At 65.8% G+C, this 57,449-nt stretch carries 47 protein-coding genes and 2 tRNA genes (1 of these 49 only partly in view); 29 read left to right on the forward strand and 20 right to left on the reverse strand.

The genetic code is table 11. The features are described from left to right. Positions 1–6: 6 nt before the first annotated feature. The 3 genes from SH602x_RS23270 to SH602x_RS23280 all read right to left on the reverse strand — a co-directional run bounded on the left by SH602x_RS23270 (position 7) and on the right by SH602x_RS23280 (position 3,075). On the reverse strand, positions 7–1,020 hold the full coding sequence (locus SH602x_RS23270) for an acyl-CoA desaturase (RefSeq protein WP_479474550.1): 1,014 nt from the start codon (positions 1,018–1,020) through the stop codon (positions 7–9). A gap of 116 nt (positions 1,021–1,136) precedes the next feature. After that, entirely contained in the window at positions 1,137–1,601 is a 465-nt protein-coding gene (locus tag SH602x_RS23275) for a hypothetical protein (protein WP_479474551.1), read from the reverse strand. Between the two features lie 28 nt (positions 1,602–1,629). Next, positions 1,630–3,075 (reverse strand): oxidoreductase, encoded by a 1,446-nt coding sequence (locus tag SH602x_RS23280; protein WP_479474552.1) that lies wholly within the window; start codon positions 3,073–3,075, stop codon positions 1,630–1,632. 200 nt (positions 3,076–3,275) lie between these two features. Between SH602x_RS23280 and SH602x_RS23285 the strand changes: the two genes are divergently transcribed. From SH602x_RS23285 to SH602x_RS23310, 6 genes are all read left to right on the forward strand, one after another. Further along, positions 3,276–4,202: a DUF1559 family PulG-like putative transporter gene (locus SH602x_RS23285; RefSeq protein WP_479474553.1), complete on the forward strand. Its 927-nt coding sequence runs from the start codon at positions 3,276–3,278 to the stop codon at positions 4,200–4,202. A 210-nt stretch (positions 4,203–4,412) separates the two neighbouring features. Next, positions 4,413–5,324 carry a DUF1559 family PulG-like putative transporter gene (locus SH602x_RS23290; protein ID WP_479474554.1) on the forward strand — a complete coding sequence of 304 codons (912 nt, stop codon included), beginning with the start codon at positions 4,413–4,415 and terminating at the stop codon, positions 5,322–5,324. 214 nt (positions 5,325–5,538) lie between these two features. Then, positions 5,539–6,444, forward strand: a complete 906-nt coding sequence (locus SH602x_RS23295; protein WP_479474555.1) for a DUF1559 family PulG-like putative transporter — start codon at positions 5,539–5,541, stop codon at positions 6,442–6,444. 65 nt (positions 6,445–6,509) lie between these two features. Beyond that, complete coding sequence (locus tag SH602x_RS23300) at positions 6,510–6,941, forward strand: hypothetical protein (protein ID WP_479470727.1); 432 nt, start codon at positions 6,510–6,512, stop codon at positions 6,939–6,941. Between the two features lie 318 nt (positions 6,942–7,259). Continuing rightward, positions 7,260–8,822 carry a sodium:proton antiporter NhaD gene (gene nhaD / locus SH602x_RS23305; RefSeq protein ID WP_479474556.1) on the forward strand — a complete coding sequence of 521 codons (1,563 nt, stop codon included), beginning with the start codon at positions 7,260–7,262 and terminating at the stop codon, positions 8,820–8,822. A 49-nt stretch (positions 8,823–8,871) separates the two neighbouring features. Further along, positions 8,872–9,207, forward strand: coding sequence for a hypothetical protein (locus SH602x_RS23310; protein ID WP_479470725.1), 336 nt, complete (start codon positions 8,872–8,874; stop codon positions 9,205–9,207). 18 nt (positions 9,208–9,225) lie between these two features. On the opposite strand, the gene SH602x_RS23315 is transcribed toward SH602x_RS23310, so the two are convergent. Next, entirely contained in the window at positions 9,226–11,580 is a 2,355-nt protein-coding gene (locus tag SH602x_RS23315; RefSeq protein WP_479474557.1) for an ATP-dependent helicase, read from the reverse strand. Positions 11,581–12,162: 582 nt separating this feature from the next. Here SH602x_RS23315 and SH602x_RS23320 point away from each other — a divergent pair. Continuing rightward, positions 12,163–12,447, forward strand: a complete 285-nt coding sequence (locus SH602x_RS23320; protein ID WP_479470723.1) for a DNA-directed RNA polymerase subunit alpha C-terminal domain-containing protein — start codon at positions 12,163–12,165, stop codon at positions 12,445–12,447. Positions 12,448–12,888: 441 nt separating this feature from the next. Here SH602x_RS23320 and SH602x_RS23325 read toward each other — a convergent pair whose 3' ends face one another. Continuing rightward, positions 12,889–14,277, reverse strand: a complete 1,389-nt coding sequence (locus tag SH602x_RS23325) for an outer membrane protein assembly factor BamB family protein (protein WP_479474558.1) — start codon at positions 14,275–14,277, stop codon at positions 12,889–12,891. 335 nt (positions 14,278–14,612) lie between these two features. Here SH602x_RS23325 and SH602x_RS23330 point away from each other — a divergent pair, with 335 nt between their 5' ends. The 7 genes from SH602x_RS23330 (at position 14,613) to SH602x_RS23360 (ending at position 25,092) form a co-directional block, all read left to right on the forward strand. Next, a complete protein-coding gene (locus SH602x_RS23330) occupies positions 14,613–15,740 on the forward strand; it encodes a hypothetical protein (protein WP_479470720.1) in 1,128 nt (375 codons plus the stop codon). Positions 15,741–15,951: 211 nt separating this feature from the next. Further along, a complete protein-coding gene (locus tag SH602x_RS23335) occupies positions 15,952–16,416 on the forward strand; it encodes a hypothetical protein (protein WP_479474559.1) in 465 nt (154 codons plus the stop codon). Positions 16,417–16,419: 3 nt separating this feature from the next. Further along, the gene (locus tag SH602x_RS23340) at positions 16,420–17,133 is read left to right on the forward strand and encodes a hypothetical protein (RefSeq protein WP_479474560.1); all 714 of its coding nucleotides are present in this window, start codon (positions 16,420–16,422) and stop codon (positions 17,131–17,133) included. A 224-nt stretch (positions 17,134–17,357) separates the two neighbouring features. Then, entirely contained in the window at positions 17,358–18,860 is a 1,503-nt protein-coding gene (locus SH602x_RS23345) for a hypothetical protein (RefSeq protein WP_479474561.1), read from the forward strand. A gap of 329 nt (positions 18,861–19,189) precedes the next feature. Further along, positions 19,190–22,234, forward strand: coding sequence for a PVC-type heme-binding CxxCH protein (locus SH602x_RS23350; RefSeq protein ID WP_479474562.1), 3,045 nt, complete (start codon positions 19,190–19,192; stop codon positions 22,232–22,234). A gap of 231 nt (positions 22,235–22,465) precedes the next feature. Further along, entirely contained in the window at positions 22,466–23,392 is a 927-nt protein-coding gene (locus SH602x_RS23355; RefSeq protein ID WP_479474563.1) for a PP2C family protein-serine/threonine phosphatase, read from the forward strand. Positions 23,393–24,036: 644 nt separating this feature from the next. Then, positions 24,037–25,092 carry a DUF1573 domain-containing protein gene (locus SH602x_RS23360; protein WP_479474564.1) on the forward strand — a complete coding sequence of 352 codons (1,056 nt, stop codon included), beginning with the start codon at positions 24,037–24,039 and terminating at the stop codon, positions 25,090–25,092. 268 nt (positions 25,093–25,360) lie between these two features. Here SH602x_RS23360 and SH602x_RS23365 read toward each other — a convergent pair whose 3' ends face one another. Beyond that, on the reverse strand, positions 25,361–28,468 hold the full coding sequence (locus SH602x_RS23365; RefSeq protein WP_479474565.1) for a hypothetical protein: 3,108 nt from the start codon (positions 28,466–28,468) through the stop codon (positions 25,361–25,363). A gap of 528 nt (positions 28,469–28,996) precedes the next feature. Here SH602x_RS23365 and SH602x_RS23370 point away from each other — a divergent pair. The 3 genes from SH602x_RS23370 (at position 28,997) to trmB (ending at position 30,552) form a co-directional block, all read left to right on the forward strand. Then, positions 28,997–29,095, forward strand: a complete 99-nt coding sequence (locus tag SH602x_RS23370) for a 50S ribosomal protein bL37 (RefSeq protein ID WP_479470712.1) — start codon at positions 28,997–28,999, stop codon at positions 29,093–29,095. A 120-nt stretch (positions 29,096–29,215) separates the two neighbouring features. After that, positions 29,216–29,749, forward strand: a complete 534-nt coding sequence (locus SH602x_RS23375) for a 3-hydroxyacyl-ACP dehydratase FabZ family protein (RefSeq protein WP_479474566.1) — start codon at positions 29,216–29,218, stop codon at positions 29,747–29,749. Positions 29,750–29,775: 26 nt separating this feature from the next. Then, entirely contained in the window at positions 29,776–30,552 is a 777-nt protein-coding gene (gene trmB, locus SH602x_RS23380) for a tRNA (guanine(46)-N(7))-methyltransferase TrmB (RefSeq protein WP_479474567.1), read from the forward strand. Between the two features lie 275 nt (positions 30,553–30,827). On the opposite strand, the gene SH602x_RS23385 is transcribed toward trmB, so the two are convergent. Continuing rightward, positions 30,828–31,259, reverse strand: a complete 432-nt coding sequence (locus SH602x_RS23385; protein ID WP_479474568.1) for an acyl-CoA thioesterase — start codon at positions 31,257–31,259, stop codon at positions 30,828–30,830. Positions 31,260–31,479: 220 nt separating this feature from the next. Continuing rightward, positions 31,480–32,262 carry a hypothetical protein gene (locus SH602x_RS23390; protein ID WP_479474569.1) on the reverse strand — a complete coding sequence of 261 codons (783 nt, stop codon included), beginning with the start codon at positions 32,260–32,262 and terminating at the stop codon, positions 31,480–31,482. A gap of 145 nt (positions 32,263–32,407) precedes the next feature. Between SH602x_RS23390 and SH602x_RS23395 the strand changes: the two genes are divergently transcribed. After that, positions 32,408–33,040 carry a hypothetical protein gene (locus SH602x_RS23395; RefSeq protein ID WP_479474570.1) on the forward strand — a complete coding sequence of 211 codons (633 nt, stop codon included), beginning with the start codon at positions 32,408–32,410 and terminating at the stop codon, positions 33,038–33,040. 64 nt (positions 33,041–33,104) lie between these two features. After that, positions 33,105–33,230 carry a hypothetical protein gene (locus tag SH602x_RS23400; protein WP_479474571.1) on the forward strand — a complete coding sequence of 42 codons (126 nt, stop codon included), beginning with the start codon at positions 33,105–33,107 and terminating at the stop codon, positions 33,228–33,230. 20 nt (positions 33,231–33,250) lie between these two features. On the opposite strand, the gene SH602x_RS23405 is transcribed toward SH602x_RS23400, so the two are convergent. Together SH602x_RS23405 and SH602x_RS23410 are read right to left on the reverse strand one after the other, a co-directional pair. After that, positions 33,251–33,661: a DUF6188 family protein gene (locus SH602x_RS23405; RefSeq protein ID WP_479474572.1), complete on the reverse strand. Its 411-nt coding sequence runs from the start codon at positions 33,659–33,661 to the stop codon at positions 33,251–33,253. Between the two features lie 135 nt (positions 33,662–33,796). Further along, a tRNA-Asp gene (locus SH602x_RS23410) sits at positions 33,797–33,870 on the reverse strand. A 473-nt stretch (positions 33,871–34,343) separates the two neighbouring features. On the opposite strand from SH602x_RS23410, the gene SH602x_RS23415 reads away from it, so the two are divergent. After that, positions 34,344–34,484, forward strand: coding sequence for a hypothetical protein (locus tag SH602x_RS23415; RefSeq protein ID WP_479474573.1), 141 nt, complete (start codon positions 34,344–34,346; stop codon positions 34,482–34,484). Between the two features lie 70 nt (positions 34,485–34,554). Here SH602x_RS23415 and SH602x_RS23420 read toward each other — a convergent pair whose 3' ends face one another. After that, positions 34,555–36,189 (reverse strand): beclin/Apg6 coiled-coil domain-containing protein, encoded by a 1,635-nt coding sequence (locus SH602x_RS23420; RefSeq protein WP_479474574.1) that lies wholly within the window; start codon positions 36,187–36,189, stop codon positions 34,555–34,557. 233 nt (positions 36,190–36,422) lie between these two features. Here SH602x_RS23420 and SH602x_RS23425 point away from each other — a divergent pair. The 3 genes from SH602x_RS23425 to SH602x_RS23435 all read left to right on the forward strand — a co-directional run bounded on the left by SH602x_RS23425 (position 36,423) and on the right by SH602x_RS23435 (position 38,123). Next, positions 36,423–36,495, forward strand: a tRNA-Thr gene (locus SH602x_RS23425). A gap of 105 nt (positions 36,496–36,600) precedes the next feature. Beyond that, positions 36,601–37,170, forward strand: coding sequence for a nicotinamide riboside transporter PnuC (gene pnuC, locus SH602x_RS23430; RefSeq protein WP_479474575.1), 570 nt, complete (start codon positions 36,601–36,603; stop codon positions 37,168–37,170). Continuing rightward, the gene (locus SH602x_RS23435) at positions 37,167–38,123 is read left to right on the forward strand and encodes an AAA family ATPase (protein WP_479474576.1); all 957 of its coding nucleotides are present in this window, start codon (positions 37,167–37,169) and stop codon (positions 38,121–38,123) included. Before pnuC ends, SH602x_RS23435 begins: the two co-directional genes overlap by 4 nt. 6 nt (positions 38,124–38,129) lie before the next feature. Here the strand turns inward: SH602x_RS23435 and SH602x_RS23440 are convergent, their stop codons facing one another. Together SH602x_RS23440 and SH602x_RS23445 are read right to left on the reverse strand one after the other, a co-directional pair. After that, positions 38,130–38,711: a DUF417 family protein gene (locus SH602x_RS23440; protein ID WP_479474577.1), complete on the reverse strand. Its 582-nt coding sequence runs from the start codon at positions 38,709–38,711 to the stop codon at positions 38,130–38,132. Positions 38,712–38,772: 61 nt separating this feature from the next. Next, positions 38,773–39,714 (reverse strand): helix-turn-helix domain-containing protein, encoded by a 942-nt coding sequence (locus SH602x_RS23445; protein WP_479474578.1) that lies wholly within the window; start codon positions 39,712–39,714, stop codon positions 38,773–38,775. 318 nt (positions 39,715–40,032) lie between these two features. Here SH602x_RS23445 and SH602x_RS23450 point away from each other — a divergent pair, with 318 nt between their 5' ends. Continuing rightward, positions 40,033–41,370 carry a tetratricopeptide repeat protein gene (locus SH602x_RS23450; protein WP_479470699.1) on the forward strand — a complete coding sequence of 446 codons (1,338 nt, stop codon included), beginning with the start codon at positions 40,033–40,035 and terminating at the stop codon, positions 41,368–41,370. A 35-nt stretch (positions 41,371–41,405) separates the two neighbouring features. After that, positions 41,406–42,521, forward strand: coding sequence for a tRNA guanosine(34) transglycosylase Tgt (gene tgt, locus SH602x_RS23455; protein WP_479477136.1), 1,116 nt, complete (start codon positions 41,406–41,408; stop codon positions 42,519–42,521). A 101-nt stretch (positions 42,522–42,622) separates the two neighbouring features. Here tgt and SH602x_RS23460 read toward each other — a convergent pair whose 3' ends face one another. The 3 genes from SH602x_RS23460 to SH602x_RS23470 all read right to left on the reverse strand — a co-directional run bounded on the left by SH602x_RS23460 (position 42,623) and on the right by SH602x_RS23470 (position 47,274). After that, positions 42,623–45,043 carry an ABC transporter permease subunit gene (locus SH602x_RS23460; RefSeq protein WP_479474579.1) on the reverse strand — a complete coding sequence of 807 codons (2,421 nt, stop codon included), beginning with the start codon at positions 45,041–45,043 and terminating at the stop codon, positions 42,623–42,625. Between the two features lie 135 nt (positions 45,044–45,178). Beyond that, positions 45,179–46,252, reverse strand: coding sequence for an ABC transporter ATP-binding protein (locus tag SH602x_RS23465; RefSeq protein ID WP_479474580.1), 1,074 nt, complete (start codon positions 46,250–46,252; stop codon positions 45,179–45,181). Positions 46,253–46,419: 167 nt separating this feature from the next. Continuing rightward, complete coding sequence (locus tag SH602x_RS23470; RefSeq protein ID WP_479474581.1) at positions 46,420–47,274, reverse strand: DUF1206 domain-containing protein; 855 nt, start codon at positions 47,272–47,274, stop codon at positions 46,420–46,422. Between the two features lie 368 nt (positions 47,275–47,642). On the opposite strand from SH602x_RS23470, the gene mtnA reads away from it, so the two are divergent. The 3 genes from mtnA (at position 47,643) to secD (ending at position 53,930) form a co-directional block, all read left to right on the forward strand. Next, entirely contained in the window at positions 47,643–48,725 is a 1,083-nt protein-coding gene (mtnA, locus tag SH602x_RS23475) for an S-methyl-5-thioribose-1-phosphate isomerase (RefSeq protein ID WP_479474582.1), read from the forward strand. A gap of 926 nt (positions 48,726–49,651) precedes the next feature. Further along, positions 49,652–50,068 carry a preprotein translocase subunit YajC gene (yajC, locus tag SH602x_RS23480; protein WP_479470694.1) on the forward strand — a complete coding sequence of 139 codons (417 nt, stop codon included), beginning with the start codon at positions 49,652–49,654 and terminating at the stop codon, positions 50,066–50,068. A 91-nt stretch (positions 50,069–50,159) separates the two neighbouring features. Then, positions 50,160–53,930, forward strand: coding sequence for a protein translocase subunit SecD (gene secD, locus SH602x_RS23485; RefSeq protein ID WP_479474583.1), 3,771 nt, complete (start codon positions 50,160–50,162; stop codon positions 53,928–53,930). A gap of 276 nt (positions 53,931–54,206) precedes the next feature. Here the strand turns inward: secD and SH602x_RS23490 are convergent, their stop codons facing one another. The 4 genes from SH602x_RS23490 to SH602x_RS23505 all read right to left on the reverse strand — a co-directional run bounded on the left by SH602x_RS23490 (position 54,207) and on the right by SH602x_RS23505 (position 57,054). After that, on the reverse strand, positions 54,207–54,650 hold the full coding sequence (locus SH602x_RS23490) for a hypothetical protein (RefSeq protein ID WP_479474584.1): 444 nt from the start codon (positions 54,648–54,650) through the stop codon (positions 54,207–54,209). Between the two features lie 200 nt (positions 54,651–54,850). Then, positions 54,851–55,027: a hypothetical protein gene (locus SH602x_RS23495; protein ID WP_479470691.1), complete on the reverse strand. Its 177-nt coding sequence runs from the start codon at positions 55,025–55,027 to the stop codon at positions 54,851–54,853. Positions 55,028–55,076: 49 nt separating this feature from the next. Beyond that, a complete protein-coding gene (locus SH602x_RS23500; RefSeq protein ID WP_479474585.1) occupies positions 55,077–55,709 on the reverse strand; it encodes a DUF6677 family protein in 633 nt (210 codons plus the stop codon). Between the two features lie 418 nt (positions 55,710–56,127). Further along, positions 56,128–57,054 carry an alpha/beta hydrolase gene (locus tag SH602x_RS23505; protein WP_479474586.1) on the reverse strand — a complete coding sequence of 309 codons (927 nt, stop codon included), beginning with the start codon at positions 57,052–57,054 and terminating at the stop codon, positions 56,128–56,130. Positions 57,055–57,283: 229 nt separating this feature from the next. On the opposite strand from SH602x_RS23505, the gene SH602x_RS23510 reads away from it, so the two are divergent. After that, a protein-coding gene (locus tag SH602x_RS23510) for an outer membrane protein assembly factor BamB family protein (RefSeq protein ID WP_479474587.1) crosses the window boundary here: on the forward strand, positions 57,284–57,449 show its beginning. It continues 1,334 nt past the right edge of the window; only the first 166 of its 1,500 coding nucleotides appear in the window; the start codon lies at positions 57,284–57,286; its stop codon lies beyond the right edge, outside the window.

The following is a 57,449-nucleotide window of genomic DNA, read 5'->3' on the forward strand; positions in this document are numbered from 1 at the left end:
CGCCTGCTACGGCGTCGCCGTTTCCGGTTCGTAGATCCCCGCGGGTTCGGCAATCGAAAGGGACGAGACCGGCGCGGGCGAACCGACGGAAGACGCTTCCGCCCTCGCAGCGCGTCGCTGGCTGCGGATGGGAGTCACGTCCCACGCGAGGCCGACTCGCTGCAGCAGCAGGATCTCCCAGTAGCTGAGATCGAGTTCCCACCAGCGATGCTGCACGCTCGCGGCGCTCGGGTCCTCGTGGTGGTTGTTGTGCCACCCTTCGCCCACGGTCAGCAGCGCCACGAACCAGTTGTTCCGGCTGTCCTCGCCCGTCTCGTAGTTGCGATAGCCGAACAGGTGCGACAGCGAGTTCACCGACCAGGTGATATGCCAGACCAGGATCGTGCGGACGATCACGCCCCACACGACCAGGCCGCTTCCCATCTGCAGGGCCTTCCAGGGTCCGCCCACGAACGCTCCGATCGCGGCGCCGACGGCGAAGAAGATCGCGAACTGCGCCAACACGATTCCGAGCTGGCCCCAGCGATGCCGCTCCAGCCAGCGATAGAACGGATCGCGGAGCAGGTCCTTGGCGAACTTTTCGACGCCGACGATCCCCTGCGTATACGTGTTCTCGTACGCCAGCCAGCCGAAGTGCGACCAGAGAAAGCCGACCTTCGGCGTGTGCGGATCGGGCCGTTCGTCGGAATGAACGTGATGCATGCGATGCGTGGCGACCCACCGCACCGGCGTATCCTGCAGGCAGCAGATGCCGGCGACCGCGAAGCAGCGCTCGACCCACCGCGGCGTCTTGAAGCTGCGATGCGTCAGCAGGCGGTGGTAGCCGATCGTGATGCCCTGGCCGAAGAGGTGGACCCCCAGGATCGCGACGGCGACGAACGCCCACTCGAAAAAGTACGGCACGAACGCGAGCAGCCCCAGCACATGGACGACGACGATCGTCAGCACGTACAGACGGTTGAACCGGGGACTGACCGATTCGGGAACGGCGAGGCGTTCGGGCGCGAGTGAAGCGCTCAAGAGCGAGCTTCCATGCGTGGGGAGCGGATCCTTCGCCGAAGGGTCGAACTCCGAGGGGAGCGCCGGCGACCCGTATTTATACGCGCGCAGCGGCGTTCTGACCCATACGAAAAGCGTTAGGGAGCCTTCCGATGCGAACGATCGGGCTCCAGCCCCCCCTCGGCAGGCGGGTCTGGCGGCCAATGACCCTCTTCGTAGAGCGTCCGCCCGTCGAGACGAATTCGGAAGGCTCGCAGGAAAAAGATGCCGAGCACGCGGACCTCGATGCACAGCGTAGCGGGGTAGCCGGCATCGACGGGAACGTCGAATCGCGGAATCAACGCGTTCCAGAGGCTGAGATTCAGTTCGCTCTGAATCACGGCGCCGTCGATCGACACCGTTTCCCAGCTTCCCGCCCCGCACCACTCCACGACGCCTTCGTGCCGCCCCTGAAAGCGGATCGCCCGGCTGAGCCATCCGCGATGCACGACCTCGACTTCGAGACGCTCCGCGTCCGGATTCGTCCGAAAGACTGGAACCGGCTCCCGCCCCGCTTGTGGCGGAGCGTACGGATTGTCGTCGTCGGTCCAGGTCTGGCTCATAACGAGATCGCTCGCAGAATGCCGGCGCCTACGCCTCGGCTTTCATCTCCTTTTTGATCCCCTTCATCGTCTCGTTCTCAGGCAAAGCCTTGTAGTACGGGTCGAGCGGATAGCAGCCGGAGATCAGGCCGTTCCGAGGCGCGGTCGTGCAGTCGCTGAACGTCCGGCAGATCAGCTTTCTGGCGAGTTCGCCCTTTTCCAGCACGTCCGCCGGCAGTCGCGGATAGGAGAGGACCATCCGCCCCAGCCCGACCATGCTGATCCAGCCCTCGCGGACGACGGCCTGCGCGACGTGCGGCAGGTAGTCCTGCAAATAGGAGTAGCCCGTCCCCACCGTCAGCAGATCGGGGAAGCGGGTCGCGATCTCCTTCGCGGCGTGAATCTGACGCGCGACGCCGACCAGCGGATCCTCCGGCGGCAGGTAGCCGTCGCTCGGCGGAAAGATGGCAGGTCGCTGCACGTGCGGGTTGTAGTAAGGACTCCCGCAGGAAAGATTGATCGCCGGCACGCCCGCGGCCTGCAGCATGCTGACCAGTTCGAACGTTTCGGAGAGGTCCATCCGCGTCGGATCGCTGGCATCGGTCCCGAAGCCGCAGTCATACGGAAGCAGGTCATCGAACGGCACGGGTCCGCCGACGTCGGGACTCGGCTGATACGGGACGACGTCGAACGCGCTCAGCCGGACGAAGACCATCAGGTCCGGCACCGCCTGCTGCACGGCAGCTACGCAATCCAGCAGCAGCTTGGCCCGGCCCGCCAGATCGCCTCCGTACGGACCGGGACGGCGTCGGGCGCTGAGAAATTCGTGAAACAGGTACCCGTGACAGGCCTTCACGTCGACGAAGCGAAAGCCGATTTCCCGCGCCGTCTTCGCCGCGGCGACGAACCGGTCAATGAGCCCCGGCAGCTCGTCGTCCCGCCAGACGAGGGCGTCGCTGTCGACGCCGAACTTGCGATCGAGGATCGGATGACGATAGGCGACCCGCGGCTCCAGCGCCTTGGAATTCGGCCGGGCGAAGCGCCCCGAGTGCGTCAGTTGCAGCCCGACCAGCAGATCGTCGGTCGTGCCGAACGACTCCTGATGGGCGCTGACGCAGGCGTCGAGCAGCCGCGCGAGGCCGCCCGCATTCACGTCGCCTGCGAGCGTCTGGTTGGGATTGGCCCTGCCGTCGGGCTGCACGGCGGCCGCTTCCCCGCCCCAGATCAGCTTGGCGCCCGACAAGCCGAAGTGACGCCAGCGGCGGATCGTCTTCTCCGACGGGCTGCCGTCGCGGTTCGCGTCCCAGCCCTCCATCGGATGGATGCACCAGCGGTTCCCGACGACGAAATCTCCGACGGCGATCGGTTGCGCCAGCGGGGATTTATCGGTTGACGTCAACGCCTGATCGTCGACCGGCAGTTCGAGCCCCAGTTCCTCCAGCCGGGCCCGAAACGCGGCGACGGTCTTCAGTTGGGCGATCTTGGGATAAGCCATGCGGGCGAGCCGGGACGAAGAGCGAAACGTTCGATCGAGGCGCCTATTTTCGGGCGCGAATGAAAGTTGCGGGAAGCCGGGAGGAGCGATATCGTCAAAGATGTCTTCGATGCGTCGCCGCTCTGAATAGTCTTATCCGCGTCGTTTCGCGGCTCTTCTCGTCTTCCGCTCGTCCTCATCGCACTCCCTGGGGCTTCGTCATGCGCACCCGTCCCGGCTTCACGCTCGTCGAACTGCTGGTCGTGATCGCGATCATCGGCGTCCTGGTCGCGCTGCTGCTTCCTGCGGTGCAGGCCGCTCGCGAGGCCGCCAACCGCTCCTCCTGCGGCAACAAGCTGAAGCAGATCGCGCTCGCGACGCATAACTATCACGACACCCACAAGAGTCTTCCCCCCGGGCGGCTCGGCTGCGACGGCGTCACGACCGGCGTCTGCGCGGGGACGCCGGACACGAACAAGCGCGGCAGCAGCGGGTTCGTCCACCTGATGCCGTTCATCGAACTGGGCGCCGCGTTCGACCGGATCGACTTCAACGTCGGACTGCTGAAGGTCTCCGGCGGATCGTGTCCGACGGCGACGCAGGAGGTGTTGAAGCTCCGGCCCGACGTCTTCGTCTGTCCCTCCGACGGCCCGGCGCAGAAGTTCATCGACATCACCGACGGCGGCGTCACGCTGAAGACGGGCGTTTCCAGCTACGCCCTGTGCGCCGGCGACGTCGGTCCTTCGAACGGCATCGGCTACCAGACGAAGTACGACAACACGGGGATGTTCTTCTACACGGTCGCGCTTGCCTTCTCCGACTGCACGGACGGCCTGTCGAACACGATCTTCGTCGGCGAAGTGAGCCAGGGCCACATCAGCAACAACCGCAACGTCTGGTGCGAAGGGGGCCGCCATCAATCGTGCCAGCGCACGGTCGAAAATCCGATCAACACGCCGATCGGCCAGGGCGTCACGACTTCGCCGTACGGAGAGGCCCTGAACGGCGCCTTCATGTCGCGTCATCCGGGCGGCGCCCAGTTCGGCATGGGCGACGGCGCGGTGAAGTTCGTCGCCGAGACGATCGACCTGGCGACCTATCGCGCCGCGGGCACCCGGCAAAAGAAGGAGTCGCTGCAACTCCCCTGATCCGCGGTCGACGCCCGCGACGATAAGAGGGCTTCGCCGGGCCTCTTCGTCGGGTTCTACGCCCACAACCTTCCTTGCGGAAGGCTTTCGACGCCGCTATTCTTAATTTTCGTCAAGCGTGTTATTGCATGCGAGATGCCCATTCCGCGTGCTTACGCGGCTAATCGTTCGCCTTATCGTCTGTTCTCTCTCTCGTCCCTGGGGGTCGTCATGCGCGCCCGTTCCGCTTTTACCCTCGTCGAGTTGCTGGTGGTCATCGCGATCATCGGAGTGCTCGTCGCCCTGCTGCTCCCCGCGGTGCAAGCCGCACGCGAGGCTGCCAACCGCTCCTCCTGCAGCAACAACCTGAAGCAACTTTCGCTCGCATTCCAGAACTACCACGACACGTACAAGCTCCTCCCGCCCGGACGCCTCGGCTGCGACGGCGTCACGACCGGCGTCTGTGCCGGCACGCCCGACACCGATAAGCGCGGCAGCAGCGGCTTCGTCCATATCCTGCCCTTCGTCGAACAGGGCCCGCTGTTCGACCGGATCAACTTCAACGTCGGCCTGTGGAAGATCGCGGGCGGGTCGTGGCCGCAACAGAACATCGACGTCGTGGGGACGCGCCCCGCGTTCGTGATCTGCCCCAGCGACGTCTCGAATCCCAAGACCCTCACCGTCACGCATCCGGTCGGGCGTTCGAGCTACGCCCTGTGCTCGGGTACGATCGGGCCGTCGAACGGCATCGGCTACCAGACGAAGTACGACAACGACGGCATGTTCTTCTACACGACGTCGCTCGCCTTCGCCGACTGCATCGACGGTCTGTCGAACACCATCTTCGTGGGCGAGGTCTCCCGAGGCGGCGAGCCCGGAAACGATAACGCCTGGGCCATCGCCGGTCGCCATACCCACTCGATTCGGACGACGAACAATCCGCTCAACACGCCGATCAACCAGGGGATCATCTACGGAAGCGGAACCACCGCGAACAACGGCGCCTTCATGTCGCAGCATCCGGGCGGCGGTCAGTTCGGGCTCGGCGACGGCTCCGTCCGCTTCGTGGCGGAGACGGTCAACCTGCTGACCTATCAGGCTGCTTCGACGCGTCAGGGGAAGGAATCGCTGCAGCTTCCGTAAGGCACGCTGCGGAGAGTCGCTGACGCGAGTAGCGTTCCCTCGTCTACGGGAACGATCACCGATGGCGCCCCCGTGTTGACGGGGCCGCTGGAGGCAGCGCCATGCCGCTTCAGGGGTCGCCTGTCACGGGTCGAGGGCTATACTTCGGGGTCCGGCTTTTCTCTCGCCGACCCCGTTACGTGTTACCTTCTCCCGTCGATAAAGGAGAGCGCTGGTGCGCCCTCGTTCTGGATTTACGCTCGTCGAACTGCTGGTCGTCATCGCCATCATCGGAGTGCTCGTCGCGCTGCTCCTGCCTGCCGTGCAGGCGGCCCGCGAGGCGGCGAACCGCACGTCCTGCTCGAATAAGCTCAAGCAGATGGTTCTGGCGCTTCACAACTATCACGACATTCACAAGCTCATGCCGCCCGGTCGACTCGGCTGCGACGGCTCCGGCGCCTCGGTCTGCACGGCGACTCCGACGATCGATCGTCGCGGAAACAGCGGCTTCGTCCACCTGCTGCCGTTCGTGGAACAGGGACCGCTGTTCGATCGCATCGATTTCAACGTCGGTCTGTGGAAGATCTCGGGCGGCTCCTGGCCGCAGCAGAATCTCGACGTCGTGGCCCTTCGGCCCGACTTCGTCGTCTGCCCGTCCGACGTATCGAGCCCGGTCAATCTGGCCGGCGAAGGAAATATCGTCACCGGTCGTTCCAGCTACGCCTTCTGCTCCGGAACGATCGGGCCGTCGAACGGCTCGGGCGACTCGACCAAGTACTTCAACGACGGCGTGTTCATTTACACGACGCCGTTCGGACTGTCCGACTGCTTCGACGGAACGTCGAACACGATCTTCCTGGGCGAAGTCTCCGAAGGTCACGTCACCGGAAACCGCAACACCTGGGCGTTCGGATCCCGGCACATGGATTCGTTGCGCACGACCGAGAACCCGCTGAACACCGCGATCGGCCAGGGCGTGCTGTTCAGCGGACTGAACGGCGCCTTCCGGTCGCGGCACCCGGGCGGCGGGCAGTTTGCGCTCGGCGACGGTTCGGTCCGGTTCGTCGGCGAGACCATCGATCTCATCACCTACCGCGCCGCCTCCACGCGTTCGGGAGGCGAAGCGCTTCAACTTCCGTAACGAGCGTTCGCGCGGCAGCCGCGCGGAGGCAGTTTTCCGCTCCTTCTCCCCTTCGTCTCATCGCCATGTCGAGAATCCTTGCCGCTCTCGTTTCGACCGCTCTGGTCACGGTCCTCTTCGTCGGCTGCGACGACCGCCCGGCGCGGGTGCCCGTCTCCGGGACGGTCACCATCGACGGCGAACCTGTCGAGCACGGCACGATCATGGTCGTGCCGACCGACATGAAGGCGGCCTTCGGCAAGATCGGTCCCGGCGGCAAGTTCTCCTTGACCACGTTCGAGGAGAACGACGGCGTCGTGACCGGAACCCACAAGGTGACGGTCACCGCGACCGAGCCGCAGCCGGGCGGGCAGAAGTGGCACGCTCCGCAAGAGTATTCCGACCTCGCGAAGTCCGACGTCACCGTCACGGTCGACGGTCCGACCGAGGACCTCAAGGTCGAACTGTCCTGGAACGGCGGCAAGCCGTTCGTGCAGTCGTTCGGCGGCGGCGAGTGAGCCCGGGCTGACGCCCTACGTCGTTACCCGTCGCGACCTGCAGGAGTCGCGGCGAAGACGCTCTCCGCGGCACGCTCATGCCGCGAACGCTGCCCCTGGGGGCTGGGAAGTCGTCGTCGCTTCCGCTACCAATGTCGCTTGAGCCGCGTGGCCTCGCGAGGTCGGAGCCGCGCGATTCTGCGATATTCGAGCCGTAGGACCCGTGCGCAATAGGCCCCGGGCGCCGTCGCGCGACCGGTGCGCGCGGTCGGGCTCGATTTTCATCCTCCGCGAGCCTGCCGCCGAAACCCCGTCGGCGACGAAGAGAAGCGCCCGCCCATGATCACGCTGATCGTCGTCCTCTTCGTTCTCGGCTACCTGGCGATCGCGCTGGAGCATCCGCTGCGGATGGACAAGTCCGCGGTCGCGCTCTTCCTGGGCGTCACGCTCTGGGCGATCTACGCCATCGGCTACCCGCAGGTGCTGAGCGAAGCCGACGTGCCCGAGTGGTTCCGCCTGCAGCACGACCATCACGCGTCCGCGCCTTCCGAGCCGGGCGGGGGGACGCACGACGCGGCCGAGATCGAAGGAACGCCGATCGCCCCCGTCGAAACCTCGACGACGGACGACGCCGACGCGGAAGCATCCCCCGCGGCGGAATCCTCGGACGTCGCGGCGACGCATGCCGAGGGACACCCGACCGATCTGCGGCGGGAGTACCTGCTGGAGGGGCAACTTCTCCATCAGATCGCGGAGATCGCCAGCATCCTGTTCTTCCTGATGGGAGCCATGACGATCGTCGAACTGGTCGACGCGTTCGAAGGCTTCTCCATCATCACCAGTCGCATCACGACGCGGAACAAGGTGAAGTTGCTGTGGGCCATCTGCTGGCTCACGTTCTTCATGTCCGCCGTGCTCGACAACCTCACGACCACCATCGTGATGGTGTCGCTGCTCAAGAAACTCATCAAGGAGCGCGACACGCGCCTGCTGTTCGTAGGGATGGTGATCATCTCGGCCAACTCGGGAGGCGCCTGGACCGTCATCGGCGACGTCACCACGACGATGCTCTGGATCAAGGAGAAGATCACCCCGGGCCACACGATGGTCTGGGTATTCCTCCCCTCGGTCGTCTCCCTGCTCGTGCCGCTGATCGCCGTCTCGCTGCGGCTGAAGGGGGACGTCGAGTCGCCAGACTCGCTCGGCAGCGCGATGGGCCGGCACGTTCGACCGTTCCATCAGATGCTCTTCTTTTCGCTCGGCTTCGCCGGCCTGCTGGCGGTGCCGATCTTCAAGACCGTGACGCACCTGCCCCCCTTCATGGGGATGATGCTCTCGCTGAGCGTGATGTGGATCGCTTCGGAACTGGTCAAACACAGCCTGCACGAAACCGTTCGGTCGTCAACGCACGTCGTGGAGGTGCTGAAGCGGATCGACACGACCAGCATCCTGTTCTTCCTGGGCATCCTGCTCGCGATCGGCGCCCTTTCCTCCACAGGCATCCTGCGAGACCTCGCGGAGTGGCTCGACCGGACGGTGCCCAATCTGGAGATCGTCGCGATCGTGATCGGTCTCGTTTCGGCTGTGGTCGACAACGTCCCGCTCGTGGCAGCCGGAATCGAGATGTACTCGATGCCGACGGACGACCCGTTCTGGACGTTTCTCGCCTTTACGGCCGGAACCGGGGGCAGCGCCCTGATCATCGGCTCCGCCGCAGGCGTCGCCGCGATGGGCCTGGAGAAGATCGACTTCGTCTGGTACATGAAGCGAATCACGCCGCTCGCGCTGCTCGGTTATTTCGCAGGCGTGGGCACCTACCTGCTGACGGAGTACCTTATGGAAGACTACGCCGGCGCCTTCTTCGAGATCCTGCCCGAGTCGCTCCGTCAGATCCTCGGTTGAGGCGCACAGAGGCAAGCCCGACGCCTATCCTGAATCGTCGAGATGCGACATGGATCTCGACGACGATCCCTATCGCCCGCCCGCGTGGGAGCCGGAACTCCCCGATCCGCCGCAGGTTCGCGAACTGGCGGAGGACTCGCCCGAACTGTTCCGGAAGAGCGTCCGCGGCGGGGGCGTCGCGGCTCTGGTCGTGACGGCGATCGTCTTCTTCGTCGTGACCATGCTGCTCGGAGCGGGCGGCTTCTACGAGAGCCTGACGGCGCGGATGATTCTCGTCGCCGCTCTTCCTGCCGGACTCTGCGGCCTCGGCGCCTGGATCGGCTTCGTATTCCTCAGGCGACGGCTCTTCGCCCCCCGCCCGCGACGTCGACGAGGGCGTTACTGATTCGCAGAGCGGACCGCCTCAACCTGCGTACGGCTTGAGCGGCGAGAAGGCGATGCGGAACGTCCGTTCCGACGCGTCGTCGAAGCGGACGACGGCGGTCGTCTTCGGCCCGCGACCGCTGAGGCTGGAGATGCGTCCCAGGCCGTAGCTGGGATGCTCGACCGTCATCCCCAGGCGGAAGCTCTCCGGCGCGACGCGGGTGGGCGGTTCGTCCATCGCGTCGAAGTCGCCGGCGTCATGATGCGCTTCGCCGAACTCCTCCGGCGCCGGCTCGAACGAACCGTCGTCGACGACCTGGGCATCGTCGCCCCCCTTGGTTTTACCTTTCAGCCAGCTGGGACTGTTCGTGCGGATCCGCTGGTCGTAGATATCGTCGCCGTAGGGGTCGGCGTCGGAACTTGCTTCGCCCCAGCCGCCCCACTGCTGGTAGGCGGAAAGCGACGGCTCCTGAAGCGTCATCTCCTGCCGGGGAAGCTCCATCAGGAACTGGCTCGGGATCGTCGGATAGTTCCTGCCGCGGAAGGTGCGGTACTGGGCCATCGACAGGTGCAGCTCCTGCATCGCCCGCGTGATGCCGACGAAGAGCAGCCGGCGCTCCTCTTCCAGTTGGTCGGCGTCCTCGCGACTGCGCTCGTGGGGCAAGATCCCCTCCTCGACCGCGACGATGAAGACGGTCGGAAATTCCAGACCCTTCGCCGCGTGCAGCGTCATCAGCGTCACCTTCTCCGACGCCCCCTCGAAGGCGTCGGTGTCGCTGACCAGGGCCGACTGTTCCAGGAACCGTTCGAGCGTGTTGTCGCCCGGGAAGCGATCGTCGAACTCGCGCGCCGCGGAGCAGAGTTCCTCGATATTGGCGACGCGTTCGTGATCCTCTTCGGAACCGGACGCGAGCAGCGCTTCGCGATAGCCGGAGAGTTCGATCGCGTCGCGAATCAGATCCTCCATCCCGATCTCGCGCGGTCGCGACAGGGCGACCATCACTTCGTTGAACTTGCGCACCGCGTTAGCCGAACGCTTGTTGAGCGTCGCGAGCCACGCCTCGTCCCGGGCCGCGGCGAGCAGCGGCAGGCGGTTCTGTTCCGCGTAACCTTGCAGCCGGTCGGTCGTCGCCTTGCCGACGCCGCGGGTCGGCACGTTCACCACCCGCAGGAAGGCGATGCGATCGTCGGGATTCGCGATCAGCTTCAGGTAGGCGATGACGTCCTTGATCTCTTTGCGCTGGTAGAACTCCAGCCCCCGCACGATCTGGTACGGGATGCCCCGTTCGAGAAGCGCTTTTTCGAGCGTCCGCGACAGGGCGTTCGTGCGGTAGAAGATCGCGAACTCGGCAGGCGAGCGCCCCTCCTGCACGGCCTGGCCGATCTTCCGCGCGATCTGCTCGGCTTCGTCGGCGTGCGAAGGGTACGTCGTCAGCGCGACGGGGACGCCTTCTGGGTTCTCGGTCCAGAGGCTCTTCTTCTTGCGCTTGACGTTGTGAGCGATCAGTTCGTCGGCGACGCGGAGGATGGCCTTCGAACTGCGGTAGTTCTGTTCCAGCCGCACGACGCGAACGCTGGGGAAGTCCTTTTCGAACTCCAGGATGTTGCGGATCGTCGCCCCCCGCCAGCCGTAGATCGACTGATCCGGATCGCCCGTCACGGCCAGGTTCGGATACGTGATCGACAGTCCTCGGGCGATCGCGTACTGGGCCAGGTTGGTGTCCTGGTACTCGTCGACCATGACGAACTTGTAGCGTTCGTCGAGCTGCTGCCGGACGGGATCATGCTCCCGCAACAGGTAGGCCGTGTGCAGCAGCAGATCGTCGAAGTCGACGGCGTTCGCTTCGAGCAGCAACTGCTGATATTTGGGGTAAACGTCCGCCACGACCTGCCCTAACGGGTGGCCCTTTCGCGCCTGATAGTCCTGCGGGCGCATCAGCGCGTTCTTCGCCCAACTGATGCCGCCGGCGATCTGGTCGACGCTGAAGTAGTGGTAGTCGCCCGACTGTTCGATCGCGGTCTTCAGAATCTTGTGAGCGTCCTCGACGTCGTAGATCGAGTAGTTCTCCTTCAGGCCCACGAACCGGGCGTACTCCCGCAGCATCCGCGCGCAGAAGCGATGGAACGTCCCCATCCAGACGCGGGAGTGCGGAACCAGCGCTTTCAGGCGCTGATTCATCTCCTCCGCGGCCTTGTTCGTGAACGTGAGGGCGAGGATATCTCGATCGCGCACGCCTTCGTGCAGCAGGTAGGCGATGCGATGCGTGATGACGCGGGTCTTGCCCGAACCTGGCCCTGCCAGGATCAGCATGGCCCCCTGCACGTGCGAGACGGCTTCCCGCTGGGCCGGAGAGAGCCGCTCCAGCAGCGCGTCGCGAGGATCCTTCAGCGTCATGCGGCGAACGTCGGAGAAAGCGAAAGCGCCGGCGTTCCGTACCGGGCCGAGAGCGTGCGTTCGTTGTAGCGCCTCGCGAAGCTTCGCGGCAGTCGCACGCCGTCAGGATCGAAGGCCCGACCGCTCAGCGAGCCTTGTGTGCGATCAAGCCACGAGCGCCATGGACCGTACGAGACTCATAGGCATGACCGGGCCAGCCATGGCACACGGGATTCTGCTCGATGCACAGGAACGTAAGAACGCTTCCGGTCAAGCGCCGCGTTCTGTTGCGATAGCGAAGGGGCGCCAGCACGGCTCGCAAGTTCGCGATTCGGCTTCGATCGACGATGCTTCGAAAAACTTCGAAGTCGGAACCTCTTAGCGGCTGAACGGTTAAGCGAGCGTGAAGAGAGGCGGTCCGACGAATCTTGGAAAACCGACTTGGGGAACGCGACCTCGATGGCATAAAATCCTGCCCGTCGTCGTTGAGGAAAACGCGTCGAAGCACGGTCGACAAGCTGTCGATCGAATGTCGAAGCGACGTTCGGCGACGGTCGATCTGCTTGTCGATGCAGCGTCAGTAACCTGTCAGGAGAGTGAAGGATGGCTCGGACGCGCGTGCGTATGACTCCGGGTTACGAAGACGCCCAGACGCTGGGCAGCCGACTGGACATGAGCACGGCCGAAATCGGCCTCTCGGTCCGCACCACCAACTGCCTGGAGGAGTGCGGCATCTACACCGTCCGCGACCTTCTCAACACCACGCCCGATCGTCTGCTGGGCATCTCGAACTTCGGCGACAAGACGCTCGAAGAGGTCTACAAGGCGCTGGAGAGCGTGAAGTTCTATCGCCAGTGGCGCCGACCCGAAGAACAGCCGGCGAGCTAAGCCCCTTCCTTCGCTTCGACGCCGCCGGGAACCTGCCTCGCAAGACGCGACGCCGGAACGACCGACGGGAAGCGGAGGCACGAAACGCACGCGATTGCACGGTACCTGAAGGGGCGTCCGGGAAGTCCAAGAATCGGACAACTGCTCTGTCGATCTCCATCTTCGAAATCGGCGAGGCCTCTAGCCTCGGCGAGCTGCTGCGAAGACGGCGATCGTTCCGCACGCCAGGGATCAAGGCGCCCGGCCCCTTCTCGCACTGATGCTTTCTACGACTTAGAAGCGAACGTCTCCGGATAGTTCACGGACTCGAACGAATTCGCCCGGATCGGCTTCCTCGAACGCTGCGGTCGAGGAATTTGATCGGCGAAGCGCCACGGACTCGGCGCTCCGGAGACTTTTTTCGCGCTCTTCTCGCGAACGGCGCCGCTCGCGTATCGGTCGCTATCGTTCGCTCTTCGCGACCGCAGGCCCCACGCGAAGCGCGATCAGCGCCCCCCCTTCGTTGTCCGTCTGCCGCGCGAGCAGGACGCCGTCGCTGAGCGCGGGCAGCGCGCGGCAACTCGGCTTCGCGAGCTTCGCCTTCGCGACGGGGCCATACTCCGCAGGGCTCAGCGGAAACTGCGTCAACGTTCCGTCGACGTTCAGGCCGAGCGCCTCGTCGCCGACGCGAATCAGGTGCGTCATCCCCTCGCCTGACTCGCGCCACATCTCCTTGCCGTCTTCGACGCGCAGACAGACCAGATCGATGGCGCCCTGGTCTTCGCGCCCGTCGCAGCCATAGAGATAGCCGTCGTGCAAAATCGGCGTGGCGTACTGGCTCGACAGCGTGCGCTCGCTCGCCCAGACATCCACAGGTTCGGGACCCGAGACGTCGACCAGGCGGCAGCCGAGGTTGTAGCTCGCCGTGACGAAGATCCGTTTCCCTACGATCGTCGGCGTGGCGGCGTTGACCGTCGGACCCGTCTGGCCGAACCGCGTCGTGAACTGCACGTCCCCCTTGGCCGGGTCGATCCCGAGCAGCGAAAGCCGCGTGACGAAGACGACGGCGTCGCGAGTTCCGACCTTCGCCGCGATCGGAGAGCTATAGCTCGCCTGCTCGTCGGTCGCCTTCCAGAGCGTCTTGCCGGTGACCAGATCGAGCGCGACGATCCCCGCGCCGTCGCGGCCCCCGAGGTTCACCAGGATCCGGTCGCCGACGACGATCGGCGAACTGCCGGCGCCGAAGTAACTGTCGAAGATGCGGTACTGCTCGCCGAGCTTCCGCGACCAGACGATCGCGCCGCGCTCGCTCCCTGCCGTGCCCAGCTTTTCGCTCGCAGACGGGGTTCGGACGACGTGCATATCCGCTTCGGCGGTGAAGCAGACGATCAGATCGCGATCGGGGTCGCCCGGATCAGGCACGACGACGGGAGTCGCCCGCGGTCCTTCGTCCGGATCGATGGTTCCCTGATAAGTCGCCGGGAAGCCGACGCTCCATAACGCCTTGCCGCTCGCCAGGTCGAAGGCGTGCAGAAGGTTCGAGTCCTTCTGTCGATGCAGGAGGTAGGCGACGCCGTCCTTCGCGACCGGTCCGGCATAGCCGGCGCCGACGGCCTGCGACCAGAGCGCCTGCGGAGCGCCGGTCGGGCCCGCCTTCTGACGGTCCCAGACGATGTCGCCGTCAGCGAATAACGCCTCGCCCGTCGCGGCTCCGGTCCGATCGGGTCCTAAAATCTGCGGCCAGTCGCCGGCACGGACCTGCGTCGAGACGCCTGCCAGGCCCGTCGAAATCACGAGCACGGTCAACGCCAATCGACGCCAGGGCGCCGCAGCCATTCGGTAGGGGATCATCCTAGCTCCTTAGTGCGTGTCGCACTGACATTGAACCTGCGCGGCGCTTCGAATCCGGGAGTCTTCGGCGAACGAGGCGCTGCGGTTACGCGATAAGCGCTCCCTTAGGGATGCGTTCGCGGGTAGCGGTTGGGGCGTCGTCCGCCCGGGAAACAGCCCGTCGCAGCCGCAGATTGTCGATTCCCCACGACTCGCTAAGAAGGCTATAGTGCTAATTAGCGACGGAGTTTCCCGCATTTCGCCGACGAAGCCGCTCTGCCCGTGTCTCTATGAGCGGGGCGGGCTCGGATCGGCCGCGGGAGTTTCCGAAAGTCCGTCAGTGGAAGGCGACCACGTTGTCCCGCTGGATCCGATTCTACTATCCCAAGAAGCGCGGCGATCGTCACACGATCTCCTCGCGAACGGCAAGCGTCGGCGAGGCGGTCTTCTTCGCCGCGATGCTGCTGGTGGGATCGCTGTGCCTGACGGCGACGATTACGTCGCTGGCGATCGGCTTTCCCTGGCAAGGCGGGGCGTTCTTCTACCTCGGACTGTCGTTTCTCGCCGCGGTCAGCCTGACCTTCATGGGGATCGGGCTGTGGGGCGCCTGGCGACTGCTGTTGTCCCTCAACGTCTCGGCGGAACGGCGCAGTTCCTTCGGCGTTCGCGCCCGGCAGGAACTGCTGCTGAAGAAGCAGCGCCTGGAAGACGACTATCCGTCGGTGCCGCGGGAGGAGTTCATCTCCGACAGCCCCGGCACCCGCCTCGCGTATCGACTGCCGACGCTGTCGCCGGAAAGCTGGAAGCTCTGGATTTCCGCCGGATTCTGCGTCGTGTGGGACGCGACGGCCGTGATCCTGACGATGGTCACGCTGCAACTCTGGTCGCTGGGCCAGTTCGCGCCGCTGATCACGTGCGTCTCCGTAGCGTTCCTGGTCATCGGCGCGATCGCGTCGTATTTGTTCGTCCGCGCTCTGGCCCAGCACGTGGCGATCGAGCCCACGATCTGCGAAGTCGACGCCGCCCCGATGCTGCCCGGCACGGAGTGCGACGCCTGCCTGATTCAGCAGGGACAGGTCGCGTTCAAGCGGATCGTCGCCCGACTGGTCTGCGAGGAAGAGGCCATTTATCGCCAGGGGACCGACCTGCGGCAGGAGCGCCGGGCGGTGCATGACGAAACCCTGCTCGAGGCGTTCGACGTCGAAGCGACGCCGGGTCGACCCCTCAGCCTGCTGTTCAAACTGAAGACGCCCGCGTCGGCGATGCACTCGTTCCAGGCCAATCACAACGTCGTCCGGTGGCGCCTGATCGTCGACGCCGAACCGAAGTCCTGGCCCGCGTTTCGCCGGTCGTACCCGGTTCTGGTCCATCCGCTCCCGCCGCAGCGCAAGCGGGAGCCGGTGCGTCACGAGGCTGACGAACGTCAGGCCACGCACCAGCCCCTTCGCGGCCGCTACGTCGCCGCCTTCCATCAGCGGAGCTAGCATAAAAGCGGGGCCGGAGGGAGAGTTCGTCCGACGAACGACCCTGCCGCCCTTCCCTGTCCCGCCCGCGAATCGCTCGTCATAACCGGGCGATTCCGCGAACTGCCGCCCCTCTCCCTTTGAAGCCGGTCTTTGCGTCGGCGAAGCTCCTAGACGAGAATCAGCGATGACCGTCGCTTCCGTTCGTGTCAGGCCGCGCAGCCGCGTCGATATGGAACCTCTTCTCAGCCTGACCCTTCGCGAGCCCCGCCGGGCCTATCAGCCGGGCGAGGAACTGGAGTGGGAATATCAGGTCGACGCCCTCGACGCCGACCGGATCCAGGCGGTGGAATCGTCCGTCCTGTGGTACGCCGAAGGGAAAGGCGACGAGGACATGGCGGTTCATTACTTCGAACGTCGCGTCCCCGCGGACGATCCCGAAGGCGACCTGCGCCCTATGCGTCGCGTCCGCGTGACGCTGCCCAACAGCCCGCTCAGCTACCCCGGGGCGCTCTTTTCGATCCGCTGGTGCGTCCGCGTGCGCGTCTTCTATTCCCGCGGCAAAGAGCGGAACCGGATGGCCTCGCTCGATCATCCGTTTCAACTCGGCGCGGTTCCGCCCGCGACGCCCGTACCGGAGCCGGAGACGGAAGATGTCGAATCGCAGACGGTCGTCGACGACGAAGGGATCGGCTGAGCGGTGGTCGACGTCGACGCCAGCAACCCATTCGCGACGCGATTCGTCCGCCCTGACGCGGCGACCTACCTGACGCTGCAAACCCCTTCGATCGAAGAACTGGTCGAACGGTTCGAGCAACTCGGCCGCCGGGCGCAGATCCTCGGGCCGCACGGCGTCGGCAAGTCGACGCTGCTCGCGACGATCGTCAGCGAACTGCGCGACCGGGGCGAAGACGTGCATGCGATCACGCTGCATCTGGGCGACCGGCGCCTGCCTGCGGAATATGAGAAGGCGCTTCCCTGGACCGATCGATCCGTCGTCGTCGTGGACGGCGCGGAGCAGCTTTCCTGGCTGCGACGGCGCGGCCTGATTTTTAAGGCGACCAAGCACGGCTCAGGTCTTCTAATCACGACCCATACGGACCTGGGTCTGCCGACGCTGTGCGAACTGGTCCCGCGTGAACGCGACGCGGTGGCCATCGCGCGGCATCTCGATCCGCAGGGGATCGTCAGCGACGACGACGTCCGGGCCGCCTTCGCGCGGCGCAAGGGCGACCTGCGCGAGACGCTGTTCGACCTCTTCGATCTCTACCGGGCGAAGACGATCGAAATGCCTGAAGTCGGCGCGGAAACTGCTCCTGTCTCGCGGGCCCCTGAGACGCCGATCGCCGATCGAACGACCGAAAAATCGGGTCGCGACGACGCTGGCGATCGTAGCGATTTCGCGGGCGAGTGAACCCTCTTTCGCCGGCTGCGTACCGTAAAAGGGGATCGTTTTCCGCGACCCCTGACGCCCGTCAATCCGTAAAGGATCCCGTGCGCGGTACGACACGATCTTTCGCGGGCGATCAGCAGGAATCGTTCTTCGATTTTCGCTATTCGCCTCAAGCGACGCGTCCTAAGCTAGCCGTGAAACCGCGAATGTAGATCGTCGGCTCTTCTAAAACTGTCGAGGCTGTCATGTCCTTCCGACGCGTCACCACTTACGCCTGCCTGGCGCTCGCCGGGGGATGGGGCTTCTTCCCCTCGTCGGCGCACGCCTGCGGCCTGTTCAACTGGCTCTGGGGCGGCAACGACGCGACGACGGCCTACTACGCGCCGTACACGTCGTTCTACGCGCCGCAGACGTCGTTCATGCCGGGCGCCTGCGCCACGCCCGTCGTGGCCCAGCGTCCGCAGGTGACCTGGATGCCGGTCACCAACTTCGCCACCACGACGCAGGCCGTCCCGGTCACCTCCTACCGCCCGAACCTGTTCGGCGGCGGGCTGTTCGGCTGCAACTCGCAGGCGAACCAGGTCAATCGCGTCCCGATCACCAACTTCATGCCGGTCGCCGCGCCCGCGTGCAACACTTGCCCGCAGCCGCAGACGTCGTTCTCGCTGCCGGTGCAGACGGTCTTCTCGCCGCCGACGACCTTCTGCCCCGCCCCGACCTGCCCGACGCCGACCACGACGACGTTCCTGCCGCCGGTGTCGAGCTGCCCCACGAACGCGTGCACCTCGTGCAACGCGTGCAGCCCGTCGACGACCAGCTTCAGCGTTCCGACGTCCAGCTTCAGCTCGACGCCGACGACGACGTTCAGCGCTCCGACGACCACCACGTTCGGCCCCTCCACGACGACGATCGTCGAGCCTTCGAGCTCCTGCTCGTGCGGTTCGCACGCTTCGTCGGCCCCGGTCGGAACGGGCGCCCTGGTGGGCAACCCGACCTCGACCTACTCGAACGGCTCGACCGGTAGCTACCCGGGCGCGAGCACGGTTCCGGCGGACAGCCGTCCGACGCTGAGCGGGAACGAAGCGCCTCGCATCGACGGCAACTCGCTCGGCCTGCCGGAGACTTCGTACAGCACGAACTACGGCAACTCGTCGCTGTCGCTCTCGGCTCCCGAGGTTCGCGTCGAATCGAACGTCACCCCCGGTCCGATCCGCGCGGAATCCGATCTGCAGTTCGGCGTCCCGACGGTGCGTCCCTTCGACTCGTCGTCGCTTCCGATGAACCTGCATTCAGCGGCGACGGATGCGAACGCGGAAGCCTCGGCCTTCGGCGTCGCCCCGATGCGGGATCCGGAGACTCGCGACCGCGACGGTCGCCTGCTCGCTCCGCCGTTGCTGGACCCGCGTGCGAAGACCGCTTCGCTTCCGCCGGTCGGCGTTCGCCCGGCGTTCGACGACCGGATTCCGGTCATGGCGGCCAGCTTCCGGGTCGAGACCCCGGCCTCGATCGTTCCGGTGTCCGCCTCGCTGGCTTCGGCTGACACGCCCCGAGCCATCGAGAACAGCCCGGCCATCGAGACCACGGGTCTGCGTCTGATCGAAGACGCTCCCGTCGCCCACACCACCGCCAAGGTGGCCGTCGACTATCCCGTTTCGCAGAGCGGCTTCGCTGCCCCGGCGCCGAGCTTCGCTCCTGCGACCGACGGCGTCACGCAGCTCGACGAGAACCTCTGGCAGTCGGCTCGCTGATCAGCGTGCTGCCGTGCCGTCTTGCTCGCTCTTCATCGACGAGCGGGCGGACGACAATCGACGGAAAAAACCGTCGCCCCGACGATCGCTACGCTCCGCAGGTCTTTCCTGCGGAGCGTTTTTCGTGGACCCGCCCTCCGCGGGGTCTGGCGAACGCCGGTCCCGTCGCGGCGAGTTATCATGATCCCACGGCGCCCGCGCGATCTCCGCGACCGCGCGATGCCGCAGGTGGGCTGCCGATCGCTCGATGCCGATCGGCTACCCGCTACTCGTCCTCTCGCGCCTCTCCGCGTCTTATGAGAACGTTTCCGATTCGAGCTTCGCGAGCGATGGCTCTCGCGCTGCCCTTCTCGCTTCTTTCCGTCAGCGCGTTCGCGGAAGAACCTCCCGCGACGTCCGACGACTTTCCGAAGCTCGTCAACTCGCAGAAGCCGGGCGAAGAACCGCCGACGCCTGCCGAGGCGGCGGCCAGGATCACGGTGCCCGAGGGTTTCACCGCGACGCTGTTCGCGGGCGAGCCGGACGTGGCCCAGCCGATCGGCATGAACCTGGACGTGCGGAATCGCCTGTGGGTGGCGGAGTGTTACGTCTACGCCCGACCGCGGTGGCAGACGGAGTTCCGCGACCGGATCGTGATCCTGGACGACACCGACAACGACGGTCAGCACGACGTCCGGACCGTCTTCTGGGATCGCGGATCGAAGCTCACCAGCGTGCTGCCCGACGTGCATGGCGCCTGGATCCTCGACGACGGCTGCCTGAAGTTTCTGCCCGACTCGAATCGCGACGACGTGCCCGACGCCGAGCCGATCGTGCTGCTTGACGGGTTCGAGAAGGAACACGTCGGCCACAACATCGTCAGCGGCCTGATGTTCGGCCCTGACGGCTGGATCTACGGGCGACACGGCATCCAGGCGACGTCGTCGGTCGGCGCGCCGGGGACGCCCTCCGAAGAGCGGACGCAGCTCAACTGCTGCATCTGGCGATACCACCCGGAGCGAAAGGAGTTCGACGTCGTCGCCGAAGGGACGACCAATCCCTGGGGCCTCGACTACGACGACCGGGGCGAGTTCTTCTTCACCAACAACGTCATCGGCCATCTCTGGCACGTCGTGCCGGGCGCCTACTACAAGCGGATGTACGGAGAGCACCTCCGCGGCCACCTGTACGAGCTGATCGACCAGACGGCGGACCACTACCACTGGGATCAGTCGAAGGGCGACTGGACCAGTTCGCGTCTCGTCGAAGGGTCGACCGACAAGCTGGGCGGCGGCCATTCGCACTGCGGCGGGATGATCTATCTCGGCGACCGCTTCCCGGCGAAGTACCGCGGCAGCATGTTCATGTGCAACACGCACGGCAGGCGGATCAACGTCGACAAGCTGGTCAGGACGCCCGCGGGTTACGTCGGCGAACATGACGACGACTTCTTCTTCGCCAACCAGCCCTGGTTCCGCGGCATCTCGATCGTGCAGGACGCTGACGGCAACATCCTCGTCAGCGACTGGACCGACCTCGGCGAGTGCCACGACGACGACGGCGTCCATCGCACCAGCGGCCGCGTCTACAAGGTCGCCTACGGCGAAGCGCCTCCCGCGCGGAAGATCGACTTGGCGAAGCTCCCGACCGACGAACTGGTCGCCATGACGGGCGACGCCAACGAGTGGAACGTCCGCATGGCCCGCGTCGTGCTGCATCGCCGCGCGGAGGAACACGACCCGTCGATCGGCGAAGCCCGTAGCGAACTGAAGCGGCTGTTCGCCGAGTCCGATCGCGTCGAGACGAAGCTGCGGGCGCTGTGGGCGTTGCAAGTGACGGGCGGAGTGCCGCAAGACTTGGTCGTCCGATGTCTGGCCGCGGACAACGAATCGCTGCGAATCTGGGGCCTGCGTCTGCTGGAAGAGAACCACCGTGCCGGCGGCGACTGGCCCTTCGCGACAGCAATCGTCGAGCGCGCGAGCGAGGAGAAGTCGCTCTTCGTTCGCAAGTATCTCACCGCGATGGTCCAACATCTCGACCCTGCGACCCAACTCGATCTGGCCGCGAAGCTATCCGACTCGCCGGACGACGAGACGAATCACGACCTGACGCTGCTCGTCTGGTACGCGATCGAATCGTCTGTCGCCGAAGAGCCGAAGCTCGCGGGCGAACTGGCGCTTCGCACGCCGTCGGCCAAACTTCGCAGCTTCCTCGCGCGACGCCTGGCGAACGAACTCCGCGAAGGCGAAGAACCGGGCAAGGCGCTCGTCACCCTGCTGACCAAGACCAGCGGGCCGGATCGCGAGGCGGCGCTGATCGGCATCGCGGCGGGTCTGGAAGGCTGGGCCTCCGCGCCGAAGCCTGCCGGCTGGGAGGCGCTCGCCGCGAAGATCGAAAAGGACGCCAGCGCCGAAGAACGAGCGGCGCTCAAGGACCTCGCCGTCCTCTTCGGCGACGGTCGGGCGAAGGCCGAACTGCTGAAGATCGTCGCCGACGGCAAGGCCGACGGCCAGGCTCGCCGGGAAGCGCTCAAGCTGCTCGCGGAAACGAACGCTCCCGAACTTTCCGACATGCTTCCCAACCTGATCAACGACCGCATGACCTCGCTCGAAGCGGTGAAGGCGCTGGCCCGCTACGAACGGCCCGACGCGCCGGGCAGGATCCTCGGCGTCTGGGGTCGCACGGCTGAAGCCGATCGCGTCGTCCTGCTCGATACGCTCGTCTCGCGGGCGTCCTACGCGAAGCAGGCGCTCGACGCGATCGAGGGAGGTCGCATCCCCGCCGAAGCCCTTTCCGCATCGCAGGCCCGGCAGATCGCTTCGCTGGGCGACGCCTCGCTGGTCGAACGTCTGGAAAAGCTCTGGGGCCGCGTCTCCGCCTCTTCCGAAGAGAAGGAGGCCGCGATGAAAGCGTGGAGCGAACGCCTCGCGCCCGAGACGATCGCGGAGGGGAACCGTTCCGTCGGCAGAGAGCTTTTCAAGCAGCGCTGCGCGACCTGTCACAAGCTCTGGGGCGAGGGCGAGGCGGTCGGTCCCGATCTGACCGGCTCCAACCGGAAGCAGCTTTCTTACCTGCTGGAGAACGTCGTCGATCCCAGCGCGGTCGTTCCCAATCCCTATCGCATGACGCTGTTCGTGCTTGACGACGGCCGTACGATTTCAGGCGTCGTGTCGAGCGAAACGAAGGAAGCCGTCCGCATCCGCACCGCGAACGAAGAGGTCGTCGTTCCGACCGCCTCGATTGAGGAGCGGAAACTGACGACGCTTTCGCTGATGCCCGAGAACCTGTTCGAGAAGCTCGACGATTCGCAGATCCGCGACCTGACGGCTTACTTTCAGGGAGACGGACCTGCTCCGCTTCCCGACGCCGTCGACGATCCTGCGAGAACGCGTTAGTCGTCTGAGTTGAGAAACGCCGGAAGCGTACCGCTGCAATCGAGAGGCGAGCGGGGGATTCGAATCCCCCGAGTTCGTCGATCGAGCGCAACGAAGATCGAGCTTCAAAGCATGCGCGTTCGCGACCGAAGGATCGCGAACCGGACTCGAGGGGTTCACACCCCCCGCTCGCCTAAGAAGCGAAGAACGATCGACGTTTACTTGGTCAGAGTCCCCCTTCGCGTACCCGCGATGATCGATATCGACTGCTTCGGACTGACGCACCCCGGCCTTCGCCGCCCGAACAATCAGGACCAGTTCCTGATCTCGGAACTGCGAAAGACGATGGACGTGAAGTTTTCGTCGCTCGCCGAGCCGCTGCGTCCGCGCCTGGCCAACAGCGTCGAGTCGGGCTGGATGCTGATGGTCGCCGACGGTATGGGAGGTCATGCCGCCGGGGAACTCGCCAGCCAGCTGGTCGTAGAGACCGCGACGCTCGCCATGCAGTCGCTGATCCCGTGGTTCCCGCACGAGGGCGACTCTGCCGAGCGGACGCTCGCCGACGACGCCGAGCAGGTGCTGGATCGCTGCCGCAGCCGGCTGGCCCGGAGCGAACGCCGCCATCCCGAACGATCGGGCATGGGGACGACGCTGACTGTGGTGTTCATGGTCTGGCCGCGGGCGTTCGTCATGCATGTGGGCGATTCGCGGTGCTACGCCCTGGAAGGGGACAAGCTGACGCAGCTCACGAAGGACCACACCTTCGCTCAGCAGTTCATCGACGAGGGGGCCATGTCGCCCGAGCAGGCCCGGAGTTCGGCCTGGGCCCATACGCTCTGGAACGTCATCAGCGGCCAGTTGGAGGCCCCGGCGCCGGAGTTCCGACGGATCGACCTTCGCCATTACGACGCGCTGCTCCTGTGCTCGGACGGCCTGACCAAGCACGTGACCGACGACGCCATTGCCGCGACGCTGCTCGCGACCGACACCGCGCAGTCCGCATGCGAGCGTTTGCTCGCCCAGGCGATCGAAGGGGGCGGAACCGATAACGTCACCGTCGCCGTTTCGAGGTTCGTGCATGAAGGCGCGCTCGACCTTTCGGATACGGGCGAACGCGAATTGAGCGCGCTCGACGATCTGGACCGGTCGGGTTCCGCCGACACCGTCTCGCTCGATTAGCGAGCGCAGGGCGGTCGATACACGATCATTCGGCGAACGAGTGCGTCGCTCCGGCGAGCGGAGGGTGTGAGCCCTCCGTGTCTAAATCACTCGATGAATAGGAAATCACGGAGGGCTCACGCCCTCCGCTCGCCTGAAAGTCTTCGTGAGCGCCGCCTGGTCGGGGTCGTTCCGTATTTGCGGCGGCTCGCGATCGATCCTAGAATGCTTATAGACACGGAAGTTACGCCGCCAGAAGGTTTCGTTCAGGACGTGACGCGATTCGCTCGAATTCAGCGTCAGCGATCGACTGCGAAACGTCGGCCCGCGAGAGATCCTCGGCTCTCCGCCTGAACAAGCGCACCGTCGCTGGCCCGCTGTGGGACGCCCGGTCGCGCAGACGCACGGAAGCCGAGTCGTAGGCGCGTTCGCCTGTTGGACGCGCCCACTTCTCCCGCGCCGGCGAACGCCGCCCCGATCGCGGACGTAGAACGTCCGACGCATCCGAATCGCCCTTCGGCAGCGTAAGGTTGCCCGATTGGCCTCGCAGTTGCTATTTCCGCACGCATAGATTCACCAGGCGAGCAGGCTTTCCGCTCGCCCCCCATACCGCGACGTCTTCGACCGAGCGGAAGGTCGTTCGTCGCCCGGTCAGGATGTTCTTCATGCGTAACGCCAGCGCCTTCGCCGCCCTCTCCGTCGTCGCGACCCTCCTTTGCTTCTCGAACGAGGCTCAGGGTCAGGACTGGGCCCGCAAGATGTTCGAGGAGACGAAGCACGAATTCGGCGTCGTCGCGAAGGACGCCAAGACGACCTATGACTTCGTCTTCACCAATAAGTACGTCGAAGACGTGCATGTCGCGTCGGTCCGCACCAGTTGCGGCTGCACGACGGCGACCATCGTCGATCGCGACGTGAAGACCTGGGACAAGGGCGTCATCCGGGCTCAGTTCAATACCGACCGCTTCACCGGCCGGCGCGGAGCCACGATCACCGTCACCTTCGACCGGCCCTTCTACGCGGAGGTCCAGTTGCGAGTCGACGGGTCGATCCGCAGCGACCTGGTCTTCAACCCGGGCGAGGTCGAATTCGGAACCGTCGACCAGGGCGTGGCGACCAACAAGCAGATCGAAGTCGTCAGCTTCGGCAAGGCGAACTGGAAGATTCAGGACGTCCGGAGCGTCAGCAACTTCCTCTCGGTCCAGATCCTGGACGAGAACCGTCAGAACGGCAAAGTCACCTATCGCCTGGGCGTCAACCTGAAGGAGACCGCTCCCGCGGGCTACCTGCAGAATCAGCTTACGATCGTCACGAACGACCCGGCGCTGACGAACGTGCCGATCGTGGTGACGGGCCGCGTGCAGCCGTCGCTGACGGTCAGCCCGCAATCGCTGCACCTGGGCGACCTGCGACCGGGCGAAGCATCGACCAAGAACCTGGTCGTGAAGAGCAAGGCCCCGATCCGCATCGCGCAGATCGTCTGCGGCGACCAGAACGTCGCGTTCAAGTTCGATCCGCAGAAGCTGGCCCAGCTTCACGTCATCCCCGTGACGATGACCGGCTCCGACGCGGCAGGCAAGGTGCTCGAGCGGGTCGTGATCCGCACCGAAAACGGCGCCGAAGCGACCTTCGATCTCTCGGCTACCATCTTCGAAGCGGAGAAGACCGCTCCCGCCGTCGCCCTCGATTCGCCCGTCGTTACGACGCCGATCAACGACTGACGCAAGCCGCTGACACGAACCTCGCAGGGGGCAGGCGAAATCGTCTGTCCCCTTTTTTCGTGGAACGGATCCTCGTCGAAGGGTGCAGACGTAAAACGCTTCTCTCGCAGCCGGCTGGCGCAAGTCTTATCGAGATGAAGCGCCTTGATTCCGTGTGCCATGGCTGGCTTGCCCAGCCGTGATAGCCCTTTGCCAGATTCGGCACGGCTGGACAAGCCAGCCAAGGCACACGGGAGCGTTCTAGACGCTAAACGGCGATGCAAAACGCTTAGCTCCAGCCGTCGCTGGATGAAGCTTCGGGCAGCGGTTCTTCCCGGCTGAGGGCCCGTCGACGAGGAGTCGCCGGGGCGGGCCGCTCGCGACGGGGCGTCGGCACGCGACGCTCTTCCTCGCCCTCCGCATCGCGGCGTTTCATCGGTCGCGCGGAAGTAGCGACGCGGCTGACGGCGCTCTCCGCGGCGACCTGGCGATCGACCGCGATCGGATCGGACGGTTCGTCGAAGAGCGCCTGCAGCGCGGGCGTCAGTTCGCCGTCGTGCAGCGCGAACTCCAGCGGCGCCGTGGGCTCGTCCCAGTCGGCGAACGAGCGCGATTCGATCAGCCGGGAATCGCGATCCTCAACCGGGAGTACATTCGCGACGGCCGCCGCGCGCAGGCGTGCCGGTCGCGCGATGGCGTGCGTCGGCGCCTCCTGCAGGAACAGTTCGCGTTCCCGGGCGAGTTCGTCCTCCTCCGACAGTTCCTGTTCGTGACGCTCCGCCCCGGCGCCGCGGGAGCAGTAGGCCCAGCCGTTCCACCATCCGGCGGCGAGGGCGATGGCCCAAAACGACGCTGCCGCCGCGTTCGCGTCGTCGCCGACGCCGATCCAGCGAAGCGCGACCGCCATGGCCGCGACCGAAGCCGCGAGCGTCGCGAAGGGGGCGCCGGTCCAGAGATCGCCTCCCCCCCGAGTCGCGCTCAAGCGATGTACGAGAGCGGTCGCCAGCCACGCCCCGGCTGCGAGGGGCGCCGTCGCGAGCCACTCCTCATGCCACGGAATGCCGAGCCACCCGGCGATGCCGAGCGTCTGCGCCAGCGAACACCCGCCCGCCCACAGGACGGCGGTCACGTCGCGCACGCTGCCCAGCGCGATCATCAGTCCGGCCGCCGCGACGCCGAGAGCGAAGACGGTCGTCTGCAGGGCGAACCGGCGGCGCTGGTCCGAACGATTCGCGGCGGTGACGGCCGGTCCCCCGACGTCGGCGCCGACGCTGCGAAGCGCGGCCACGAATTTCGTCGCTTCGACGCCCGGTTTGGGAAAGATCCAGAGCAGGGGCGATCCGTTCGAGGCGGCGAAGCGGTCGGCCTCTCTGACGCCGGCGACTCCGGCGCGCGAGTCGCTTCCGCCGGAACTCGCTTGCCCGCCGAACGACGCGAGCGCCGCGACTTCGCGGTCTCTGCGAATCAGCCAGGCCTCGAAGCAGCGACCGAGCGCCCGATCGACGTCGGCAGGACGCATCCGCGCCGTGCGCACGAGCGCCGCCTCAGCCAGTCGCCGGCGCTCCGACGTCGAGGCGGCCGAACCTTCGCCCGTCGTTTCATTGCGCAGTTCGCCCATGAACGCGGCCCAGTCGGGCGTCGCCGTCAGCGTCGTCGCGGAAGGGAGCGAAAGGGCCGCCATTTCGATCCGCCTCAACCGGGCGTCGTCGACGGAGGAGCCTTCGACGCGACCGTCGCTTCCTGCCGCCGTGGCGTCGACCGCGTCGAGCGCCGCGAAACGCGACCGGGCGAGACGTAGTTCATCGACCGACGAAGCGACGTAGAGCGCGAAGCGCCGGTCGGCGATCCCGGCTCGCACGTTCTCCGAGGCGCCGGCGGCGTCGGAGATTTCCGTCCCGGTTCGCAGATGAATCGCGCCCCACGCCAGAAAAAGCGTCCCGGCGAAGGTCAACGCCGCGACAGACGACGCCACGCCGGGACTGGCGCCGCGAACGCTGCGGGAATGGGCGTGACCGAGTCTGCCCCAAGCGCCGAAGCGTCGCACGCTCCACAAACAGGCGGGAAAGAACGCCAGCCAGAGCGCTCCCGAAAGGAGGGACCATCCGGCGACGACGCGGAAGAGGGCTCGCGCTCCCGGGGCATCGCCGGTCGCCGCGATTCCGTAGACGATCGTCACGACGAACAGCGGAACCAGCGCCGCCGTCCCGGCGCTCGCGAGCGCGGCGACCAGCGCCCGCTGCGGCGACGATTCGACGTCCAGCGCCGACGCCAGCGCGCTCAGGAGCAGCGTCGCGACGAGCGCCGTCCAGACGGTAAGGGCCAGGCTGAGCGAGGCGGGAGAGACCAGCCCTTCGAAATCCGCGGTCCACGATAGTGCATACGCGCCCCAGCCCGCCGCCAGCGCGGCGACCGCCGCCACGGCGAAGCGTCGCAGATCGCCCGCCGCCGAAGCGGCCAGCGCCGCGGCCCCCAGCAGCGTGACCAGATCCCACCACGTCGGTCCGCTGGGGCGCGTCGCTTCCACGATCCGCCCGTACCCGGGACCGGAGGGCGTCCAGGCGACGCTCGGCCAGCGCAGGCGAACGGCGTCCAGGCCTTCGGAAAGCTTTGCGTGCGCGAGTCGCTGCTCGCTCGCGATCTTGGCCGCCGCGGGCGTCAGCCGCGCGAAGACCCGGGCCTCGCTCGCCTCGGGAGCGATCGCCGCCGAGAGCGACCAGAACGTATCGAACGTCTCGGCCAGTCGTGCGAGAGCGTCCGCCTCCCCGGCGTCGTCGCTTCGCGACACGCGCTGCGCTGCGGCGTAGAGCAATCCGTCCGCTTCGAGCGCATGCATCGGCGAAACCTCGCCCTGCTGCGCGAGCGTCCGCCAGAGTTCGGCAGGCGAGACGGTTCCGTCAGCTTGCAGAGGGAGCGCCTGCCAGAACCGGATGCGATCCTCCGCCCGGCGGATCGCTTCGGCCGAAACGCCCTGCTCTGCCGACGGCAGAACGGTTTCCGCTTCCCCGGCGTCGCGAGCGTTCGCACGGGCGGCATGCGACGGAGTCGCGAAGCGAACCTCGACGTCGGAGAATAATTCGCCTTCTGCCGCAAGCAGGCGTACGGCCTCGCTCGTCGCGTCAGCCAGTTCCGCCGGGTCGTATCCCTCGCGAAGCTGCGCCCGGAGCACGATCTCCCGTTCGAACGCCGGCTCCTGAGGACGTGCGGCGACGAGCGTCGGCAGGCCGAGAAATTCGGCGATCGGCGCACAGGCCGGGTGTCCGCTCAGGACGTACGCTCCCCCCGCCGCCGTGAGGAGGCCGACGCATAGCAGGACCGTTCGCGGCAGCCGCAGGATCCCGTGGATCCAGAGCGACCAGCCCCGCTCGATCCACGAGGGATTGCCGGTGGGGAGGGACATCCTTGTCGTCCCAGGCCGCGCGTCGCATCCGCCGTACGAATCGCCAGTCGGAAACGACGAACGACGCGGATTCCTTCCGCGGCTCGTTCGGGCAGCCTGGCGAAACAGGGCAAGACGATCGCGACGCGCGAGAATCGTCCGGCGTCATTGGAAGCGAGCGGCCCTCCCCGCTCAAGACGAGTTTCCGCGTTCGGCGTTCGGAGGTACGGCGACTCGTTACTTCTTCCGGCGAGCGAAGGTGTCAGCCCTCCGTGTTTTCAACGCGACGGGCGATGAAGCGCTCCGAGAACGGAGGGAAACCCGAACGGCCTTTTCGAACGCGGGCGGCACGGGTATTCTCATGGATTCCCGTCGTCGTTCTCGCCCGAAGCGCCGATCTTCTCTCGGCTGACAGGCTCCCGACGCCGTTTTCGCGACAAACTCCGTCCGCCGGGACGGTTCCGTTCGCCGACTTCTGAAATCGGGGCCGCATCCCGCGGTCTCGCCGCCTGGAAGTCGCCCGTTCGTTCACGACAGGATTTTCCGCACATGGCTAAGCCCCATCGCAAGCTGAAGAAGGCGAATCACGGCGCCCGTCCCGCCAGCGCCAAGGCCCGCAAGGCGAAGCGCAAGCACATCAAGACCTGATCGCCGAACCCTGAAGGCTGCTGCGAAACGCCGTAACGGCTGTTCGCAGCGGCTTGCGACGGTTCTGCTGGACCAGGACGTCGGCACCGCCGGCGACGCCGCTCCTCGGAGACGCTTTTCGTGCCGCAGAAAGACTTCCTCACCGATCTCACGAAGATCGACTTCAACCGCGTCATCGCGGATATCGAGGAAATCCGCAGGTATAACCCCCAGCGCCACGAGATGGAGCAGGTCACGGCGATCGTCCATAGCGATCCCGTGGCCAAGGTCTGCGTCGGCTACAAGGACGTCACGCCTAACGAATTCTGGATCCGCGGCCACATGCCGGGCATGCCCCTCATGCCGGGCGTGGTCCAGCTCGAAGCCTGCGCCCAGATCTGCAGCTTCTTCGTGCAGAAGCACGACCTGCTCCAGGCCGAGATGGTCGGCTTCGGCGGTCTGGAAAACGTCCGCTTCCGCGACCCGGTCCTGATCGGCGACCGCCTGATCGTGATCTGCGCCCTGACCAAGCTCCGCCCCGGTCGCATCGTCACGGCCAACTTCCAGGGCGTCGTCGGCGAGAACGTCGTCGTCGAGGGCGAACTGAAGGGGATCGCCCTGCCCGTCGGCGCGGTCAAGGATCTCATCGCCTCGCGCACCGCGTCGCGTACCTAACGGTCGCCTCCGAGGAGAGACGCCGCGTGGGTCGTCGTTCGCTTCCGAAGGTCGATCCGCTGATCGACCTCTCCCGCCATTACCGCGACCTTCGCAAGCTCGAGCCGCCCTTCCGGATGGCCGACTTCTTCGCGAGCGAAGGCCCGCTGGAAGTCGAACTCGGCACCGGCAAGGGCCTGTTCCTGCAGGCCGCGTCGAAGGCCTCGCCCGACAGGCGCTTCATCGGGCTGGAACTGGCGGACAAGTACTCGCGCTACTCGGCTTACCGGCTGGCCCGCGACGGCGCCGAAAGCGCCGTGATGATCTCGGGCGACGGCCTGCGCTTCTTTCGGGAGTTCCTGCCGACCGCCTGCTGCCAGGCCGTGCACGTCTACTTCCCCGACCCGTGGTGGAAGAAGCGTCACGCCAAGCGCCGCGTGATGAACGGCCCCTTTCTGGAGGACGTCGTCCGCACGCTCGTGCCGGGCGGATCGCTGCACTTCTGGTCCGACGTCGAAGAGTACTTCCGCGTCTCGCTGGAACTGCTCAAGCTCTTCCCGCAGCTTGAAGGGCCGCTCCCCGTCGAAGCGGCCGTCCCTGCGCACGAGTTCGATTACCGCACGCACTTCGAGCGTCGGATGACGCAGCACGACAAGCCCATCTTCCGCTCCCGCTTTCTTCGTTCGAGCGAACCCTTCTCCCCCGCCTGGTTCGTCGGTCGCGACTACGATTTCGAAGAAGAACGCTTCGACAAAGAGGCTTGGCAGCATGCGAAGAACGAACGAGCGGAAGCGGACGACGCCGAAGCTGACGAGCTTTCGTAGGTCAGGCATTGCCTGACCACGACAGGAGCCGTGAGGCTGTGTGCCATGCCCACATCGCGAAGCAGGGTGGGCATGTACGGTGCGGGCAGAGATCTTGCGTATCGGGTACCGACAGAAAGATCAGTCAGCCAGGCATTGCCTGACGATGACACGCTCGCGACAGCCCCTGAGACTACGTCCGTTACTCGAGCCGTACGCTACACGCCGCTAACCGATTCGAAGTAGCCGTCAGGCGATGCCTGACCTACAGAATAGCGACCTGCATCAGGAGCGCTTCACTCCTCCTCCGCCCTCTGCCCGAAGGCGATCCGCATCTCTTCGGGAATGCGAAGCGGTCGCGAGGCGGCGAGGTCGAAGTAGACCCAGTTGGTCTCCGCGTCGGCCAGCAGGGCCCGGTCGGTCGCGCGGAGGATGCGATACCGGCGGAGCGAACTGACTCGCTCCATCGAGTCGATCCAGGTTTCGACCACGACGTCGTCCCCCAGCATCGCGGGCCGGCGGTACTCGATCCGGTGCGACCGCACGACCCAGACGCGGCCCTCTTCGCGATAGCGCTTCGACGACCAGCCGAGCTGCGTCGAATGGGCGACCGCCGCGTCGATCATCCAGGCGAGGTACCGCAGGTTGTTGACGTGCCCCAGCCCGTCGATATCGGTCGGCGTGACCGACAGGCGCCACTCGAACGCGGAGTCAGGCGGAGAGGGCATGGCGTCCGTTCCTCGTTCCTTCTCAGGCGAGCGGGGGACGGAAGTCCCCCGAGCCCGTAAGCACGGCTCGCGAAGCGGGACGTGCGTGAGGGCAGACCCGCGTCGCGACTCGATTCGACGTCCGACCGGACCGTGACGCACGGCGATGATCGCTCGTCGGAACCTGCGGTCCCGAACGATGAACTCGGGGGATTTCCATCCCCCGCTAGCCCAAAGCAGTCTACCCCTCGCATCGCAACCTGGTCAGCCGGGCACGCAGCGATCGTTCGTACCGTTCCGGATCGTCGAAACGTTCGGGCCGGGGAGGAGCGCCGGTACGCAGCCACTCCAGACCCGGACCGAGTTCGGCGACTCCGGCGCCCGGCTGTTCGGGTCCTGCACTCCGGGAGCCGACGTCGCTCGCCCGGCTGCCGATCGCGATGGCCAGCGCGATCGCGTTCTGCCGCTTGTTCGTATGCATCTTCAGCCCCGTCGCGGCGAAGGCGAAGCGATCGTTGCGGATCCGCAGTCGCCGCAGCGGACCGGCGGCGACGATCTCCAGCGCGAGCGGTCGCTCCTCCTCGATCTTCGGCAGCGGGTTCTCCTGCTGCTCCATATGCCGGTCGCCGAAGGGGTCGTAGCGAATCTCGTGGACGACCCGCCGCTCGACCAGGTCGATCCAGACGCAGCTCTCCCACGCGACGAGCAGTTCCTCGATGCCCGAGCGGTAGACGAAACCCGCCGGTTTGACCCGCCCCTGTCGGACTTCCAGAGCCGCCGGCGGATCGACGACTTCCGCCTGTCGCACGACGAACGCCTCGACGCCGCCCCCCTTCAATCGCTCGACCAGATGCTCGGCGAAGCGACGATCCGCCCGCTCGATCGCGAAGCCGCCGCTCTTCACGAGCCGTTGCAGGGCGTCCGCATGCGGCTCCCCCAACGCCGCCGCCAGGATCGGCGCCGCCCCTTGCAGCGTCTCCCGCCCGTCAGTCGCCAGCAGCACGGCGAAAGGTTCGTCGGTCACGAGGTCGTCCTCAACATGCTCGCTGCGTCCGAATCTGCCGGTCCTTCGCTCGGAGCTCGCAGGAGAAATCGTATCTCCCGCGGAGGGCTTCGCCGGTAAGCTTGACCGTAGGGAATCGGGCCTCGAAGTTCTACCCGCGAAATCGATGTCGGAAATTCGCCTGCTCGCCGTTCTCGCGCTGAGCATCTTCAGCATCTCGACGTCGGGCTGCGGTCCGGCGGACGATTCGTCGCCGACTTCGCCGGTCGAAGCGAACGAAGACGCGCAGGCGGCGGAGGCGCCGATCGAAGAGACGACACGATACGGTTGGTTAGAAACCGCGACGGTCGAAGAACTGCTCACTCCGCAGGCGGTCCACGCTTCAATGCAGGATCGGTTCGGCGGCGAGTGCGAGGTCAAAGTGCATGAGATCGCCGCCATCGATCGAGAAGGCGAACAGCCAGGGTCGCACGTTCATGGCGAAGCCGTCGTCGAGATCGAGGTCGCCGACCAGCGCCTGCTGACCATGGTCGTTCTGATGCAGTACGGGGAGTCGAAGCCGATCGTCTGGCAGGATTGGTTCGATATTTGCGCGACCAGGCATCGAGACGTGCCGGTCACGAACGAACCGACGCCCGAGGCGCTCGCTTTCTTTCAGAGCGCCTGTCGGACCGTCCGCGCTATGACGATGGCCGGCGCCGTCGACGAGCCGACGACCTTCCGCTATGGGTATGTGGACCCGGAGGTCGATCGGGTCTGGAAGGGCATGCTGGAGCGTGCGGATTCCAGCGAGCCGTGATCGGACCCACGCGTCGGCTTACGAATTCCGCCGGTCGTTCGGCGAGCGATGGGCGAAGGTAGTCATGCCCGCCGTGCTGCAACGGATGATGCGGCACAAAAGCATCCTGACGACGATGCGATACTACGCCACCGGCGATGCGCACGCCCTGGCGCGAAGCATCTGGGAGACTACGAAGAAGGCCGGATAGATACTCAGACCTTTGCCTTGTTAACCTGCGCCACCCTCACCGGACGGAAAGAACTCGACGCGTCCGCCTCCGGTGCAGACCGCCGTCATATTGCGGTTGGTGTCGAGCCGCCATGACTCGTAGCCGCAGGACAACTGAAGGAACTGCAACCGAGCATCATTACCGAACTCGATCGTGAGGTCTCCCGTTGTCGGATCGATAGCTTCCGCCGTAGCCGTCTGACCAACTAGGCGAGACTGTACCCGTTCCGCCGCGTCGACAGGTTGAGGAAGACCAAACGGGTGACCATGGTCCTCGGACGTAACGACGATGCCGCTGGAAAGGATCAGCCGCCATTGGGATTCGGTGGCGACGACAACACCGTCCGAGAACTCGAAGAACCACGAATAGTCCTTGAGTTCGACCGAGAGCAGCGTTTTGCCAGCAAGCATTCGGTCGCTCGCCTTCGACGAGGGAATGAGCCTGGGAGTAGACTCAACCAATGCAGAGCGGGTGAAGTGGCAAAAAAAGTGACCAGCGGGTAAGCTGCCCCGCTGGCCATCTGCGAAAAGGTCGTGAAAAGCGAGCGACGCCGACGGGACTCGAACCCGCAACCACCGGATCGACAGTCCGGGACTCTAACCAATTGAGCTACGGCGCCTTACGTCGAAACCATAGCCTTCCGCGGAAGGCCCGGTCGAGCAAGACGTGGAATTATAAATCTCGCGGGAAGCCTTGCAATACGCCCGGAGTAAAAAGGGGCAGCCGACCGCCCAAAAAGCAGGCGACCAGCCCCGCAAAATCGGGCGGAAGCCGGCGCTTGGGGCGATCCGGATTCGGGCGGCGTCGGCTTCCTTCCGCAGAACCAGAGGGCCGCACGACCGGCGCCGTTCGCGCCTGCGGACAGGAAAAGCCGCAGAAACAGGGCCCGGCGACGCCGGAACGCCGATTCGGACGGCTCCGTTCGCACACTGCCGAAGCACGACCTACGTTTGAAACGGTCGATTCGGGTCGCAGGTTGCAAAGGCCCGACTCGATTGCCTGCGGTTCCCGACGGCCGCCCGGTTCGCAGAACCGAAGGCGATTTCACGCACCGATCAGCCGCGTCAGCGTTCTCACGACGGAAGCGTCGCCATGCTCGAATACATCTTCTCCTGGGGCGGCGAGATCATCGACCTCACCGGGAAGCTCGACCGGACGCAGTGGCTGCTGCTCTTCGCCGGCTGCTTCATCCTCGGCATCCTGCTGATGAAGAGCGGCTCGAAGTACGTCTAAGCCGAACGAATCTGGCGTTCGAGAAAGCGCAGAACACGGAGGGCTGACGCCGCTCCGCTCGCCTGGAACGTCAGCGCCCGGACTTCACGGAGAAGTCGAGCCAGCCGGAGCCGTGCTTGTCGCCGACCTGATCGTGCAGGTTGAACTCCAGGCGATACTTCCCCGCCGGCAGATTCTTGGGCAGGTAGACGCGGTAGGCGATGAAGAAATCGCTCCGCGGGCTGCGGGAGACTTCCTCGGCGACTGGGAAGATATGGTCCGCCCAGCGCTTGCCGCCGCCGACTTCGACGATGCGGTAGCTTCCTTCGAGAGCCGTGCGGTAGCCGGGATAGGGCCGCTCGACCGTCTCGGCCGCGAAACGCCGGACCTCGACGTACAGCAGCGCTTCCTGATCGGCGGAGAATTCGTACTCCGGAAACTCGTCGTACTGGCCGAAGCGTTCGACGGCGGTGCAGAAGGCGAGCCGAGCTACGTCCAGGTCCGCCGCCCGGGAGAGCTGCCGCGTCGCCTCGTCGAGCCGGCGGAGCGCCAGCGTCGCCCGCTTGTCGTCGTAAGGCGTCGCCTGCGGATCGAACAGTTCCTGCAGCGCGGCACACAACTCCTTCCAGAAGGCCTGTTCCTCGGGGGAGCCGTCGATCGGGATGAGCGACTCGGCGAAGCGATGCTCGATCGCCTGCAGCAGCCGGAGTTTCGCCTCCAAGGCCTTGCGTTCCGATTCGGAGGCGCCGGGCTTGTCGATCGCGACCGCAAGGGCCCGCGTCGCCTCGGCCAGCTTGGCGTGCCAGTCGGGAGCCGGGGCATCGGGCTTGGAAACGCTCGAACCGATCGAGATCGAAGTAGCGTCCGAGTTGCCGGAACTGACGATCTCCGAGACGGCCCCTGCCTGGACAATCGGGCCGGCCGGGGCGACGGGCCCTGCCTGGGCGACCGGTCCCGCGGACAGGTTCTGCTGTGCGAGATTCGTCGGGCGGGCGGCAGGAACGGAGGTCGACGCCTCGAAAGCGCGAGCGAGCGGGGACGGTTCGATGACGGCGAGAGGGGGCGCCGTGAACGCCTGGAGAGAATCGGCGACGAACGGCGAGACTCGCGCGGTCGCCATCGATTCGACGTTTTGACCGAGCGGCACGTAGTCGCGGGGATCCGCCGCGAACGGCCGCGGATCGCGACGGGAAGGTTCCGACAGGTCGGGCCGAGGCGAGTCGGCGGTCTCGGCGACGATGTAGGGAACTCGATCGCTTGCGGGGGGCGAATCGCCGGGTCGTGCGGCGTCACCTTCGCGGAGCGCCGAAAGCATCTGCCGCAGCGCCGCCGCCTCTTTGGGCGGAAGGTCGGCCAGCGCGTCGGCGAACTTATCGCCACTGACTGATTCGTCTGCGGGAGAGTCGGCGCCATTCGCCCTGGCGGCTTCCCCCGCCCCGGCGGCGCCCGGCTCATTCGCGGCGATGGCGTCCGGCGAGGAAGTCGGTTTTCCGCTGACGGAGGGGTCGCCCGCGCTCGACGGCGAAGCGTCGGACGAGGCCGGATCGCCGTAGGAAGCGGTGACGACGGGGCGTTTGGTCCGGGACGAGGCGAGTTCGTTCAGGGACGTGCCGCTGGCCATCGGGCCGGAGGCGATGCACCCCCCGCCCGTCAGGATTCCGAGAGCGGCGAGCGCAAGCGCTGCCCCCTGGAATCGTGCCGGCGTCGACGAACTCCGAACCGCCATTCCCGACCGCTTCTCTCTCGCAGGAAACCTCTGCTTCCGCAGGAAAAGACTGCGGGGGCGGACGATAGAGATTCCGATCGTTCCGGGCAAGGCGAATCGGCCGCTCGGCGCGACCGGCGGATCGGAACAGGCGAATCGCACGGGCCGACGGCTCTTTACGCCCGAACCTGACCCCGATAAACTTCCTCTCCTACTGCAGTTTCGAGTCTTCGGGGTCGAAACTGACTACCGTCGCCGCCTTAGCTTCAGCGGTAGAGCACGGCTTTCGTAAAGCCGGGGTCCAGGGTTCGAATCCCTGAGGCGGCTCTTTTTCGAAACGTCGTAAGGGCCCCAGCGCCTTTACGACGTTTTTCTTTTCACGTCCGCCCGCTTCCGAACCGGGTCGCGTTCGACGCCGTTCGGACCCTGACCATGTGGATGCTGGAGTACGCAGCGGCGGCATTCGGTCTGGCCTGCGTGGCGCTGACCGTCCGGCAGAACGTGCTCTGCTGGCCGACGGGCCTCGTCATGGTGGCGCTCTACCTGGTCGTCTTCTACCAGGCGCGGCTCTATTCGGACATGCTGTTGCAGGGCGTCTATATCGTCCTGCAGGTCTACGGCTGGTACGCGTGGGTCTACGGGGGGACTAACCGCTCGGCGCTTGCCGCCACGCGCACCTCTCCCCGCGAGATGCTCGCGTGGGGCGCCGTCTGCCTCGTCGGGACGGCGGCTCTGGGCGGAACGATGCGGGCCTTCACGGACGCCTCGCTTCCCTTCCTGGACGCGTTCACGACCTCGGCCAGTCTCGTCGCGCAGTGGCTGCTGGGACGAAAGCGCCTGGAGTCGTGGCTGTTCTGGATCGTGGTCGACGTCGTTTCGATCGGCGTCTATCTGGCGAAGGGGCTCTATCCGACGACCGGTCTCTACGCGATCTTTCTCTGCCTGGCCGTCTGGGGTTTCTTCGAGTGGAAGCGCACCCTGCCCGTCGCGGAACCGGCATGATCCTGGGGAAGTTTCTTCCCCCGCATGCCGGTCATCAGCGCCTGATCCGCTTCGGTCGGGAGTTCTGCGAACGCCTGCACGTGCTGGTCTGCACGCTCCATCGCGAACCGATCCCGGGCAAGCTGCGTTACGCGTGGATGCGGGAGCTCTTCCCCGATGCGATCGTGCATCACGTCGCCGACGACCTGCCGCAGGAGCCGAGCGAGCATCCCCGCTTCTGGGAGATCTGGCGGGAGACGGTCCAGCGCACCGTCGGCGAGCCGATCGACTACGTTTTCGCCTCCGAAGCGTACGGCTACCGTCTGGCGGAGGAGCTTCAGGCGACGTTCGTGCCCGTCGACGTCGCACGGGCGTCGGTCCCGATCTCCGGCACGGCGATCCGTCAGCGACCGCTGGAAAACTGGCGCTATCTGCCCGAGTGCGTGCGGCCCTACTTCGCCAAACGGGTCTGCCTCTTCGGCCCCGAATCGACGGGCAAATCGACGCTCGCCGAGACGCTCGCGCGGCGGTTCGAGACGGTGCATGTCGCCGAGTTCGCGCGCGGCTGGCTCGACCGCAAGCAGGGCGTCTGCGATTACGAAGACATCCCGATCATCGCCCGGGGTCAGGCGGCGGCGGAAGACTCGCTCGTCCGCTACGCCAACCGCGTGCTGCTCTGCGACACGGACCTTCTGCTGACCACGATCTGGAGCCGGACGCTGTTCGGCGACTGCCCCGCCTGGATCCGGGAGGAGGCCCAGCGCCGGCAGTACGATCTCTACCTGCTGCTCGACGTCGACGTCCCCTGGGTCGACGACAGCCAGCGCTACCTGCCGCATCGAAGAGCCGAGTTCTTCGAGACCTGCCGCCGGGAACTCGCGGAGGCGGGCAGACCTTTCGTCGTCGTGCGGGGCGACTGGGATCGACGGCTGGCGATCGCCTGCGAGGCCGTGGAAGCCCTTCTTCAAGAGTAAGCCGGATCAGGCCGTCGCCGCCTCGCGCTTGCGGAGCCAGGTCTTCGCCGAATCGGCCATCGTGACGAGCGCGGCGCCCATCATGATGGCGTCCTTCACGACCAGCCGCCCCCTGCCGCTCAGGTAGGGGAAGCCGTGCTCCGAATCGCCCAGATCGGGCACCCAACTCTCGGGCGTCGTGATCAGAAACGACAGCGTCACGAACGACATCGTGAATACCAGGAAGCTTCCCACCGCGCCCGCCTGAGGCAGGACGGGGTTCAGGGCGATCAGCAGGCCGTACAGGACGATCACGGTTCCGAGGCCGAACGCGAAGACGTAGGTGCCGTTCTGTTCGTGCCATTCGCGGTTGGCCGCGACGAACGCGCCCTCTGGGTTCATGTGACTCTTGTAGGCCTCGGACTCGGCGTAGAAGAAGCTCATGAAGGGGCTGTTCGCGACGAACGGGACGATGCCGTCCGCTTCGTAGGGAAACGCCTTCAGGCCGCCGATCCACAACAGCACGACCACCAGGCCGATGCGAGTCACCGTCAGTCCGATGCGGTCGGCCCGCGCCGCCGCCTGAAACGCCCGCGTGATCAGGTCCATTTCCCGCTCCTCGTTCGCGGTCGTCCTCGTCGCGCCCGCATGACGCGACCGAGAAACGACCTCACAAGGATTCTTCCCGACGGGCGGGGGGCGGCGGAATGGACGGCGGGGTCGAAGGCATGGACAGATTGGCCCCGCCCCGGATTTCCGTCTCGAACTCGCGAAAGAACGTCGGCGAGTAGCCGGTCGCACGCTTGAACAGCCGGCTGAAGTAGAGCTCGTCTTCGTAGCCCAGTTCGCGCGCGATCTCCTTCACGGGCCGCAGCGTATGCAGCAACTCCCACTTCGCATGCTTGAGGATGCGATCGCGGATCAGATCGCTCGGCGTCTTGCCCAGCCATTTGCGAACCAGGCGGCCGAGGGCCCTGGGCGTGACGTGCAGCAGCGCGGCGTAATCCGCCGGGCTGTGCAGGCACCGGTAGTTCGCCTCGACCAGTTCGGCTAGCCGCTCCAGTTCGGGCGGCAACAACCTGGCGCCCGACTCGCCCTGCCCCTGCCGCAGCTTCAGCCGGGTCGCCAGAACGAGCAGCACCTTCAGGTACGAGAGCAGGACCTCCGCATGCGCGACGCCCGCCTCCGCCAGTTCCCGTCGAATCCGACCGATCAGATCCGCCGCCTCCGCTGCCGACGGATCATCGAGTTCGACGAGCGGAACGCCGTACGGATCGTTGAACAGGATGCCGTTGCAGCCGATCTCGGCGTGGTAGGTTTCGATGCAGAGAAAGTTAGCGTGAAACTGCAAGACTGCCCCCCGCACGGGCGCTGCTTCCACTGTCGGGTCGGGAACCAGACGGACGTACTGGTACGGCACGAAAAAGAGCAGCGAGCGGGGGCCGAACCGATGACGGGCGCTGTCCGCGTGGAATTCGCCGCCTCCCTCCGCGATCCAGTAGACGGAAAAGCGGTTTGTCCGCGACGGCTCGAACGGTCCGGGCGCCAGCTCCAGGTCGCCGACGCTCAGCGCCAGGTCGCCGTTCCGCGGGTCGTACAACGCGTGCGACAAGTCCTCCATCGATCCTTACCGCTTACGGAACCAGAAGATACGTCGCCCATTCTATCGCCCGACGGCGACCCCGGCTGATTCTCGGCGGCGGACGAACTCCCCGGGAATCCCGCGGTCGGACAGTCTCCCGACCGGGAGGGTCGCGAGCGGCTATCTTTTTCGTGCCGGAAGCGGTAAATTTACGGGCTTTCGCCGAACTTCCTGCGTCGCGAATCCCTGCGCGAGAAATCTGCAAGGTTCGGCCAAGATCCCTCGCATCCGATCGTCCCGCCTTCGTACGCGGTGATCCGATCGGCTCCGACAGAGCCCAAAGGTCGCATGAGCACGCAAGTCGACGAAGATTTCGACCTGAAGGAAGTTATCCTGGCGACCGGCTCGTTCGGTCCGACGGAGATCGCCAAGATTCAGCAGGCGATCAGCCAGGAAGGCCAGAAGTTTTCGCAGCTGCGCGACGCGGTCAAGGAACTGGCCGACCGGGGCGAGCATACGCCCGCGGAGAAGGTCCGCCTGGGCGTCGGCTACTTCCTGCTCGGCGGCAAGAGCAACTACATCAACGCCATCGACGCGCTGCAGGACGCCGACCGCGGCGCTCTGGCGTATTACTATCTCGGTCGCGCGCAGTTCTCCGTCGGCGAGCACGACAACGCCCGGCTGTCGTTCGAATCGGCCCAGAAAGCGGGTTACGACGCGAACCTCTCGCGGCTGGCCGTCGCGGAGACCTATCGCGTGCAGGGCGATCACGCCACGTCGCTGCGACTGCTCGACGAGATGCACGGCCCGATCGAATCGACGGCGGAGTACCTCTACCAGCGCGGCGCCACGATCTCCTCGATCGGCGGCAATCCGGGCGAGGTCGTCGCCCTGTTCGAACGCGCGGTGCAGAACGATCCGACGCATGTCGGCGCCCTGTTCGGCCTGGCGCTCGAGAACGAACGTCGCGGCAACGACGAGACGGCGCTCGAACTGTACGAGAAGGCGGCCAAGCGCTTCCCGACGCATGTCGGCGTGCTGCTGAACCTCGGCATCCTGTACGAAGACCGCGAGCAGTACGAAAAGGCGAAGGTCTGCTACAAGCGGATCCTCGACGTGCAGCACGACCCGCGGGCCCAGCTCTACATGAAGGACGTGCTGGCCGCCGCGGACATGCACTACGACGAGGAAGCCGCGAAGCGCCGCGACAAGCTCTCGCAGGTGCTCAACGTCCCCGTCACGGACTTCGAACTCTCCGTTCGCTCGCGGAACTGCCTGCAGAAAATGGGCATCCGGACCCTCGGCGACCTGACCAAGGTCTCCGAGCAGGAACTGATGGGGAGCAAGAACTTCGGCGAGACCTCGCTTATCGAGATCCGCCAGATGATGGAGAGCCGCAACCTCAAGGTCGGCCAGTTCGTCCACGAGAAGCCCCCTTCGGAAGCGCCGGTCGACTTCGGCACGGTCTCGCCCGACGAGCAGGCGATCATGGATCGTCCGATCTCGGAGCTGTCGCTCTCGGTTCGCGCCCGGAAGTGCATGGTCCGCCTGGGCCTGAACACGATGGGCGAGCTCCTCCGCAAGTCGGCGGACGACCTGCTGGAATGCAAGAACTTCGGCGTCACGAGCCTCAACGAGGTTCGTCAGAAGCTCGGCGACATGGGCCTCAAGCTCCGCGGCGAGTGACGACGAAGCACGAGCCCGCGAACAACGAGCCGCCGCTGCGGTTCGCGCTTCAGCACGTCGCCGGCGACGACCCGGCGACGTCTCCCCGCGCGGGCGTACTGAGCTTCGCCCGCGGCGACGTGCCGACCCCCTGCTTCATGCCGGTCGGCACCCAGGGAACCGTGAAGGGGGTCGCCATCGATCCGCTGCGCGCGACCGGCGCGCGGATGATCCTGGGGAACACGTACCACCTGAGCCTGCGACCGGGCGAAGAGATCGTCCGCGAACTGGGCGGACTGCACGCCTTCTCCGGCTGGTCCGGTCCGATCCTGACCGACAGCGGCGGCTTCCAGGTCTTCTCGCTGGCGGATATCTCCGCGGTCAACGAGCAGAACGTCCGCTTCAAGTCGCACATCGACGGTCGCATGATCGACCTGTCGCCGGAGCGTTCGATCGAGATCCAGGAAGCGCTCGGAAGCGACGTCGCGATGGTTCTCGACCACGTCGTGAAGCTCCCCAGCAGCGAAGCGGCGATCCGCGACGCATGCGATCGTTCTATCCGCTGGGCGGCCCGCTGCCGCGACTGTGCGAAGCGTGCGGATCAGTCGGTCTTCGCGATCGTGCAGGGAGGCCTCGACCCGGGGCTGCGCGCTTCGTGCGCTCGCGAGCTGTCGGCGCTCGACTTCCCCGGCTACGCCATCGGCGGACTCTCGGTCGGCGAACCGCCGCCCGAGATGTACGCCGCCATCGAAGCGACCGCTCCCCACCTGCCGGCGGAGAAGCCGCGGTACCTGATGGGCGTGGGGCGACCCGAAGACCTGGTCGAAGCGATCGGTCGCGGCGTCGATATGTTCGACTGCGTCATGCCGACCCGGAACGGCCGAAACGCCCTCGCCTTCACCGACGCGGGCACGGTCCGCTTAAGAAACGCGAAGCATGCCCGCGACCCGCGTCCGCTCGAAGCCGGATGCCCCTGCCCCGCCTGCGGTCACAGCCGGGGCTACCTGCGGCATCTGTTCCAGGCGGACGAGATGCTGGGCCCGATCCTGCTCTCGATCCACAACCTGACGTACTACCAGCGGCTGGTCGCCGAGTGCCGCGAAGCGATCCTCGCGGATGCGTTCGCGGAGTTTCGCGAAGCGAAGTACGCGGGCTGGCGAGCCGCCACCTGAGCGGGGGACGAAAGTCCCCTGAGGCGCCCGGCGCTCTTACGGTTCGAACTCGGGGGACTTTCGTCCCCCGCTCAGAGTCGATGAGTATTTCCGTCGCTCGCTCAATACTCCTGCCGGCTGAAGTACCAGCCGCCGAAGGCGAGCGTCACCCCGATGAAGAGGAGCCCCGTCCAGAGCGGCGCGAAGGGGTTGAGCTTCGTACGAGGCGTGTCGAGCGAGGGGCTGATCTGGGCGATCAGGTTCGCGGGCTCGGTCTCGTCGCCCGTTTGCAGCCAGTACATCGTCTGATCGATCTCGCCTGGCTTGGGCAGAATCGTATAGGCCGGCAGCACGCCCCAGCGGTAAATCGAAATCCAGAAATTCGTCGGCATGTCGATCCGCTCCCGAACCGAGTAGCCGTCGGCATCGAGCACGCGAGCGCCGGTGCGGTTGTCCGCGACGGCCAGGTCTTCGTCGCCGAACCAGGCGACCGCGGTCAGGTTGCCCTGCCCCGCGATCCAGGGCTTGGTCAGTTCGTCCGACTCGACGTCGCGCACCCACAGCGTCCCGACGTGAAACAGGATCGCGATCTGCGAACCGTCAGGACGAACCCGCACGGAGCGCGGCAGGCTGTCGGCTTCGGGAGTGAACGCGGGCAAGGCTTCGACCTTCGCCCCGTCGCCGCTCTCGCCGTCGCCCCGCGTGACGCGGATCGGCGTGATCGATCCGTCCTCCCGCGCGATCGCGACGAGCGGCGCATCGCGGGGCCCGCCGACGTCGAACGAAACGCGGTCCTCTTCGTCCTCTTTCAGTTCCTTCAGAGGCTCGCGGAGCGTCATCTCGTACTTGCCGTCCGACTGCAGCGAGAGCCATAGCAGCTCGCCGTGCGAGTAGATCGCCAGATCGCCGGAAGCCTCGTGCAGCGCGATCGAGATCGGCAGTTCCAGTTCCAGCGGTTTCTCGATCTGCAGATCGAAGACGCTGCCGCCGGCGAATCGCGAAAAGAACGACAGCGCCGAAGCCTCTTTTTCGACGAGCGGATCTTCCCGCAGTTCCGCCGGACCGTCCGCGGTGACGAACAGCATGGCGCCGGGGACGGTCTTCGCGGCGTCTCCTTCGCCGACTTCGATCTCGGGGCGGTAGATCAGCGCCTGCGCGGCGAGGCCGATGTTGGGACCGGTCTTTCGACGCCAGGCGTCCGCACGCGTCGTGTACGACAGCATCTGGTCGACCTGAAAGCCGAAACCGCGCTGTCCGAACAGGGCGTCCCGCGACGGATCGTGCGTCGGACCGACTCGCCAGTTGATGGGCGCGAAGCTCGGATCTTCGGTCGAGATGAAGATCCGTTCCCACTCGTCGGTCGCATCGCTCCGGCGATAGACGGCGCCCGTTCGCGTGACGGCGAAGGTCTCTTCGCCCGACCGGATCAGTTCGCTGGCCGAAACGGGCACCACGAAGAACGGATCGAAGACCCAGGACTTGGCCCAGCCGAGCGCGAAGCAGGTGGTCCAGAACAGGAAGACCAGGCAGATCGACACGATCGTGCTGCGAAAGATCACGCCGGCAGTGACCGACACCGAGTGATAGATCGCGAAGACGAAGACGAAGATCGGGATGTAATAGAGATAGGTCCAGTCCCATATCCCGAGCCTGAGCCCCAGCAGCAGAGTCATCCCGAGCATCAGGTAGGCGACGCAGATCGTCACGAACGCGCAACCCCCCAGATACTTCGCCACGAGCGTTCCGAAGCGACTGATCGGCTTGGAGAGCAGCAGATTGAGCGCGCCCGGATCGAACGTCTGCGGCACCATCGGAGCCGTGACGATCAGCGCGATCAGGATGCCGAGGCTGCCGAAGATCCAGTTCATGCTCCCGCGCAGCCAGAAGGCGACGGTGCTCGCGAAGTCTTCCTCCGTAAGCGGAAGCGCATTGTCGGGATTGAGATCCCAGACCAGATACGAGAAGACGTACCCCCGGGGCGGCGTCCGGAAGAAGAGGTCCGGGAACGCGGACTCCAGCGCGACGCGGTTGAACCGCGAAATGCGGGCCTCGTCGAGGTTCTCGAGCCCCTGCCCCTTCAGTTCGAACGCTTCGGACCGGAGGTTCACCCGCCGCCAGGACTCCTGCTCGTAGAAGCCAGGCTCGCGGAGCATGGCGTCGAGTTCTTCTCGCACCTGACCGACGACGCGTCCGTCGCTCTGATCGACCGGTCCGCGATCGGATTCCTCTTCGTCAGCCGTTCCGGAGATCTTCTTGACGACCTCGAGAACCTTCTTCTGCGTCTTCTCGTCGAGACGATCGAAGATCGCCTTCGCCGGCGACGCTTCGTCGCTTTCTCCCGCGAGGCCGAGTTCCAGCACGAACCGCAGGCCGTCCCGCTCGAAGAGTTCGATCGGGCCGACGCCGACGACCGCTTCCCGCGAGGCGCCGACCGGCGCGAGCGCGATCAGGAAGAGCGTGATCAGGACCAGCACGACCCACAGCGCCCACGACCGCCACGCTTCGCGAAACGAGTCTTTGATAATGGCGAGATATGGTCGCATACGATCCGATTGGTAGGCAGTTTCGTAGGGTGGGCCTTGGCCCACCGGATGCGGCCGTCAGCGATCGGCTGACAACGCGGACCCCAACTTGTCGTTCGGAACAGGTGGGCCGAGGCCCACCCTACGGGAGAGCCGTCACTCGTTCGACGACGGACCGACGAGTCGCAGGAAGGCTTCTTCCAGCGAGGCCCGCTTCCGCTGGAAGCCGTGGATCACGACGCCCGAACCGATCAGCGCGGAGAGAGTCCGGTTCAGGTCGGCCTGGTCGGCGAAGCGAGCCACGACCGAGACGATCCCGCCCGGCAGCGCGTCCGACCGAACGACCTGCTCCCGCGGCAGCGCGGCCAGGATCGCGTCCGGCCCGCCTTCCAGTTCGAGCGTCACTTCCAGTTCGGCCCGCGGCGAAACGGAAGACTCGCCCGCGGCAAGTCCCGCCAGCGGCCCGCCAGCCTGGGAAGACGACTCGCGCTGACGGGTCAGTTCCTTCACGGGCCCGACGAACTTCACTTCGCCCCGGTCGAGAATCGCGACCCGGTCGCAGATCAGCTCCACTTCCTGCAGGATGTGACTGTTCAGGAAGATCGTCTTGCCGCGCTTGCTCAGGTCTTCCAGCAGCACGCGAATCTGGTTGCGAACGACCGGGTCGAGGCCGTCGGTCGGTTCGTCGAGCACGAGCAGATCGGGATCGTGCAGCAGGGCTTGAGCCAGGCCGAGCCGCTGCAGCATGCCCTTGGAATACTTCGAGGCCGGATCGCTCGCCCGTTCGAGCAGTCCGACCGACGCGAGCAGACCCTCCCGCCGCTCGCGGATCGTACGCAGCGACAGGCCGCTGAGCTGGCCGTAATACTCGAGAGCGGTCCAGGCGTCGTGATATTTGCGAATGCGGAGGGCTTCGGGCAGGTAGCCGATCCGCATGCGAGCCTGTCGACTGCCGGCAGGAGCGCCGAAGACGGTCGCGTCGCCCCCCGACTTCCGCACGATGCCCAGCAGGACCTTCACGCAGGTCGTCTTGCCCGCGCCGTTGGGACCGAGCAGGCCGAAGATCTCGCCCGGCATGACCGAGAAGGAGATCCCCTTCAACGCGGTGAACGATTTTCGCGAGAAGACGCCGTCGCGATAGGTTTTGCGGAGGTCGCGAACGGCGACGGCGTAACCTGCGTCGGCGGGATCCCCGGCAGGCGGAGTGGAAGGCATCGCGACAGCGGACATGAGTCTTCCGCGAAGGCTGACACGGCGCGACGGCGCCGGCGGTCGAAAGGGAACCTGACGTAGGTTCTAGGAGCCATGATAGCTGCCGTCAATTCGCCGCAGCGTCCCCGTTCTTTCGGAGAAAGCGCAAATTCGCTCCCGTAGACCAGGCCGTGCCGGACGACGGCTCAGCTTTTGCCGCTGAGATCCAGGCCGGGGATCTCGGCGTTCTCCGTTGCGATCCGGCGATAGAGGGCCAGGACGAAGCAGTATCCCGCGAAGGCGATCAGGCCGAGCGCCATGGCCCCGAGCAGGATCCGCCCGAACGCCCCCCCTTGCAGCGTCTCGAGCGCGCCGTCGATTCCCTTCGCTTCCTCGGGGTCCAGTTTCACGCCGGCGTAGATCGCGAGGATCCCGATGATGCCGAAGGCGACGCCCCGGGCGACGAGTCCGAACGCGCAGAGCGGACTGAGAACCTTCCGTTTGCTCTCGTCGATCACGAGATGCTTTTCGAACTTGCGGGCGATGCCGCGCCAGATCTGGACGACGCCGACGATCACCGTCACGACGCCGACGAGGATGACGGCGATCTGACCGCCCGGCTGACTCATCAGCCAGCGGGTGAAGTCGCCCTCGCCGCCTCCCTGACCCGCGCCGCGGATCAGGCTCGCCGCGTAAAGGGCCAGCGAAATGTGGGCGAGGCAACTGGCGAACTGACCCGCCCGGACGACGAGTCCCTTGGCGTCATGCCCGTGTCCGTCGGTATCCATGACCGATTGCAGGAAGCGCCACATGGCATGACCGAACAGGCCCAGCGCCAAGGCGCCGAGCAGGAAGAGTCCGAAGGGCTGCCCGCGCAGGGTCGACAGCGCACCTTCCGGTCCGGTCGTGCCTCCCCCCATGCCCAGGGCCGCCAGAAGCGCCAGGACTCCGATGATCACGTACACCGCGCCGCGGGCGGCATAGCCCAGGCGGGCGACGAGCTTCAACCATCCGTGACCTTCGCGAGTGAGGGGGAGATCCCCGGACGTAGCGGAGGACATGGCGAGCGCTTTCTGTTTCCGATGAGACATTCTTCCGGCGGCACTTTAGGCGCTTCTCCTGAATCAGGCGCCCCCGAGGCATTCGCGATTTCGTTGCGGTCGACCGGGCCTCCTTCGTCAGGCTCGATGGCGCCGTCCGCCTGTGTGCCATGCCCACATCGCGCCAGCAGGGTGGGCATGTAAGGTTCGGCCAGCCCTGAAGCATGCCCACCCTTCCTACGGAGATGTGGGCATGGCACACAGGCCGGTTTCACTTCGGTCGGACCAGCAAGTCATCTCTGAAGTAGCCGTCAGGCGGTGCCTGACCTACGGATGGCCGGTAAAATCAGCGATTCGACTGAACCCCTGATTCTGAGACCGTTCCCGCCATGTCGACTTCCGCCGCTCCTGCCGCCGCCACGATCTCTTGGGAAGGGGATGTCCGGGGGACGCTCTCCCTGATCGATCAGACGAAGCTGCCGGGCGAACTGGTGCGGATCGTCTGCGACGACGTCGAATCGGTCTGGGAAGCGATCAAACAACTTCGCGTCCGCGGGGCGCCGGCGATCGGAATCGCCGCTGCGTACGGCCTGGTCGTCGGCATGCGGCAGCATGGAGCCCTGGAGGGCCTGTCGAAAAGAGATTTCGCGGAGCGTCTGCAGTCTCTGCGGGATTATCTCGCCAGTAGTCGTCCGACGGCGGTGAATCTGTTCTGGGCGCTCGACCGGATGGTCGTGCGGACGCAGACGTTCGCCATGTCCGGAGCGCCGCCGGCGACGCTTCTCGCGAAAATGCTGGACGAGGCCCGGGAGATTCACGAGGAAGACCGGGCCATGTGCCGGGCGATCGGCCGCTTCGGAGCGGAACTGATCCCTGACGGCGCCGGTACGCTGACGCACTGCAACGCGGGCGGACTGGCCACCGCGGAGTACGGCACGGCGCTGTCGGTCTTTTTCACCTGTCAGGATCAGGGGAAAAAGATCCACGTCTTCGTCGACGAGACGCGGCCCCTGCTGCAAGGCGCCCGGCTGACGGCCTGGGAACTGGTGCAGCGGCAGATTCCGGCGACGCTCATCTGCGACAGCATGGCGGCGCAGGTGATGAAGGAGGGTCGCGTCCAAGCGGTGATCACCGGCGCCGACCGCATCGCGGCCAACGGCGACTCGGCGAACAAAATCGGCACGTACGGACTGGCCGTGCTCGCCCGCCAGCACGGTATCCCGTTCTACATCGCCGCTCCGTCGAGCACGTTCGACCTGTCGCTGCCCGACGGGTCGGGCATTCCGATCGAAGAACGCAACTCCGACGAAATTACCGAAGGCTTCGGACGCCGCACGGCGCCCGAAGGGGTGAACGTCTACAACCCGGCCTTCGACGTGACGCCCGCCGCACTGATCGACGCCCTGATTACCGAGAAGGGCGTCATCCGCCCCGTCAACGAGGCGAACATCAGGGCCATGCTGGGAGCGTAAGCGTCACGGTTCGAACACGGAACGTCTTCGATCGGGACACGGAGGCCTGACGCCCTCCGCTCGCCGTTCAGTTTCAGGTCTCTCTTCCTCATGTGTACGAAAAAGGCCGACGTCGGCTGGCGGGGGGCGCGATAGGGATAACGGTCGTCATGGGCAAGTCGAGGGTCGAGTATCTAGAATTTCGACCGCGACACCTGGGCCGGCGCTTATCCCCGCCAACTGAACGATACGCGCTGTCCGGCTCAGAAAGCGACACTTTTCTTTCGCCCCGCATGGCGACTGACTTCAGAAGTCCGGGGCGAGCGGAGGGAGCCCGCGCTTGAGCGCACCCTCGCGGTCTGCACGCATGAGGCTGGGTGGCCCGGATTGCTTGCAATCCGGGTCGAACGAAGTTCGACAAGAGGATCCAAGGCAGGCCGCGGAGCTTGATGCCGACCGCCGCTGACGGCCTCTTGCGGGCTGCGCCCGCCCGGATTGACGAGCAATCCGGGCCACCTTGACGATGCAGTTCGCCGAAACTGACGACGCGCCGTGAAATGACGGCGTACGGCACGCGAACGCCGATGCAGATCGCAAACCGCACGGTTCACTCCCCGCGCTTGCGCCAAATCTATCGGGCTTGCGACCACTTCAGGCGAGTCTTATCATAACAGGCTCGTTTTTTCGCGAAGCAGCGGCCTATTCGCTAGTTACGCCAAAAGGACGGGGGCGACGAACGGCCTGGGCGATGATCGGCCTGGGCGGCGTCGCCAGGCATCGGCTTTGCAAGTCTCGTTTCGTCCTGGTCGCGTTCTGCCGGAGCTCCCTGCTCCCGGAACGAGAGTCGCCGACGAAACTGCTGGCTATGACGGCGTTTCGGTTCGACGAAGCGCGTGCGGAGCCGAAAGCTGGAGCCTCCTTTCCGACCGGCCGCGCAAGGTATTCCGATGCCCTCCCTGACGTCCTTCTTCGACTTCGCTCTCGGCGCCGCGACGGACTCCGCTCTGCTCGCGCAGGGCGATGTCGCGGCGGCCCCCGCCGAGGCCGCTCCGGAAGGCTGGGCGACTTCGCTGGGCGCCATCGGGCCCTTCGTTCCGATCCTGCTGATCGGCGTGCTGTTCTACTTTCTGATGCTGCAGCCTGAACGCAAGAAGCAGGCCGAGCAGAAGAAGATGCTCTCCGAGATGAAGACCAACGACCAGGTCGTCACCGTCGGCGGCATCCTCGGCGTCGTGTCGAACATGACGGAGAAGTACGTGACGCTGCGGATCGACGAAAAGTCGAACGCCAAGATACGAGTGCTTCGATCGTCGATCAGCCGAGTGTTGTCGGCCGACGATCTGAAGGAGGAGAGCGCCGGCTGAGCGAGGCGGGGCCGCTCTTGGCCTCCCGCTCGGATGCAGGATCGCTCAGGCGACGATCGGTCGCCGGATTTCGCCTCAGGACGAATGAGAGATGGAAACGTTTTCCGTTGATTGGCTGCTGCTGGCCCAGACGACCGAGCCGGGCGTCTCCGCCTGGGGCGCGGCGCTCGACTCGCTTCGCGGATTCGCGACGATCGCGCTCGTGGCGCTGGTCCTGTTCGGCCTGCCGATTTTCGCCGCCCGGATCCTGACGCGGAAGGTCTTCCGCATGGGCGACGACTACACCTGGCGCGTCGCGCTGGTCCTGTCGACGCTGGTCTGCGCCATCGCCGTCATCTGGCCCACCGGCCTGATTCCCAAATCGGAGAACTGGCGCGGCTGGCCGCCGAAGCTCGGCATCGACCTCCAGGGCGGCGTGATCCTCGTCTACGAGATGGTCGAGGCGGATGGAACGGGACCCGACGCCGACGCCGCGGCCCGCGTCACGGTCGAGGACCTCGTCGAACCGCTTCGCCGGCGACTCGACCCGGGCGGCGTGAAGGAGATCGTCGTGCGGCCCTACGGCCAGCGGCAGATCGAAATCATCATCCCCGAAGTCGCCGAAGCCGAAGTCGAGCAGGTCAAACGCACCATCTCGACCGCCGGCCATCTGCAATTCCGCATCGTCGTCGACGCGATGCACGCGCAGGACGAACGGCACGTCAGCGCCGCGGTCGAGGAATCGAACCGCAAGCGGGATCTGATCACCGTCAGCGCCGGCGACGCGGAAGAACCGCTGGCCCAGTGGATGCGCATCGCCCGGGACGACCGGCCCGTTCGCATTCGCGAGATCGAAGTTCCCGATCCCAAGGACCCGACGAAGACGATCCGGATCTCCGAACTTCGCCCGCTGAAGTTCTACCCCAGCGGCGGCAACATCGTTCGCGACGCGGAGACGTTCGAGATCCTTAACGACCTCCCCTCGGTCGACTGGGACGAGAATAAGAACACCCATCAGTTCGAACGCGAACTGGCGCAGCGGGGCGTTCGCGAACTGGAAGTGCTGGTCCGGATGGACGACCGCCTGAACGTGGAAGGCGGCGACCTGGAATACGCGACCGTCGGCTTCGACGACCGGGGGGGCAACGCCGTTCACTTCAACATGACGACGAAGGGCGCCCGGAAGATGGCCGCCCTGACGAGCACGCATCTGCCGATCAGCGATCGCGACAAGTTCCAGATGGCGATCATCCTCGACGAGGAAGTGCTCAGCGCTCCGACGATCAACGACACGATCTCCGACCGGGGCATGATCAGCGGATCGTTCACCGACGAAGAGGTGTCGTTCCTGGTCCGCATCCTGCAAGGCGGGCGCCTCCCCGCGTCGCTGAACAAGTCGCCGATCAGCGAGAACCGCATCGATCCGCTGCTGGGTCAGGACACGATCAACCGCAGCATGATCTCCATGGCGCTCGCGCTGCTGGTGACGCTGCTGTTCATTCTGTTCTGGTACCGCGCTGCGGGTCTCATCGCAGGGTTCGCGCTGCTGATGAACCTGGCGCTGACGATGGGTCTGCTGATCCTGCTGTCGGTCGCGCTGTCCCTGCCGGGCGTCGCCGGTCTGGTGCTGTCGGTCGGCATGTCGGTCGACGCCAACGTGCTGATCTTCGAACGCATGCGGGAAGAGCGCCTGAAGGGGTCGAGCTTCCGCCTGGCGATCCGCAACGGGTTCAGCCGCGCGACCACGACGATCATCGACTCGAACCTCACGACGCTCATTACGGCGTTCGTGCTCTACTTCATCGGCACCGACCAGATTAAGGGTTTCGCGATCACCCTGATCCTCGGCATCGTCACCGGTATGTTCACCGCGATCTTCGTCGCCCGGCTGATCTTCGAGATCAGCGAGCGCCGCGGCTGGCTGAAGGACATCTACTCGTTCGGCGGAATTCAGAAGTACCTCGTCGAACGGAACTTCGACTTCGTCCGCCTGCAGGTCGTCTGCGCGATCGTCTCGGTCGTCCTGTGCGTGGCCGGCATCGGCGCCGCGATCGCTCGCGGGTCGGGCATCTTCGACATCGACTTCAACGGCGGCACGAGCGTCGTGATGCTCCTCGACGAGGGCAACGCGATGACGCAGGCCGAAGTGACCGAGAAGCTGGCCGAACGCTTCGACAAGGTCAGCGTCGACGGTTCGCAGCTCGCCTGGAGCGTCGTGAAAATCGGCGTCGCGACCGGCGACGCCGGCGAACGGGGCGACGTGAACAATCGGCTCTACAAGGTCGACTCGTCCTACCCGAGCGTGGAAGAGTTCCAGCAGGCGCTGGGCGAAGCGATGGTCGACGAAAACGGCCAGCCGCTGCTCGCGTCCTATTCGATGGCGTTCACGCCGCCGGAACAGTCGACCCGTCGCGTTCCGGTTCTCTCGGCCCCCGGCCAGGGAGCGAGCATCGAAGTCGACGCGACGGAAGACGCCGCAACCCTCGACTTCTCGCCCCCGGCGACTCCCGCGAACGAGACCCCGGCGGTTCCTCCCTCCGGCGACGAGGACGCGGTTCCTGCGCCCCCGGCAGGCGACGCACCCGCGGCGACCGAGCCTGCGCCGAGCGAGCCGGCCGATCCCGCGCCGAGCGAACCGGCTCCTTCTGAAGGAACCGAGCCGGAATCGGTCGAGGAAACGACGCCGCCTGCGGAGACGCCGGAGCCCGGCTCGTCCGTTCGACGTGACGCGAAGGCTTCGTACTTCGTGTCGACGCTGCTTCAGGAAGAGCAGCCGCCCGCCGACGCTCCCGCAGCCGAAGCTCCGGCGACCGACACGCCCGCCGCGGACGCTCCGGTCGAGGAAGCTCCTGCCGAACTGCCTGCCGCGGAGCCCGCTCCGCCGACGACTCCGGCTGGCGAAGAACCTGCCGCCGCCGCGACGGAGACGGCTGACGCTCCCGCCGCCGACGTTGCGGCAGAGACGCCGGCCGCGCCTGCGACGCGGGAAGTGACCGTTTCGACCTCCACGGTGACGCTCGCGAACCGCATCAGCGCGGGCGCTTTGACCGACCGGCTCGTCGCCGCCTCGGCGGAAACGGGTTCGCCGCTCAGCGCCAACGAGATCGACCTCGTGCCGATCGGAGAAGGCGCCGCGGACTGGAACGAGGAAAGCGACCTGCCCTTCAGCGAGTGGCAGGTGACGATCGAACGCGACTCGGCCCAGGCTCTGGCCGCGCTGCAGAACGCGGAACGATCGTTCGCGTCCGACTTCGTGTTCCCCTCGTCCAGCGAGATCGGCAGCCAGGTCGCCGGCAAGACGAAGACCATGGCGGCCTTCGCCATGCTCTTCAGCCTGATCGGCATCGTGCTCTACATCTGGTTCCGCTTCCACAAGGTCGCCTACGGCCTGGCGGCGGTCGTCGCGCTCGTGCACGACGTCCTGATCACGCTCGGCGCCGTGGCGGTCAGCTACTGGCTCGCCCGGTACGTCCCGGGGATGAACTACCTCGGCATCGAGGAGTTCAAGATCAGCCTGCCGGTCGTCGCGGCCTTCCTGACGCTGATGGGCTACTCGCTGAACGATACGATCGTGGTGTTCGACCGGATCCGCGAAGTCCGCGGCAAGTCGCCCCACCTGAACGCTTCGATGCTGAACCTGAGCATCAATTCGACGCTGAGCCGCACGCTGCTCACGTCGGCGACGACGTTCCTGTCGATCGTGATCCTGTTCTACCTGGGCGGCGAAGGAATCCACGCCTTCTCGTTCACGCTGATCATCGGCATCATCGTCGGAACGTACAGTTCGATCTTCGTCGCGTCGCCCATCCTCTACTGGATGAGCCAGCGGACCGAAGCGACGCCCGCGGGCGGCAAGAAGAAGGCCGTGCCGAAGACGACGTAAGTCGCTGACGACCGATCGGTCAGGAAATGCAAAGAGCGGAGGCGTCAGACGCCTCCGCTCTTTTCGTTACCGGAGGTCGCACTCAACGCAACGCATCGGCTAGCGGGGGACGGCAGTCCCCCGAGTCTGGCTAGCGGCTGGAAGGCCGCAGGCGTCGGCGCTGTCGCAACGGCTCCTGCTCGATCTTCGCTTCGCTAGATCGACGAACTCGGGGGACTGCCGTCCCCCGCTAGCCAGTTCAGTGCGCAGCGCCGGATACGCGTCGAAACGCTCTGCCTACGCGTTCGCCCAGATGATCAGCCCGCCGACGAGGGCGCCGAGCAGCAGCGCGGCGGCGATGCCGAGTTGCAGCCACTGACGCTCGATCCGCTTCTGGCGCTCTTCGCGCTCGATCGCGGCGCTGCGTCGCGATTCCAGGCTGTCCTTCTCCCGCAGCTCGAACAGCGTCTCGCAGACGGGGCAGACGACCGCCCGGTCGAGCTGCCACCGCGGGGCATGCAGCGCGTGCCCCTTGGGACAGGGAACGGTCAGCGTCTCGACCGTCTCGCCCGCTGCCTCGGCAGCTTCTTCCGCAAGAGTCTGCTCTTCCGAAACGAGAGCTCCGTCCGGCCCCGGCACGATCAGTCCCTCGCCGCACGCGGGACAGCGCGACGCCTTGCCCGCCTGCGCCTCTTCGGCCTCCAGGCGATGACCGCGGGGACACTCGAATCGGTAGGTCATCGACTTACCGCTCAATCGCGGCCCTGGTGCGTGTCGCACTCGCATAGTGCGTCCGAGGCGATCTGAATCGTTACGGAATCGGCGCTCAGGCCGCGACAGTTTCGCGAGACGCGATTTCGCAACGCAGTTCCGGACACGGAGGGCTGACTCCCTCCGCTCGCCGTCGGCCGATCGCTCGATGAACTCCGACTAACCAAGTTCTACAGCCGCGATTCGAGGATCCAGAAGAAGAGAATCGCGCCGAACAGGATGCCGAGCAGCGTCGCCAGGCAGTTGAGAAACGTCCACGCCATCGGGCGAAAACGTTCGTGCCGCGAACAGGCGTACGTCGCCGCGATCGCGGCGGTCATCGGCATCAGATAGAGCAGGTAATACATCGCGATTCGGCGAACGCGGGAGAAGCCGGACGAGCGGGCTGAGCGGAAACTAGGAACCGGGGGAGCCGGCGCTCGCCGGCCCGCTTCCGCCGGACTCGTCGGGCTTCGGATCGTCTTCCTCGCGGCGCTTCTCCGGCAGCGGACCGGCGAAGGCGTCGTAGATCACATAGACGTTGATCAGGCCGGCGATGACCGTGAACAGCGTTCCCAGGTTGAAGTCGCCTTTCGGGTCGGCGATCCATTCGCCCAGACGCTTCTTGTATTCGTGGGAAGAGAGGGGTTCGCCCTGAAGGTCGTAACCCTCGCTCGACCATTCAAGCAGGACCTCTCCGTCGGGCGGCGCCTGAAAGCCGCCCAGGATCGGCGCCTGGCCCTTCGAGACGAACGAGTACTGCACCGCCGCGGGCAGCGCCACGCCGCCGGCGAGCAACTGCGGGACGTACCAGAGCCGGACGTCTTCGGAACGAAACGAGGCGTAGACCGCCCGTCCGTTCGACAGGTACATCCCGTAGAAGAACGTCCCGAGGACGGTCACCAGAAAGACCGTCCCCTTGGCGAAGCGTCGCTGGTAGAGCTGTCCTGCGCCGGGGATGAACCAGGAAAGGGCCGCCGCGAGCCAGGGGTTGCGCAGATCGACCTCGATCGTCTCGGCGCCGTCTTCGATCTTGACGATGGTCCCCATGGCCTTCCCGGCGCCTGCTTCCCCTGCGATCCGCCCGACGGACAGACCGTCTCGAAGCGACTGATTGTACCCCAGCGCCCGCGGGCGGCGGTAGATCGCCGAACGGCTCTCCCGAGCCGGGTGCCATGGCTGGCTTGCCTAGCCGTGCGTTAGGAAGCGGCGGTCAACGCCTCGCTCCGCCGGCGATCTTGGGGAGCGCTTCGAATCGGGCGAATCGACCGAACGTTCCGACCGCATTCACGGCTGGGCAAGCCAGCCGTGGCACACAGGAATCAGCGGGTTCAGTCCGATCCTTTACGATCGAGGAGGTGGGCCGAGGTCCGCTTTCTAAGCGGGCAGCGTGACTCCCCCGAGGCTTCGCGCGATAACCAAGTCGGACTCGGGGGGTCATACCCCCCGCTCAGGAACTCTGGTTGGGTCACTTCCCTGCGAAATACCCCGAGCGCTTCATCCAGGCGGCGGCGGCGGCGGGCCAGGCATGGACCGGGTCGTCGCTCTCGCGTAGGCCGTATCCGTGACCGCCTGCAGAGTAGACGTGCAGCTCGGCGCCGACGCCGGCCTTCTTCAGGGCGCGAAACGCCTGGACGCTGCTGTCGGCGGTGACGCCGTCGTCGATCGCATGGACGAAGAAGCAGGGGGGCGTCTTGTCGTCGATCTTGACGTCCGACCGCAGTTCGCCCTTCTCGTCGGTCAGATAGGCCGGATAGATCAACAGGGCGAAGTCAGGCCGGCAGGAGAGCTTGTCCGCTTCGTCGGTCCCTTCGTAGGCCGGGGAATCGCCGCTGGTCGTCGCGAACATGGCCAGATTGCCGCCTGCGGAGAAACCGAGCACGCCGATGCGGGCCGGGTCGATCTTCCACTCCTCGGCATGCTGGCGCGTCAGCCGGATCGCGCGCTGGGCGTCGGCGAGCGGAGCCAGATGCGGTTCCTGTCCGGGGCGCCGCGGGACGCGGTACTTCAGCACGACGCAGGTCGTCCCCTCGGCGTTGAACCGTTCGGCGACCTCGGTTCCTTCCAGGTCCCAGGCGAGGATGTTGTAGCCGCCGCCCGGGCAGATCACGATCGCCGAGCCGTTCGCCTTGTCCGCAGGCGCAGGAAAGACCTCGATCGTCGGATCGGTCACGTTCTGAATGCGACGGACCTGCCGCTGCCCCGGTTGCTCGGGCTGATCCCCTTCGGGACCGAACTCGCCCGTCTCGTGCGGCGGATCGCCTTCCCAGAGTTTAAGCACCGTCCGTTCGGCAGCCGAAGCGAAGGAACCCGAGACGAGCGTCGTCGCCAGGACGATCGCGAGGAGCGAACGCCCGCAGAAAAGAAGCGAGCGCGAAACGAAACCGAGCGACATGACCAGAAACTCCGGCGGGAGGGAAACGCGAAGAGGTTCGCCCATTGTGCGTTCGCGGGCGCGCGGTCGCAAATAGGCGGACGAACGTCGCTCTGGATTAGAATCGACGACTCTCCTCCTGTCGTAGCGAGGGCGCCTGGCCTGACAGGAACTGTGTACCCGCTTCGATGGCAGGCGAGGCGCCTGCCCTGCAAGACTATTCGATCGCCGCTTTTCTCACGAGACTCTTATGTTCGCTCGATCGCTCGTCGCCGCCTCGATCTTCTTTCTCCTGACGCTTGCCGCATCGACCTTCGCCCAGGAAGAGGCCCGCACCTGGATCGATTCGACCGGCACGTTCAAGGTGACCGCCAAGCTGATCGCCGTCGTGGAGGGCGTCGCGAAGCTTCAGAAAG

It is taken from the genome of Lignipirellula cremea (assembly GCF_056501455.1).

What these genes read in the sequence shown, in the direction of transcription:
- SH602x_RS23275 (WP_479474551.1), bottom strand. Translation starts at nt 1,601, where the DNA reads ATGAGCCAGACCTGGACCGACGACGACAATCCGTACGCTCCGCCACAA.
- SH602x_RS23280 (WP_479474552.1), bottom strand. Translation starts at nt 3,075, where the DNA reads ATGGCTTATCCCAAGATCGCCCAACTGAAGACCGTCGCCGCGTTTCGG.
- SH602x_RS23285 (WP_479474553.1), top strand. Translation starts at nt 3,276, where the DNA reads ATGCGCACCCGTCCCGGCTTCACGCTCGTCGAACTGCTGGTCGTGATC.
- SH602x_RS23290 (WP_479474554.1), top strand. Translation starts at nt 4,413, where the DNA reads ATGCGCGCCCGTTCCGCTTTTACCCTCGTCGAGTTGCTGGTGGTCATC.
- SH602x_RS23300 (WP_479470727.1), top strand. Translation starts at nt 6,510, where the DNA reads ATGTCGAGAATCCTTGCCGCTCTCGTTTCGACCGCTCTGGTCACGGTC.
- nhaD (WP_479474556.1), top strand. Translation starts at nt 7,260, where the DNA reads ATGATCACGCTGATCGTCGTCCTCTTCGTTCTCGGCTACCTGGCGATC.
- SH602x_RS23310 (WP_479470725.1), top strand. Translation starts at nt 8,872, where the DNA reads ATGGATCTCGACGACGATCCCTATCGCCCGCCCGCGTGGGAGCCGGAA.
- SH602x_RS23315 (WP_479474557.1), bottom strand. Translation starts at nt 11,580, where the DNA reads ATGACGCTGAAGGATCCTCGCGACGCGCTGCTGGAGCGGCTCTCTCCG.
- SH602x_RS23320 (WP_479470723.1), top strand. Translation starts at nt 12,163, where the DNA reads ATGGCTCGGACGCGCGTGCGTATGACTCCGGGTTACGAAGACGCCCAG.
- SH602x_RS23325 (WP_479474558.1), bottom strand. Translation starts at nt 14,277, where the DNA reads ATGATCCCCTACCGAATGGCTGCGGCGCCCTGGCGTCGATTGGCGTTG.
- SH602x_RS23335 (WP_479474559.1), top strand. Translation starts at nt 15,952, where the DNA reads ATGGAACCTCTTCTCAGCCTGACCCTTCGCGAGCCCCGCCGGGCCTAT.
- SH602x_RS23345 (WP_479474561.1), top strand. Translation starts at nt 17,358, where the DNA reads ATGTCCTTCCGACGCGTCACCACTTACGCCTGCCTGGCGCTCGCCGGG.
- SH602x_RS23350 (WP_479474562.1), top strand. Translation starts at nt 19,190, where the DNA reads ATGGCTCTCGCGCTGCCCTTCTCGCTTCTTTCCGTCAGCGCGTTCGCG.
- SH602x_RS23355 (WP_479474563.1), top strand. Translation starts at nt 22,466, where the DNA reads ATGATCGATATCGACTGCTTCGGACTGACGCACCCCGGCCTTCGCCGC.
- SH602x_RS23360 (WP_479474564.1), top strand. Translation starts at nt 24,037, where the DNA reads ATGCGTAACGCCAGCGCCTTCGCCGCCCTCTCCGTCGTCGCGACCCTC.
- SH602x_RS23365 (WP_479474565.1), bottom strand. Translation starts at nt 28,468, where the DNA reads ATGTCCCTCCCCACCGGCAATCCCTCGTGGATCGAGCGGGGCTGGTCG.
- SH602x_RS23370 (WP_479470712.1), top strand. Translation starts at nt 28,997, where the DNA reads ATGGCTAAGCCCCATCGCAAGCTGAAGAAGGCGAATCACGGCGCCCGT.
- SH602x_RS23385 (WP_479474568.1), bottom strand. Translation starts at nt 31,259, where the DNA reads ATGCCCTCTCCGCCTGACTCCGCGTTCGAGTGGCGCCTGTCGGTCACG.
- SH602x_RS23395 (WP_479474570.1), top strand. Translation starts at nt 32,408, where the DNA reads ATGTCGGAAATTCGCCTGCTCGCCGTTCTCGCGCTGAGCATCTTCAGC.
- SH602x_RS23400 (WP_479474571.1), top strand. Translation starts at nt 33,105, where the DNA reads ATGCCCGCCGTGCTGCAACGGATGATGCGGCACAAAAGCATCCTGACG.
- SH602x_RS23405 (WP_479474572.1), bottom strand. Translation starts at nt 33,661, where the DNA reads ATGCTTGCTGGCAAAACGCTGCTCTCGGTCGAACTCAAGGACTATTCG.
- SH602x_RS23415 (WP_479474573.1), top strand. Translation starts at nt 34,344, where the DNA reads ATGCTCGAATACATCTTCTCCTGGGGCGGCGAGATCATCGACCTCACC.
- SH602x_RS23420 (WP_479474574.1), bottom strand. Translation starts at nt 36,189, where the DNA reads ATGGCGGTTCGGAGTTCGTCGACGCCGGCACGATTCCAGGGGGCAGCG.
- pnuC (WP_479474575.1), top strand. Translation starts at nt 36,601, where the DNA reads ATGTGGATGCTGGAGTACGCAGCGGCGGCATTCGGTCTGGCCTGCGTG.
- SH602x_RS23435 (WP_479474576.1), top strand. Translation starts at nt 37,167, where the DNA reads ATGATCCTGGGGAAGTTTCTTCCCCCGCATGCCGGTCATCAGCGCCTG.
- SH602x_RS23440 (WP_479474577.1), bottom strand. Translation starts at nt 38,711, where the DNA reads ATGGACCTGATCACGCGGGCGTTTCAGGCGGCGGCGCGGGCCGACCGC.
- SH602x_RS23450 (WP_479470699.1), top strand. Translation starts at nt 40,033, where the DNA reads ATGAGCACGCAAGTCGACGAAGATTTCGACCTGAAGGAAGTTATCCTG.
- SH602x_RS23460 (WP_479474579.1), bottom strand. Translation starts at nt 45,043, where the DNA reads ATGCGACCATATCTCGCCATTATCAAAGACTCGTTTCGCGAAGCGTGG.
- SH602x_RS23465 (WP_479474580.1), bottom strand. Translation starts at nt 46,252, where the DNA reads ATGTCCGCTGTCGCGATGCCTTCCACTCCGCCTGCCGGGGATCCCGCC.
- SH602x_RS23470 (WP_479474581.1), bottom strand. Translation starts at nt 47,274, where the DNA reads ATGTCCTCCGCTACGTCCGGGGATCTCCCCCTCACTCGCGAAGGTCAC.
- mtnA (WP_479474582.1), top strand. Translation starts at nt 47,643, where the DNA reads ATGTCGACTTCCGCCGCTCCTGCCGCCGCCACGATCTCTTGGGAAGGG.
- yajC (WP_479470694.1), top strand. Translation starts at nt 49,652, where the DNA reads ATGCCCTCCCTGACGTCCTTCTTCGACTTCGCTCTCGGCGCCGCGACG.
- secD (WP_479474583.1), top strand. Translation starts at nt 50,160, where the DNA reads ATGGAAACGTTTTCCGTTGATTGGCTGCTGCTGGCCCAGACGACCGAG.
- SH602x_RS23490 (WP_479474584.1), bottom strand. Translation starts at nt 54,650, where the DNA reads ATGACCTACCGATTCGAGTGTCCCCGCGGTCATCGCCTGGAGGCCGAA.
- SH602x_RS23495 (WP_479470691.1), bottom strand. Translation starts at nt 55,027, where the DNA reads ATGTATTACCTGCTCTATCTGATGCCGATGACCGCCGCGATCGCGGCG.
- SH602x_RS23500 (WP_479474585.1), bottom strand. Translation starts at nt 55,709, where the DNA reads ATGGGGACCATCGTCAAGATCGAAGACGGCGCCGAGACGATCGAGGTC.
- SH602x_RS23505 (WP_479474586.1), bottom strand. Translation starts at nt 57,054, where the DNA reads ATGTCGCTCGGTTTCGTTTCGCGCTCGCTTCTTTTCTGCGGGCGTTCG.